Genomic DNA, 57,671 nt, shown 5'->3' with positions numbered 1-57,671 from the left:
TTCGCCAGTAAATCGAAAAACTCTCCTTTTGGTGGACGTAAGGTAAAAGGGCTCGTAGTACGCACTATTGTGTCCGGCAAAACTGTGTACTTACAAAAATGATTTTAGTATATCACTTTCCCTTATCCGAAATTTTAGACAACTCAGCTTCTAATTCTTCTACTGTTGGTAGAGTCGTTTTTATTTTTTCTGGGTGAGGTCGGTTGTATTTTAGCCCAAGTTCGGTATTTTAAACTTAACGTTTTCAGTAACGCCGTCTGGCATAACTGAAACTTTTGTATTCATGCTTATTTTCAAGTAGTTTATTAGTTCATCAATCAATATATCAGGGGCAGAGGCACCTGCCGTGATCCCTATCCTTTCTACACTCTGTAACCAACTTTTGTTCACATAGCTGTAGTTATCGATTAAGTAGGCTCTTTTTCCTCTTGCAGTGCACAGATCTAATAGGCGGTTTGAATTCGAACTATTTTTACTTCCTACAATTAACACTATGTCTACAATTTCAGCTAATTTTTTGACAGCATTCTGCCTATTTTGTGTTGCATAGCATATATCTTTTAAGTTAGGACCTATAATGCTTGGAAATCTAATCTTCAGGGCAGCAATAATTTCGCGGGTGTCATCAATGCTTAGTGTGGTTTGTGTGACATAAGATAAATTATCTGGGTCTTTAACTTTTAAATTGCGTACATCCTGTACAGTTTGCACTAAAGTGATAGGATTGTTTACTCTTCCTCTAATGCCCTTAACTTCTGGATGATTTTCATGCCCAATTAAAATTAATTCTTTACCACTATCCTCATGCCTTTTTGCCTTTTTATGCACTTTGCTGACTAAAGGGCATGTTGCATCAATCGTTTGAATACCCTTTCTTTTTGCCTCATCTTCTATGCTTTTTGATACTCCATGTGCACTGAAGATCAATATCCCTCCATTGTCCTTAATGTCCTCGATACTGTTCACAAAAACCACTCCTTGTTTCTTAAAGCCCTCTACTATATATTTGTTATGAACGATTTCGTGCAACACATAAACTTGGCGCTCGTTTTTGTATTTTTCTAAAGTAATAGCTAATATGTCTACAGCTCTTTTGACTCCAGCGCAAAAACCACGTGGCTCAGCTAAGATAATTTCCATTTTTTTCAAGTCGAATAAATATGCAAGTGTTACTGAAAAATAAGCTCCGCTCACTATGTTTTATAGTACCATTGTTTATGTTTTATATAATAATTATTTTTCGTATGTTCTCTTTGACATTTAATCAGCTTGCTATCTCAGAAGACCTTGAAAAAAGTAATATAGTACGTAAACAACCTGATATTTTGGATAGGAATGGAGTGGTAATAGCAACAAATGTGCCCACAACATCACTGTATATAGATTCAACCAGAGTAAGGAATCCAGAAAGTATAGCAGCACAACTATGTTCTGTTCTAGATGACCTTAAATACGAAGATTTATATAAAATACTTACTTCGAAAAAGAAATTTGCTTGGATAAAGCGGCATTTGACTCCAAGAGAGTTGCTAGCAATAAAAAACGCAGGTGTGCCAGGAGTGAATTTTTATGACTATGTAAAACGTATATATCCTCACAGTAATTTGTTTTCACACGTGCTTGGCTATACTGACATAGATGGCAAAGGCATTGCTGGAGTTGAAGCGTATATAAGTAAAAACAATGAGCAAAAAAAGCCTGTAGTGCTATCTCTAGATACACGAGTGCAAAGCATAGTGCATGAGGAACTAACTAACGCTGTAAATAGGTATCAGGCACTTGGTGGGGTGGGAATTGTTTTAAGAGTAAAAAATAGTGAAATCATTTCGATGGTTAGTCTGCCTGACTTTAATCCCAACTTACAGAATAAAGCGAAAGATGTACAAAAGTTTAATCGCGCCAGCCTTGGAGTGTATGAGATGGGGTCAGTGTTAAAATTCTTTACAATAGCTGCAGCGCTTGATGCAAAAGTTGTAAAAATCGGTGATTTGTATGACGTGTCAAAGCCAATCACTATTGGGAAGTATGAAATTCGGGATTTTCATAAGTTCAAAATTCCCAAAATTACTGTGCGAGATATATTTGTAAAATCGTCCAACATTGGTGCAGCAAAAATTGCAGTCAAACTAGGTATTGAGAAACAAGTAGAATACTTTAAAATTATGAAATTATTTTCTCCTTTGAAAATAGAAGTACCAGAAAAATCTACACCAATAATTCCAGATAAATGGAGTGAAGGTACTTTAATAACTGCGTCTTACGGTTATGGAATAGCTGTAACTCCTATGCATATTGCACAAACTGCTGCCGCATTGGTCAACAATGGAATATTTCACAACGCAACTTTGATGTTGAATAAAAGAGGTATAGGGGAGCAGATTATTGCGAGAAGTACTTCCAGGGCGATAAGAAAACTATTACGTGCAGCTGTAACAGATGGGACAGGTAAACAGGCAAACATAAAAGCATATTCGATAGGAGGTAAAACTGGGTCAGCAGAAAAAGTTGTAAATGGTAAATATAGTAAAGATGCGAACATAGCATCGTTTATAGGAGTATTAACTATGCTTGATCCTGGATATATAGTGCTTGTTGTTATTGATGAACCTCAGGGCATGCAACATACCGGAGGAATAGTTGCTGCACCTGTAGTCAAGAATATTATGACTAGAATAGCACCTATACTAAATGTTACACCTGAGATGTGAAATTATGATTGTTTTATCTTGATTTCAAATTTGTCATGGCCAAAGTTTTTGTTAATATACCAGGAACCATCATCTTGAGTTACAAATTCGAAGCCTTTAAGTTCTCTTTTTATCGTTTTTCCATTTTGATCATCAATGGCGATGTTAACGTTGAGTGTAATGATATCTAGATTTATTACAGCTTCTTTTCCATCACACGAATTTAAACTGAACTTGCCTAACATGATGTCGTTAAAACTTACTTCTCCTGAATAGACATCACACTGACCGCCCACACACCATACACCCTCAATATAGAAGAGGTCTGACATACAAAGTACCTTTATTATTTAAAGAATTATGTATATTCTTTAAGTACACATAGTTATGATACACCTAAAAATACAAAGTTCAATGATTAATTATGTTAGGAGTCTAGATTAGTAACTGTTTATTTCCTTTTGTTAATCTTTTTCACCATGCTGTCAATCATATGTTTTATCCCTTGATATACAGAATGTGTGTTTTCGTTGCTACGCATATAGGCAGAACAGGAAAATACATTATGTTCTTCGTCTTCTATTGATAGCTCTGTGTCGCACTTTATGTGCTCACCACCGAGCTTTTCTATCAATTTCTCTCTGTCATCTCCTATAGTTACCTTAATCCTATTTTTTCCTTTATCAATTTTACTACTTAAAATAAAAACAATTACTGCTGGAGATATACATATTGCCCCTATTGGCTTTTTTGTAACAAAGAATTCTGAAACTAATCTTTCAAATTCAGGTGTTACTGTTACCAAGTCTTTATTTTCAGCTAAGTCGGATAAATTCCTTGCAACTCCATATCCACCAGGTACAACTAACATATCAAAATCTTCAGCTTTGGCATCTTTTAAATCGTATATTTCACCTCTTGCAATTCTTGCTGCTTCTACAAGTATATTCCTTTTTTCTTTTACTGCCTCTTTTGTTTTGTGGTTAATAACTTGTGTAATGTTGATATCAGGTGCGAAACATCTAACGTCCACTTCCTGCTGGTCAAGCACGAGCAAGCTTAAAACTGCTTCTCTTACCTCTGCGCCATCAAGGTGACCGCACCCTGATAAAACTATAGCAGCTTTTAATTTTTTTTCACCCATAGAGTACCTTGATCTCATATAATCTAGGTATTGTAATACAAATTCTATGTTTGGAAAGGGGTAGTGATATTAATTTTTATATATAAATTATAATATAATTAATCATTTATATTTATAATGAGGCATATTTATAGTTAATGAATCTTATATGGTACAAGGCGGCGCAATAGATACAGGTAACAATAAATACTTGGCTCGAGGTGTGTTTGAGCCTATTCAAGGAAGTGAAAGTTTAAAAAAAGCAGCAAAAAAGTTTCTGGACCAAAATGAAAACCTAAAAAATTCAGATTTAACTAAAGTGGAGGACGTGGTTAGCTTATTAAATGGCGACAAGAGCAAAGATTTCTTAGGTACTGTATCAAAAGAATTGTCAGAAGAAGAAAAATTCAAAAGACTAGCTGAACAAACTGGTAAAGATCAGGTAGTAATGGAAAAGTTGGAAGCTTTAGGTAACCAGTTGCTAATACAAGGAGTTATATGCGGAACAGCATTTGCAACACTGACGGGTGCACTAATAGGTTCATTAACAATAGGAGGAATGGCTGGGGCATTAATAAGTGGTAGCGCAGTGTTAGCAGGACTGTTAGCGATAGCAGCTGTTGTTGCTATCTGTATAAACATGGAGGTGAAATAAAAGAAGGGGTGATTGAGGTAGGAAAAGCAATTAAAAGCTTTGTGAAAAATGTGATCGATAAATTACCTGTAATTCAGGTTCGAGGCAGAGATGAAAATTTTTATAAACTATATCAGGAATTATCTCAACATGCTTTACACGCCGAAAGTGAAGAAATGAAAAACATTCAGGATAAAGCAAAGATAATAGAAATGCTTCAAAATGAAGAGCAACGGTCTGCTATAAAGGAGTTGGTAAAAGCACGAGTTATTCAGAGTTTTTCAGAAGAGAATATGAAAAGATTGACAGACACAAAGGTCTTAGTACTCATGAAGCTGATAAAGATGCACTTAATGAACTCATGGACAAATTTAAACCTGTAATTATGGCCATTGGTGAAAATGATATAAAAGAGGTAGAGCAAAAAGTTAATGAAAAAGTGAAAGAAATAAAGCCACCAGATTACCAGGTGAATAGTTCAAGTGCTGAACAAGTAGCGGGCACAGGAGAAGAAGTGACCCCCTAATGGCTTTGTTGTATAGTCATTAACGCGATTTTCTCCAAAGAAGTTGCCTCTACTTCCTACTCAGCATATCCATCAAATCAGATTCTTTGAATTTGTTGTGGTCAACTTTGCTGAATTTACTTACCATCGCGCTCATTTGATCATATTGCTTAATTAAGAGGTTAACATCTGGCACGCTCGTTCCAGAGCCTTTCGCAATTCTAAGCCTCCTCTTGCCATTTAAGATACCTGGATCTCGCCTTTCCTTTTCAGTCATCGAATTTATGATAGCTATATATTTTTTCACTTTACTATCATCTGGTACTCCACTGCTTAGTTTTTTTGTGAATGAACTTGGAATGAACTTCATTATATTGCTAATACCGTCCATTTTATTCAGAGTTTTTAACATTCCCACTAAGTCGTTTAGGTCAATTTTGCCTTTTTTTACTTTCTTTTGCAGTTTATCGATTTCTTCCTGACCAACGATCTCAGCAGCCCTTTCAACTAATGAGACAACATCACCCATGTCAAGTATCCTTTTTGCAATTCTATCAGGGTAAAAGTCATCAAGGTCGCTTAATTTTTCACCACAGGCAATAAATTTAATTGGGCAATTAGTTGTCATTTTCATAGAGAGGGCAGTACCGCCGCGTGCATCACCGTCAACACGAGTGAGAATAATGCCAGTCACTCCTATTGCTTGATTAAATGATTTGGCGATATTCACTGCATCCTGACCAATCATCGCATCGGCTACTAAAATAACTTCTGCAGGTGAAGCTATTTTTTTCACAGCTTTCAATTCATTCATCATATTGTCATCGATATGAAGCCTACCTGCGGTGTCTAGTATCAATACATCATAGTTATCGTTTTTTGCTGCTGCCAGAGCCCTTTTTGTGATTGCAATGGTTTTCTCATCAGTTACTGTAGGTAAAGTTTGTACATCTATTTGTTTACCAATCACTTCAAGCTGTTTCTGGGCGGCAGGCCTGTAAATGTCCAAAGAGGCAAGCATTACTTTTTTCTTTAGTTTTTTTAGCTTTAAAGCAAGCTTTCCAGAGGTGGTTGTTTTACCTGTACCTTGTAAGCCTACCATCATGATTATAGCAGGGGGTTTAACTGCTAGATTTAAGACACTTTTTTCTGGCCCGAGGATTGCAACTAAATTGTCCTGCACAATCTTAATTATCATTTGTGCTGGAGAAACACTTTTTATGACTTTTTCTCCTATTACTTTATCTTTAATGTTGTTGATAAACTTTTTTGCAACTTCAAGGGAAACGTCAGCTTCAATTAGGGCTATACGTATTTCACGCATAGCAAGGTTAAAGTCATCCTCGGAGATGATCAATTTTCCTCTGAGCTTATTAAATGCAGAATTTAAACTTTCGGTTAACGACTTAAACATAACAGCACTAGTAGAATACCCACCAAAAAAAGAGAAGAAGCTGAAACAAAACTCACTGAGTTATAGTTGAACACTTTTTTAAGTTTAGTAGCATTATTAGAGTATAGACTAGCAAGTGAATTAGTCAAGTTTTGTAGTGTGCTAGCGGATATTTCCCTTATTTTGAAAATTAACTCATTGGATAGTGAAACAGCATGGGGTATGAGAGCTCTAAAGATCCAATCGATATCCATTTTAAAATTTATTCTTGGCAAAAAGAACTTGCGTAAGGGAATAAACAACAAAGTGGTACATAGTAATAAATTGAATTGCGACCAAATGTTTTTTGTGCTGTATACAAAATTGAAAATCGAAGGTTTATTGTAGATAGGTAAGTAAGGGTTGCCAGCGATCACACATATAGATGCTAGACTAATTATAGTCATTCTACACTCTTTTCCTTCTGAAGGTTTTGATTTACTTTTGGCAATGAATATATAATAGAGAAACTTGAGCCCCACGCTTAGATAAAGCAATAAATTCAGAATCTTGTATAAGTTTTTGTACAATTCTAAATCAGTACCTTTCATTTTCATTTCAGCTGCAATGTATGATTTGCTGATAAACCCAGCAGTTCCAGGAAATGCAGCCATTGTAAGTATTGCGATTATAGCACATATGCCTTCTACTGACATGAGCTTACTTGCTCCATTAAAACTAGTCATTTTCGTTTGCAAAATAACTGAGTTGGCAACTGTAAACAATAATGATTGGTAAACAAGGGAGAAGATTATGTGTAGTATCAAAATTGGTATTGCTTTTTCTGAAGGGTTGAGCAAACTTCCCGCAAGGATGAGTAAGCCCATTTGTCCTACAACGTTATAGCATAGAAACCTGCGGATATTTTGTTCGAGAGAGGCAAATATAATGCTGTAAATTGCAGTAATAGAGCCCAAAAATGCTAGAGTTTCAGTATGCGCTCTATAGGTGTGTAGAAACATAACTAAAAAAGAAACTTTAGTAGTAAATAAAGAGAGGTATACAGTGCCATGTAACGATGCAGCAGGATATCCATCAACGACCCAAAATGAGAAAGGAAAACAAGCGCAATTTATTAATAAACCTATGATTATTAGGTTAGAACTTTGAACTGCTAACCCTGCTGTTAATATAATTCCGGCAAAAAAGTGTATGCAAGCATATCTTACTGCAGGTCCATTATCTTTGCTGCAGGCTGCGATAATAAAAGACGCGCTGATGGCCATTAATTCACAGAATATTATAACCAATATTATCTGTTTAGATAAGATTACACACAGTGAACTGATAGTGTAAGTAAGAAAAGGTAGCATCTCTGAAAAGCTCAAGTTTTTTGCTGGTAGAGCGACCAAGAATGCGACTAATAGAAAAGGTATTAATAAGATACGAAAAGATGAATCAAAATTTAGGACTGGATGAGACCAATTTACTGTGGTGCTTAAATTTTCAGGTAATTTTAGGACTATAACTATTAATATAGTTAGCAGAAGTAACAATAAAGCTTTATAAAACTGCACGATGATTTAAGTCAATATGTTTTATCCTATCTCAATGAATAGATAAAATCAATTTGCATGTAACTGCTTTTTAACCACTAGTTAAACTAATTACCATATAATTACATCGGGGTTAGGGGGTTATAGGAAAACCGGTCAGATTAGGTTTTTAATCTAATCTGACCGATAGCTTTAATAGTGAGGTAAGTCTCAATATAGCACGCTTAATTTATAGTGATACACTCGTGCATAATTTATTTTGAATTTGTGCATGAGCATTAGTAAATTATTTACTTTTTGAAACAAAGTCTGTTATTACTTTATTTATAGCTGGCATAAAACTGGCTATTTTCTACTACCTATGTCAAAGTAGTTATTATGACATAAGTTTATTAGTAATATGTATATTTTAGCATGTTAGGAGACAGAAAAAAGTACAGCAGTAACAGAATAAGGTTCAGTTTAGCAGTGTCATTCCAGCGCGTGACGCTGGAATGAAGAAAGTTCTTAAGCACACAGATAGTTGTGTAATGAAGACTAGATTATAAGTCCCTCTGAGGGACTGTATAGCACGTTGACCTCTTTTTGTGTTTTGCAACCATCCATTACTGTGTAATCAATATTACACTTACTGAGACTACTTAGTATCCTGTTTTGGGAATATTTTTCACGTAATCTTTCATAATTAACACTTATATAGTCAACACTATCACTGTCAGAAAGCTTGTTATACATTTTTGGATCTTTAACTGCATAATGCTGAGCAAAATCGCATTTGCTGCTGTCATCTTTACAAAAGAAATCTTTTCCTTTTTGATTACTATCTGCATTCGTAATAAATCTGTTGCCTTCTTTATCTTTTGCTAAGAACTCGTTACTGTTCTTATTTATAGAATATTTTTCCTCTGGGAATTTGAGTGTTAAATAATATGTCGTAGTACTACCTTAATAAAAATTATCATTATGATGTAGATTTATTAATAAGTAATATATATTATAGCATAATTAATTTGGAATAGACCTAATAAACCTCAGTAGTGCATCCAGTTGGGCCCATAAGAACTATTTGTTCACCTTCCTTAAAATGCCTACATAAACTGGCAGAACCACCGGCTTCCATCACAATAGTAGAAATAACTCCTTTTTTTTTGTCCACTTCAGTACCGGTTACGGCTATACCTTCCATAGCAAGTTTTGTATTATTAGCTTTTCTGCTGCTGGTTTCAAAATTTTGCAACCTAAAAAATTGTCCAGGCTGAAAATTTTTTGCAGCGAGCGGGGCTTTAATCACTACTTCCACAACTCTATCTGTTAAATATTGAACTTTTACTACTTGCGCAGTGAATTGCTTTTTGATTCTGTTGAAGAATTTTTCATTAGCTAAACGTTTTGACGTCATTCCGGCGCGTGACACTGGAATCTGGTCAGCTGTTTGGATAACTCCACTTAAAAGCTGGGAAATAATAGGGTAGCCGTTCTTGGCGCTTGCCATGGCTTTCACAACGCTACCACTATACGAAGGGTGAAGATCGCCAAAGAAACTAATTGCTCTGTCACCTTGCTTGTACACTAGTATTCTATCTTTATTTTGCATCTTCGGAGAGAATATTGGGTCTACTTCCTCACTCAATGAGTTCAAGTGAGTGAAATATCCATTAGTTAATTTAAAATACTTTTTATCTTCTGTTGCAATGACTGTATTTGGCTCAGTACCTGCTGCTATAAGAATAGAACGTGCTTTTATATACTTAATTTCACCAGATTTTGTGTCTATCAGTTTTATCGACTCAGCATGATTATATTTATCCGTCATAATTTCAACTGGCTCTAGGGTTTCAATAAAGTAAATACCTTCTGACAATGCATTTTGCGCCTCTTCACTATTTAATCGATAACTTGGCGAATCTTTTAGCTCTTTTCTATATACAACTTTTACTCCCCCAAGGCTCTGCATTAGTTCCAATATTTTTGCTTCTCTATTCTCTTTTTTTGCTGACTCTTTCTCTTTTCGGATCAGCTGTGCATGCAATATAAACTCGTTAGCGATTTCGTGTTCTTCTTCTGTCCAATCTTTTTCAATGAAGTCTTTTCCACATTTACTAACCAGTATCTCGTAGCGAAGAAAAAATTTTTCTACTTGAATCGGATAATACGCTAGAGCTTCAGTGGCAGTATCAATTGCAGTTAGTCCCGCACCTATGACAACTATTGGCATTCGGATTTGCAGGTTTGCTACGGAGTCAAATTTGAGGGCACCGGTAAGTTGTAATGACATCAGAAAATCAGATGCCATGCGCACCCCACGGGCTAGCATATTTTTTATTTTTATCATTCGTGGCTTGCCAGAGCCAAGTGCTAGGGCGATGTGATCAAAACCCAAGTTAAACGCATCGTCAACGGTTACTGTGCCGCCAAAACGAATACCCCCGTAAAGTGCAAAATTCTTGCGTCTTTCCAGTAATAATCTGATGATCTTTAAATAATTCTTATCCCACCGAGAAGTAATGCCATATTCTGCTACTCCACCAAATCCACCGGCTATGCGTTCACTCAATCTTTCGTGCTTGAAATCTTTAATAGGCTGGAAACTATCAGTCAAAGGTTCAATCTTTAATCCGTCAATGGCGATGACATTATGCCCGTCATTTAATAGATGATGAGCTAAATTAAAACCAGCAGGACCAAGACCTACGACTAGAATGTTTTTTCCAGTATTTTCTTTCGGCAATGGCCGCTGAAAATTCAAAGGATTCCAACGGCTAAGTAAAGAATATATTTCAAATCCGTACGGCAAACTAAGCACGTCATCTAGAATTCTTGTTTCAATCATCGGTACATTCACGGGTTCTTGTTTTTGATATATGCATGAATTCATGCAGTCATTGCATATTCTGTGTCCAGTTGCTGCACATAGCGGATTGTCTATCATCACTATTGCAAGGCTTGCTATGCTGTACCCTTCGCTTTTCACCAGATTCATTTCTGATATTTTTTGCTCTAATGGGCAGCCGTGCAGTTCAACTTCAAGTGGGGATTTTTTAAAAGTATTGTTGTTATTCAATGGACTTTTTATGCATCCCTCTGTCATCCCAGTGTCAAGCACTGGGATCCACTCTTCTTTTTTTCTAGATTCCAACGTCACGCGCTGGAATGACACCGAAGTTTCCAATAGCCCCTTTGAACAGCTGTCCTTATTTTGCTTATGACAAAATATGCAATAGTGAGCGTTATCTAATGCTTTGTCTAAACTAACCTTCTCACTTGTTAGGTCGAAACCATATCGTCTTTTTATTTCGCTTGAATACAGCACCTTAACTCTGTCCACTTCTTTTGTAGAAAATGACATGAGATTTTCGTGATCAATTTTTCTGTGGATACTAAAAAGAATTGATGTCATTCCAGCGCGTGACGTTGGAATCTGCATCTGGATCCCAGTGTCAGCTACTTGGATGACAAAGAGTTTTTCATTCTTAACCATCCACGCTGCATATTGTGCTGCAAGTTCTATTTCTTCTTTGTGATTTTCTTTATCTTCAAACCAACACATCACTTGCTCGGCAAAGTTTTTCTCTGTTATCGGTGAAGTGAAAAGATAATTTAGTTTCTCAGTGATATGATCGATATCTATATTTGCTATATTAGAGTATTTTTTCAATGCATAGCGTTGAACAAATAGCCTTTTACATTTATATATTACAGCAAAGTTGTTATGCTTTTTCTTTAACTCTTCTATTTCTTTTTCAATATTGAAAAGCTTTGCGATAAATTCATCAAGTAGATACGAAAGATCTATAATCAACTGGCTATCTGCCGTTTGAGCAGCTGACACTGGTTGTTTCAAGCACTGAGATGGTATCGAAGAAGAGATTGTTTTTTCTCTCGCTTTAATCAATGAATAAAATAAATTTTCATCGCATGATTTGACGTAATCTAAAAACGTCTCATCTAATTTTATTAATCCATTGCGAGTATATAGATTTGAAAATGAGATGTTAAAATTTGGCTGCATTGCTGTATTATACAACGCATACGCTGTTTTTTACAGGTGAAAATTTATTGAACTTATGTGTTTTGCAACATAGCTAAAATTGTTGCTTCTGCAACCTTTTCTTCACCAACACATGCAACGCACTCAAATTTACATGCACTTAACCGTGCATTTCTAATTTTGGCTTGAAGGATCAATGTGTCTCCTGGAGTAACTGGCTTTCTGAATTTTGCATTTTCAATGGACATAAAGTAAACGAGTTTGTTTTTCATTGTACTTTGGTTCTCTTTGCCAAGGACACATATTGCAGACGCTTGAGCCAGAGACTCAATTATTAGGACTCCTGGCATTATCGGATGGCCAGGAAAGTGGCCAATAAAAAACGGTTCATTGAAAGTCACATTTTTAATTGCTTTTATACTTTTACCGGGATCACATTCTACCACTCTATCTACTAATAAAAACGGGTAAGAATGTGGTAATACTCTTGTGATATCACTGATATTAAACTGCATAACACCCTTAGGGTGAGCTTAATTAACACCTTTTATAATAAGTTTTGGTACTTCTTTGTTTATATTTTTTAGTACCGTATCTGATAGATCAACTTCATCCATAGAGTATAAAACCTGATTTTTCTTTGAAATAAATAGCACTAAATCTGTATTGTTTTTTTCTGCTGCTTTTTTAGCAACTTCTTTTATCTTATTAAAAATACTATCTACTGCATCTCTATAATTTTCTTCTAAGTGTGACATTTTTTTAGCATAATTATCCTTAGCACTTATAGCATGCTTGTTAAATTGCTCCGTTCTTTCCTTTTTTGCTTCTTCTGATAGTAACTCAAATTCTTCTTTTGGAGACTTAAAGTTTTCTAGCTCACTTTCAAACTCTTGCTGCAGCTTAGAGCTTTGCTCTTTTATTTGTTGTTGTATATTTTGCAAAGCAAGAGATTCATTGATAACTTTGTCACTATCAATAATCGCAACTTTTGTATTGAATGCACCCTGAGGTTGATGTTTTACAACCTTGTAACCCACAAACAAGGAAATAACTAAGGCAATGATTGATATAAATAATTGTGTAAATTTCATTTAAATCCCCGCTTCAATAGAAAATTTAACATTTGGTGATGGTATTATATCATAAGATTCCTTAACTAGAGGGAACCCAAAATCTAATCTAAATCTACCACCAAAAGGAGACGGCATCGAAAAACCAAAACCTGGTGATACCCTTACAAGCTTACTATCATAGTATTCTTCTTTGTATTTCTTGTCTTTATCATCTAAACCAAAAAGCGTTGCGTAGTCAACAAATAATGAGCCTTTGATGCCAGTATAGTTATATAGTTTTGGTAATGGCAAATCAACTTGCTGTGTTAAGTTAAAATAACTTTTACCTCCTAATGAGCTTTTATCTTTTGCTCTTGGCCCAATACCAGAAAGGTCAAACCCTCTAATCTCATTGCCGCCTTTAAAAAAGTGCTGACCAATGTTTAGATCTTTATCAGTATAAGAAAAGATGTGACCTGCCGCCATTTTAAAGCGCAGTATTATATCATCATCAATTTTGTTTAGTATAGGATGCGTATAAAAAGATAAAAATTCAGATTTTAGGAAATTAACGTTTCCTCCAAGTCCTGTGATATCCTGACTTAAGCGCAATAAATATCCCGCTCTTGGAGCATATAAGTTATCTAGTTTATTATACGCTAATGTGTATCCCACTGATGAAATTTGATATTCACCTTCTCGGTCTGATATTATTTTGTAGGTATTAGTATCTTGCCCACCCTTATTATCCATTTGTATGTGATTATACTTGTAAGAATAGCGAAGGGAATTAGTTAAGTTTTCTGTGACTTTATATGATAACTTTGTAAAGAATCCCATATCACAACTATCAAAAGTAGTGCTTGGCTTATCTTGTTTTTCATAAAATACACCTGCACCTAGTGATGTATCAGAATCATTAAAATTATTTTCAACAATCTCTAAATCAGTAGAAAACACGTATTGACTTTTCTCAAGGGCAAAAGAGAGCTCTTTTCCACTACCAAATAAATTACGATCTTTAAAATCGGCTTTAAAAAATGCTCCACCAGGACAAGACATACCTCCTCCTAAGTATAACGAGGTAGTGTTTTTTTCTTTGACATTTAAGTCAAGATTCACTGCATTATCATTAATCGAGTAACTGTTTATTTTTACTGTTTCAAAAAAATCACTACCGATTAATTTCCTACGTGACTTCTCAATCTCAGATGTATTATACGCGTCACCTTCTGCTATGCTGAGCTTACTTCTGATTACTTTATCTAAAGTGCGATCATTACCGTCAATTGTAATTTGATTTACATAGATCTTTTTGCCTGGCAGCACTTTGTAAGTTACATCTACAACATTGTCATGTTGTTCGTATTCTGGATTAACTTTTGCAAATATGTATCCTCTCTCGTTTAAATACTTGTTTATTTTTTCTACTGCATTACTAACTTTAACCCTATTGAATACTTTGTTATCTTCCTCAGTTATTAGGTCCAATATCTCTTCTTTTAGATTTAGATCATGTATTTTAGCTTCAACATCAATTTTATTACTTCCAAATAAATACTGCTGCCCTTCGTCAATCAAAAAAGTTAACACCACTTGATTGTTATTATCAACTTCAGCAATTGGTTCAATACTATTATTGATATACCCCTTAGATGAATAAAAGCGGTCAAGCAATTCTTCTTTAATTAACAAATACTGTGGTGAATAGTGATTCCCACCTTTAAACACAGCTCTGAATAACTTATTAAATATATCATTACTTTGCGTTTTAATAGCTTGCTCTAGCTTATTTTCAGAAAAGTTTTTATTGCCTATAAATCTTATATCCTTAATTCTAGATGTTTTACCCTCTTTTATTTTGAAAGTTAAATTAACTCTATTACCATCAAGCTTATTTAGCTCATATTCAACTTTAGCTCCAATCTTTCCGTTATTTCTATAAGTTGTCACTAAATTCAGTAAGTCATTTTGCAATTTTGTTTCAGCGAAAATAGTTAGAGGTTTTGACTGAATAACGTTATTTAGCAGTTCTTTGCTTTTGAATAGCTTATTACCTTTTAATATTATCTTGTTAATCAGTGGATTTTCTTGAACTTTTACCACCAAATCTTTTTTATCATCAATGTAAGCATTAACACTAGCAAATAACTTTGTTTTGTACAAAATCTTTATAATCGAATCTATGTCATCTTCGCTTACATAACTACCAGGTTCTAATTTTGTATAGAATTTTATTGTTTGACTGCAAACTCGCTCATTACCAACACATCTGATATCCTTTATCTGCATTTTTTTCTCGTTTTCCAAAGCAACAAGTAGAGTAGGAACAAAGATAAAAATTACTGTTATTATATAGAATAGCTTCTTCATGTTTATCTTAAAAAAGGTGCCTGATATCATTTGAGATTGCGATTGCCATCAGCAAGAACAATAAGATAGCACCAAAAATAGCCGCATATTTTTGATATCTCAAGTTCAAATCTCTACGTATAATCGCTTCTACAATATAGTGGAATAAATGTCCACCATCGAGTAGTGGAATTGGCAGTAAATTAATCGCAGCTAAATTAGCTGAAATGATTGCCACAAGATATACAACCATAATAAATCCCTTTTTAGCTGATTGCCCTGAATATTTTGCAATTTTTATCGGTCCACCTATATCATTTACACTCCTCTTACCAATGATAATTTGAAAGAGAGCTTTGATTGTTAAGCACATAGCATGGTAAGTTTCTCTCACTGATAGGTCCACAGCCCCGAGAAAAGATGACTGCTTTAATCCTGCCATATTGACTGAAGTAATTCCTATAGTTTTTCTTTCTATTATGTTACCAAAAACATCTCTGCCTTCAGTTGTCAATGGAGTTAAGGTAGTGCTATGCTCCTCATTATTTCTACTATACTTAATTTTCATTCTTGTTTCGGGGCTTGACATCATCACACGTGAAATATCTTCGAAATATTTTATTTTATATTCGTTGATCTGTGTAATAGTATCGCCTGGTAATAAACCAGCATGCTTTGCTGCACTACCCTCGATTACACTTCCAATTACCGGTGGAGTGCGGTAATAGCCTGCTGTGCTAAAGAATATTGTAAAAGCTATAATAGCAAGTATCATGTTTGCAAATGGCCCTGCAAAGGCTATTGCCGCTTTTTTATATCGCGGTTTTGTATGAAATGAATATAACTTTTCTTCCTCAGTTAATTCTTGTGGGTTAGCTGGAACGCTTGCTGCATTGCTATCTCCTAGCATTTTTACATAGCCGCCCAGTGGGACTGCGCTTAATTTCCATCTGGTTCCAGCCCTATCATGAAAACCAAGGATTTCAGGACCAAAACCTATAGAAAAAGACTCGACTTTAACTTTGCACGCTTTAGCCATAATATAATGGCCGTACTCGTGCACGAACACTATAGCAGAGATGATTAAGGAAAATGACACAAAATAGTATATCCCATCGCTAAATTGATGAATAAGATTAGAAATTAACTCCACCTGTATTTTATATCTTAACAAAATGTTAAGTATATTAAAACGCGCCTCGCTTGACAAGTATTTAGTTTAGCCTTTAAATTAAGAAAAGTTTAATGACAATGATAGATACCTCTTTGTTAAGGAGAAAATTGATGTATAGAAGCTGGCACAGAGGGTGCAAGGAAACCGATATACTTTTAGGGTATTTCGCACTGGAGTATCTTGATAAATTTTCCCTAAATGAGCTAATTGAGTATGAAAAAATAGTTGATCTTGATGATTATGAATTATATTGTTACATAACCCGTAAAACAAACCTTCCTCCCAACTTAAATAGTAAGATAGTAGGCTTGATCACTTGTTTTGTTGAAGCTAATCTTTTATGTACTCGATAATCTTATTTACCCTATCTAATACTTCAGTATATTCTGTTCTTTTTTCATTTCTATGCTTTTCACGTTCTTGTTTTATTTCGTTTAATTTTTTTGTTAATTCTAAAACTTTATCCTCAAGAGTTAGTGCTGCAAGTAGGAAATTTAATGCGTCTGAGCCTTTACCCCCAGTTTTTTGAGATATAGAGCTAACTAGCTTGTTAAAGCTATTAGCGAGGTTTAATAGATGGTCCTTCTTTCCACTTTCACAAGATATTTTATATGTACTATTATGTATAACTACTTCTACTACTTGCATATAACGCTAAAAATTTTTGTTGTACGGTGTGGACTTAAACCACTTTAATTTTATTTATGGTGTAAATTTTTATTCATTTATCAAATCGGATAATTTTTTACTGCTACGAAAATACGTCTTAAAGTATTGATTTTTTGCAAACTTCTGTAACATCAAATGATTTGTTTCTTTTAAATTGTAACTCCTAATTGAAAAAGAGCCAAATCCCCTAACTTCGATTCTATTGTGGCGCTTTAATGTGCTTGCGAGTATTTCAAAAAACCTATTAACTGTAGCTGTTATAACCATCTTATCTAAAAGAGGGTGTCTTTTTGCTATCTTTGTTATTATATTAGATTTCGTTGCCATTTACACAAAGCTAAAATTGTAATCATTTAGCAGATAGTATTATGTTATATTCTTCAACACCTAATACTTCAACTTCTATTTTTTCTGATATAGAGAACTTTTTATTTTCTGGTAGATGCTCTTGATCTATTAAGAGAGCTATATTATTTTCAACTTCAACAACTAACCCGCTATCTTCTCTCTTACCTACGATAACATGCATTTTGTCACCTACCTTGACTTTCTTTATTAGCTCTATGAGAGGATCATACTCTATTTGTTTTATACCAAGGTAAATTTTTGTTCGATTCACATTAGCTCTTATTACTTTTGCTTTTATCGTATCGCCCACATTGTATTTTTTTATTTCATCTAGACCATTTTTAGACCAACTTAAATCTTGCACGTAGATTGTTCCCTCTACATTTTCATCTATTTCATGATCATCAAAAGTAACAGATATATATGAGCCGGTATTATTTTTAACTTTACCAGAAACAATAGAACCAAGAGGATATTTATTGATAAATACTTGCCACGGGTTCTCTACACACCTTTTCATACTCAAACTCATTCTGTTTTTAGCAGTATCAATACTAAGGATTTTAACAGATACTTCTTGCCCCCTGGTTACAAGACTGCTAACTGGCAGGTTGCCCTTAATCCAAGTTATTTCCGATGAATGTACTAAACCTTCGATTCCAGGTTTGAGTTCAACGAATAATCCATAATCTTCTATGCTTGTTATGTGCCCCCTATGCACACTGTCAATTGGATATTTTGACTCTACATCTTGCCAAGGGTTACCCTCTAATTGCTTTATACCTAGTGAAACCTTCGCATTTTCCTTATCTATTTTTATGATTTTAACTTTTATGATCTGACCGCAAGCGAAAACTGCAGATGGATGACTTACTCTACTCCAAGAGATATCTGTAATATGTAGCAACCCATCTATCACCCCTACTGCATCTGATTCATGAATGCCAACGAATACACCGTAATGGGTAATACTTTTTATTTTTCCCTCTATTATATCACCCTCATTTAAAGATTCTAAAAACTTAGCTTTTTCACCAGCATGTAACTTTTCTAATACCAACTTTCTTGATACTACAATGTTACCCTGTTTCTTGTCCATTTTAAGCACAGTGAACTTTTGCTCAGTTTCAATAAGATGTTTGGCATCTTTTACTTGCTTCAAATCCACATGACTTAGCGGCAAAAAGGCACTTATCCCATCACCAAGATCAACAATAAAACCACATTTAATTGAGCGTTTAATGACCCCGCTTACTTCAGCCTGTGTAGCTGCATCTTCTTCCAGCTTATGCCATTTCTCGTCCCTTATTGCTTTTTCACGGCTAAGAACTACATTACCATGATAATCTTCAATTCTTTCTACATAAACTCTAATTTTAGAACCAATAGCAATCTCATCATTACAACCAAGTTCCTTAATTGGAATTCTTCCATCAGACTTTAAACCAACGTCAACCACGATGTCGTTAGGATTTACTCTTGTAACTACACCTTCTACTACATCTCCCTCTTTAATTTTATTAATAAAAGAATCTTCAAATAAAACATTATCTCGATCTTCAAACTTTCCTTGACATATCTCTTCTATAAATTTGTTTGATGATAGTTTTCTGATACTAATTGGTAGATTTACAACTGGATCATTATTATTCATGGTAACCTTTAATTTAAACTTTGTTAGAAGTAATATATTATATAGTATTAACAATTAGTTACAAGCAGTTTTTGTTAACTCATTAATGTATCTTTAAAGGTTATCTGAGCTATAATAAAGCGTAGCTGGCTGAAATAAACTGTTATAGAGGGTTTTGCAACAGACTAAATAATGCCGGTGGAGGCAAGCGGGATCGAACCGCTGACCTTCTGCGTGCAAAACAGATGCTCTACCAGCTAAGCTATGCCCCCAGGTAATTTTTGCTAAAAGCATAAACCAATCTAGGCTAGGATACAAGAGGATATTTATCTATTAAGCTGTTGTCAAGAAGCTATATATAGTAACAGTGCATAAACTCTTTAGGGTGTTCCCTTTTCTTTCAAAAATTTTTTCATGCATTTTTTAACCAAGTTATAACTAATGCAGTATATTGTGTAATTTATTTAACTACATATGAAAATTTTAGTTTGATTAAAACGGATAAAAGATGTATCGATATTTAGTGTAGTTGAAAGATGAAATGATCCCGTAGCTCAGCCGGTAGAGCAACTGACTTTTAATCAGTGGGTCGCGCGTTCGATTCGCGCCGGGATCACTTTTGGAGTCTAAAAAACTGTGTTGAAAGAACAAGACAAAGTATTCACTAATTTGAATGGTAAAGAAACACCACTACTTGGGGGTGCAAAAAAACGTGGTAGTTGGCAAAAAACAAAAGAAATATTAGGTTTAGGGTCGGAAAAGATCATTGATGAAGTAAAAAAATCTGGCTTAAGAGGCCGAGGAGGTGCAGGATTTCCCACTAGCCTTAAGTGGAGCTTTATGCTCAAGAATTCTCCAAAAGAGCAACCGGTATATTTAGTAGTTAATGCAGATGAATCAGAACCTGGTACATGCAAAGACAGAAATATATTGCGATATGAGCCACACAAGTTGCTTGAAGGGATTCTCCTAACTGGTAGAGCGATCAATGCATCAGCTGCATATATTTACATCAGAGGTGAATTTTACAATGAATATTTAATTCTAAAAAAAGCACTTGAAGAAGCCTATAAGGGAGGCCTGGTTGGAAAAGATGCTTGCAAATCAGGTTATGACCTTGATGTTTTTATTCATAGAGGTGCAGGAGCTTACATATGTGGGGAAGAAACAGCTCAGCTTGAATCAATCGAAGGGAAAAAGGGCTTTCCTCGCATGAAGCCTCCATTTCCTGCGGCTGTTGGGCTTTTTGGCTATCCAACCACGATAAACAATGTTGAAACTATAGCCATGGTTCCTGATATTCTGCGTCGCGGGGGAGAGTGGTTTGCGTCCCTTGGCAAACCAAATAATACTGGTACTAAGATCTTTTGTATTTCAGGGCATGTAAACAACCCGTGTAATGTTGAAGAAGAGCTTGGAATTCCGCTACGTGAATTAATTGAAAAATATGCGGGTGGAGTACGAGGAGGTTGGAATAATTTGCTTGCTGTGATACCTGGTGGGTCTTCAGTACCATTAATTCCAAAGTCTATATGCGATACTATTGAAATGGATTTTGATTCATTGAAAGCTGTACAGTCAGGGCTTGGTACTGCTGCTGTAATAGTGATGGATAAATCAACTGACATAGTAGCTGCAATAGAGAGGTTATCGCATTTCTATATGCATGAGTCATGTGGGCAATGTGCACCATGTCGTGAAGGCACTGGATGGATGTGGAGAATTATGAAAAGGATGGTAACAGGAGACATTAAACCTGGTGAAATAGATAAACTGCTTGATCTTACAACTCAAATAGAAGGACATACAATTTGCGCACTTGGTGATGCTGCAGCTTGGCCAGTTCAAGGATTAATTAGACATTTTCGCTATGTGATTGAAGAGAGGGCGCAATTCAGTAGAAGTTGTATACGAACATTGTAGCCATAAAAACGGATTGGATACGAAAACTACTTGACAAACTTTGTCAGCCTCATTACCTTAATGATGAAGGTATTTCTGACTCAAAACTTGTTTTTGATCTGCGCAGGTTCAATGACAAAATTTAGTAAAAAGCTTAAGGTGTTTTTTGGCAGATTATATCAAATTGTTGGGGCTACATGTCTTTTAAGTTTTTTCTACGTTCAGCCAAGACTCGCTTAGGGTTAAGCGTCAGCACATTATTACAGCGCCAATTTAAAGTATTAGAGGGTCAAAACTTGCTACTTATTGCTTTTTTGACTTTTTTCTCCATTTAGTAAATTTCTTAGTGTTTAAATTAGTTGCAATTAGAGAAGTGTCATGCAAGTAGCTAACACCGTCCTTTTTCCTGGATTTCAGCGTCAGCTACTTGGATGGCGCCTTATTGGTAGGCTCAAATCACAATGTTCGTACAGTTATGTGTCGGCTACTTGGATGACATTATAGGGATAGGGATGATAGGGAAAAGAGGTGCTGAGATGGCACACTCTTGCAAGGACCAAGCATGACACCTTTGTTGTGAGGCAAATAACGCATTGCTTTCACAGACAAATGTCAATAGCTGTGGGTCAAGAATGTAACGTGAGCGGTTGATGTGAGAGCTATAAGCTACGCGCTTTACTCTTAAGAAGAGATAAAAGCACAATTATTACGAACAACATTCCACCAACAACTGATATAGCCCCACCCATAATAAAATAAGTACGTGCTAACATTGATGAAATGTTTGGCAAATCTGCAACTTTTCTTAAGGCGCCGTATCCACCAAGCCACACAAAGCCAGTGATGTGCAAAAAATGTCCTATACTGTAGGCATAAATCTGCAATTTCACGATAGAGCTTTTTATCTCTTTACAGCCCAATTTTGGTAACAGCCAATAAATAAAATTCATAAAAGCTATAGTAATCCCAACTACAGAACCATGATAATGAGCAGGAATAGTGACATTACCTTCTATAGTGAGCACTCCAAGCAAGCCTCCATAGATGAACAATACAAATGAATGCAGTAAATAATTGCTCTTATCATTGATTAAGGTTTTTATGTTGCGATATATTAACTTTATTAAGAAACATGGTAGAACTGCTCCAGCAATTCTCATATGCCAAGTGAAAAACTGTATTAACTCAACACTGTCTACCGAATAAACAAAATATATGAGCGGTACACCTACAGCCAAAACCGTGTTTATAAATAGTGGTAAAATAGTAATTTTATTGCTTGAAGCTAGACTAACATCATTGGAACTTAGCATTATTAAGTAGACTAAAAACATTCCTTGAACAAAAGCAAATTGCAATAAATGTCCGCCTCCCCAAAAAAGATATTCGTAAAATAAATTCTTATCTGAGTGATATATATCTATCGGCACATTATTATATGCTAAAATAAAACAGAGAAATGAAGAGGCAAGTATAATAACCAGTCCAATTTGCCCGACGGAAAGGTATGAGATTTGTTTATTTGACGTATAGGTGAAGCCTGCATTTATCAGTATGCTGGTAATGAATAAACTGAGTCCAAACAGAAATAATTTGTTTTCTAAGACGGGAATATAGTTACTTTTGATAACTTCAGTGTTTGGAACGAATGCGGATATAAACATGAGCAGCATAGAAAGGGTTGATAGAACCCGTAAAAAGTTGAGCCAGTTATTGACATTTTGTAGGTTTATGATAAAGAGCAGAGATATTATAGAGCACATCCATACCAAAATGGACAAGTTAACATGTATCACTAGCGCGTTGTCGAAAATATATTGTGCAGAAGGAATGAGAGAGGAAATAAAAGGCAATCGTAGAAAAATAATAATTATTGACAGTAACCCAGAACAAGCAAGGGCACATACTGCCAAAAATATCCATTGCTTGCAAAGTGGAGCATTATCTTGTATAAGCATAACTATTTTCTCTTTTTATTTTTGATTTATAAAGTATTTTAATATAGGGCAGTATACATTTTTCAAATTGATAGACGTTACTGGATAGTTTACTACGTGCGTAATTTAAGTGAAGTAATAAATGACGTAGCAGCAAAGCAGGCTTTATTTTTCATCCTGAAAACGTTGCGTCCATTCTTGTTTTCCATTATGGTAGTATTGCTGACAGCATTAGTATGGGCTGTCGATATTTCCTTTAGTCCATGCTTGGTAAAAGTTGTTGTAAATCATGCTTCAACACTAACTACAAACAACCTCTACTATAGTAGAGCAACTCCTGCCATATTCTATGTACTAATATTATTTTTACTCGAGTGTATTACCAGATTATACAACTATTTTTTGAAATTAAGATGATTCTTAATCTCTGTAAAAACATTGTTGAATTAAGCATTGCCATATTATTAGATTAGGATAACAGCTACTACAAAAATATCTTCTCTGACAGTCTTGCCAATAAGATCAATGATTTGGCAAACTATATTCCGGGTGTTGTGCAAATTACGATTGGTAGCTTTGTAAGCTGCGCATTAGCGCTTGGTATCGGGATTTATTTTTTGTGGCAAGTAAACATCAATTTTGCTTTATTGATGTTTACTTGGTTAGCATTGTTTGTTTTATCTTCCTTATTTCTTGCAGAGAGAATAACATATCTTGCAGACGCATGGTCAAAGCTTGGTTCAAGTATTACTGGTAAAATGTTAGATGTATTCTCAAATATTATGTTTGTAAGATTGTTTATAAGCACATACCAGGCAAAATTATCTTTGCGGTCCACTAATAATTAAGCTGTTAAAGCAGAGCGGAAGCTTCAGTGGTTGTATACTTGGATTTTCACTTTCTATGGCTTCTTATTTTTAATCATGCAAATACTTAATTTGCATTTCTTAGTTAAAGGCAGAAAACAAGAATTAATTACTGGTGGGGATTTTGCTTTTGTTATGGCTATTAATATAGCAATAGCTAATTTTCTTTGTATGATAGCCAAAGACTTTTCGGAATTTTCTAAGGCATGGGGCAGGATCACTTAAGCTTTGAGAACAATTATTGTGGTTCCTGAATCCAAGATCAGCCAAATGCAGCAGATCTGATCGTTAAAAAAGGGGAAATTAGGTTCGACAAAGTTCATCTTCATTATGAAGATGTAGAACCAATATTCGAAGACAAACCCATAACAATAGAACCTGGTCAAAAAGTAGGACTTGTTAGTATTCTGGTAGTGGTAAGTCAACATCTGTAAACCTGATCCTCCGGCTTTATGGTGTACAATCTGGAAGAATTTTAATTGATAATCAAGATATTTGCAATGTAACTCAGGATTCTCTACACAAAAATATTGGAATGGTTCCACAAGATACATCGCTTTTTCATAGAACTCTGATGGAAAATATTCGTTATGGCAAAGTAGATGCTAGTTATGATGAAGTGATAGAGCCTGCCGAACTCGCACATGTTCATGAATTCATTTAAAAGCTACTTCAGGAGTATGATTCACTTATTGGAGAAAGAGGCGTGAAACTTTCCGGAGGGCAGAGACAACGTATTGCAATTGCAAGGGCTATTTTGAAAAATCCTCCTATATTAATTCTGGATGAAGCAACTTCACACTTGATTCTGTGACTGAAAGTAACATTCAAGAATCTCTATGGGAGTTAATGCAAGGTAAAACTACTATATTGATAGCACATTGCCTATCTAAACTTTTGCATATGGATCGCATTTTAGTGTTTGATCAAAGTAAGATTATAGAAGAAGGCACACACCAAGAATTGCTCGATAAAAATGGAATGTATAAGACTCTATAGGATGCACAAGTTGGTGGATTTCTACTAAATGAAAAGGAAGGTGGAGAAAGTGAATGTGTGTGCCAAGAAGTATATTGAAGAACAAATGTAAGACATTTTGGTTTAGATAATATTTATTGCGTTCATGAAAATTAATTATGCAGTGGAGCTGTCTTATACAATAATACGGATGCATGTGCTGCTATTCCTTCGTTTCTCCCAATAGAACCCAACTTTTCTGCAGTGGTTGCTTTGACGTTTACAAATTCACTGTCAATCTCTAGTGTTTTTGATATAGATTTTTCCATTTCTGCTTTGTAAGGCGATATTTTAGGCTTCTCACAAACTATAGTAATATCTAAATTGGATACACGGTATCCTTTTTCTTTTGCTTTTTCAACAGCAAAATTGAGGAAGCAAAATGAATTGCAGTCTTTCCACTTAGCAGAGCTAGGAGGAAAATGCTCCCCTATGTCGCCACATCCTAGCGCTCCTAGTATTGCATCAACAACTGCGTGTATTGCAACATCGCCATCAGAATGTGCTTTTATTGCCATGTTGTATTCAATTTCTATACCGCAAATTCTTATAAAGTTCTTAACCTTATCTTGAGTTTTAATGAACTTATGTATGTCATAACCAGTTCCAATACGATACTTCGGTTCTTCAAGAAAGAGCTTTGCCATATTAATATCTTCTTTTGTAGTTAACTTAAAATTACTTTTTTCACCTTTAATAATCGCAACATGTTTTTTGCACTCTACCATAAGTGATGAATCATCAGTAAATTCTTTGCTTGACTGATGGCATAATAATAATTTTTTGAAATTAAAGATTTGAGGAGTTTGTATGGCTCTGACTTTTTCTCTTGAAATCGTGGATTCAATGAAATCACCACTCACCAATGACATGGTGTCTTCGGCTTCTATTGCCGGCACTACTCCTGCATACTGACCATTAATCATGTACTGAGTTAAGTTATCTATTAGAGTGTTTGACACAAAAGGCCTGCAAGCATCATGTATAATGACAAAATCTGGGTTAATTTCTTGCAAACTTTCAAGTCCCAACTTAACTGAATTTTGCCTACTTTCTCCTCCGTATATTGGACCCAGCAATTTAGTGCCTAAACCTCCTGTCATCCAAATAGCTGACATTGGGGTCCAGGTTTCTTGTTTTCTCGATTCCAGCGTAACGTGCTGGAATGACATCGAGGAGTATGCAGCCGGTTTTTCACTTAAATGATGCTTATGTAAGAAATCTATTGTTTTTCTATAAAAATTTTCTTGATTTTTATTGATTACCACTCTTAAGTGATCTATGTATTGGTTAGCTAGAAATTTTCTAATTGTATGAAATAAAACGGATTTACCTGCCAGCTTTATATATTGCTTAGGAATTATAGCATTGCATCTACTACCTATTCCTGCTGCAACTATTAATGCTGCTGTTTTGTATCTCTTAGATTTGTTAGTGTGCATATTTGTCACAGGGTTCTTAATTACTGATTTTTAAAATTGATAGGTCTTCTCAACCTGTTGTACAATTTTATAAAAGCGTTCAAAATCTAAGCTTGCGCTGCCAATTAAAACTCCTGATAGGTTAGAGATATTCAACAAGTTTTCTATATTGTCTAAACTGACTGAACCACCATATATAATATGTTTTTTACCAGTGCTGGATTTTATCACTTCTATCATCTCAGCAATTGCATTATTGCTCGGCACATATCCCGTACCTATTGCCCATATTGGTTCATATGCTATGGTATATTCACCATGTGTTGGCACGCGGTTTTTGCATTGATATTCCATTACTTCCTTTGTTTTCTTATTCTTGTTGTCTTCTGCATTTTCACCTACGCAAATAATTGGGTGCAAGCCTGATCCTATTGCTGTTTCTGACTTAAGCTTTATTTCACTGTCTGTTTCATGAGCCCTTTCAGAATGCCCAAGTATCACGTAAGTGCATCCTAATTCTTTTAGCATCTCTACACTAATTTCACCTGTATAAGGGCCGGATTTTTTATAATGACAATTCTGTGCCCCTATACTAATGTTATTGTTTAGCTTTACGTTGTCTGAAAATGATGTAAAAGGTGGGCAAATTACAAGTTTAGAGGTAATTTCATTGCCCTTGTCATTAAGCTTGCCTATAAAGTCAACAAACGAAGAACGTGTTCCATTCATCTTCCAATTTGCTACTATTAAAAAGGACATCAGCTTTACTTATGTGAATGAGAGTGCCGGCTGTCGGACTTGAACTGACAACCTACTGATTACAAGTCAGTTGCTCTACCAATTGAGCTAAGCCGGCATTAAATACGTTAACAATATACAATTATCAATAAATTTCAGTCAACTATTTTTATAATTAACAAAATATTGCATACTGAAATAGTATGAGAAAATTTTTATTGAAGCCAAAAAAGAGTCTAGGACAAAATTTTATTTTATCCAGAGAGGTAACAAAAAGAATAGTCGTTTTAGCTGGGAATCTGGAAGATTTTAATGTCATTGAAATTGGCCCTGGGTATGGTGCATTAACAAGAGAAATATTGGCGCATAATCCAAAGTCTCTGCTGGCTATAGAAAAAGATAGCAATTTAGAGCAGTATCATAACCAATTACTCAGTGAGCACCAGGGAAAGTATAGAATTATAGAAGCGGATGCACTTCATGTTGTAGAAGAGGAGTTAATAGAACGCCCAGTCAAAGTTATTGCTAACTTGCCTTACAATGTCTCAGTAGCGTTATTTTTGAAGTGGTTAAATAACATAAAATTTTTTACAAGCTTGACATTGATGTTTCAAAGGGAGGTAGCAGATCGCATTATAGCAAGACCCAATTCTAAAGATTATGGCTCCTTATCAGTGCTAAGCCAGTTGATATGTGATATAAGAAAGGAGTTTGATATTGAGCCTAAGGAGTTTTTTCCAAGGCCAAATGTATATTCTTCAGTAGTTACGGTAAACCCTTTGCCTACCCGAAAATTTGCAGTGAATTTAGAAGCTTTAACAAGGTTAACACGTACTGTTTTTGCTCATAGGAGAAAGATGCTGAGAAACAGCTTGCAAAATATAACAAGTTATACTGAAGCCATTCTTGAAAACGCCAAATTAAGTGGCAATGAACGTCCAGAAAACTTGACTGTTGAACAATTTTGTTTGCTAACGAACAGTATGCAAACTACCTACTAGGCTTAGTGGAAAAAAATAAGGAGAAACGGAGTTAGTTAATATTAACTGCCGATATCGTACCTGAAGAAACCTCCTGGCCATTCTAGAAAATTCAGCGCAGAGTACACTTTACCTTTAGCCTCTTCTACAGTGTTCCCTTCTCCTACTATATTCAACACTCTTCCGCCATCGGAAACCCAATTACCGCTTTCATCCAATTTAGTACCGGCATGAAACACCAATATACCGGGAATGCTTTCAATTTTATCCAATCCCTTTATTGTTTCTCCCTTTTGATAATCACCTGGATAGCCCTTACTTGCCACAACTACACAAACTGCGGCTTTGTTATTAAGCTCTACCACTTTGGTATTTAACTTTCCTTCTGCAACTGACAACATTAATTTTAACAAGTCACAATTTTCATAAAATCTAGGTAACATGGATTGTATTTCTGGATCACCAAATCTAACATTATACTCAAGAAGTTTTGGATTATCTTTGCAAATCATCAGACCAGCAAAAAGTACCCCTCGATAAGGTGTTCCTATGTTAGTTAGTGCTTGAATTGTTGGGTATATTATTCTTTGGATAATTTTTTGTTCCATATCCTTACTTATAATTGAAGGTGATGAGTACGACCCCATACCACCAGTATTACGACTGTCATTGTTCTCATAAGCTCTCTTATAATCTTTTGCACATCCAAGGGTCACCGCTTTCAATCCATCAACAAAAGCAAAGTAGCTTACTTCTTCTCCAATTAGAAATTCTTCTATGATTATTTCTTCACCTGATTCACCAAATTTTTTCTCTACCAACATTGAGTTTATTGCTGCGAAAGCTTCATTTTCTGTATTACATATCATTACGCCTTTCCCTGCTGCAATTCCATTTGCTTTAACTACAAGTGGAAACTTTATTTTATTGCTACGTATAAAATTTTTAGCTAACCCTTCATCAACAAAACATTCATACTTGGCAGTTGGTATACCATATTGTTTACACAGTCCCTTGGTAAAAGATTTTGATGCTTCAAGTTTCGCAGCTGCCTGACTTGGAGCAAAAACATTTATTCTCTCTGCAACTAAGTTGTCGGCGAGCCCATCGATTATTGGCTGTTCTGGACCAACAATAACTAACTCTATATTTTCTCTCTTGCAAAATTGCGTAACATCAATTGGATTTTTAATATTCATATCCACAAGAACCCCAAGATTTTCCATAGCTGGGCGGCCAGGAGTAACGTATAGCTCAGTTAAGATAGGAGATTTTTTCAGGGCCCAAAGTAAAGCATGCTCACGTCCACCAGAACCTATAACTAGAACCTTCATATTTTTTTATCCCCTCGCTTTTTAGTATGTTAAGATTATTATTTAACTATAACAGTATCATTGCCCATATACTTTTGCAACATGTTTGGTATTGTAATTGACCCATCAGGATTTTGATAATTTTCCATTATGGCAATAATAGTTCTTCCTATAGCTAAAGCTGAGCCATTTAAAGTGTGAACGTATTTTTTTACCTTTTTATCAGTTTCTGAAAAGTACTTAGTGTTCATTCTTCTTGCCTGAAATGCACCGCAATTCGAGCAACTTGATATTTCTCTGTATTTATTTTGCCCAGGCAACCACACCTCTATGTCATAAGTCTTTTGTGCGGCAAAGCCCATATCACCACTGCATAATAGCATCACTCTATACGGCAATTCTAATTTTTTTAATATCTCTTCAGCAACATTTGTCATGCGCTCAAGCTCATCATTTGATTGGTCTTCGGTTGTAATACTTACCAACTCCACTTTACCAAATTGGTGTTGCCTTATCATGCCTCTTGTATCTCGTCCTGCACTACCGGCTTCTTTACGAAAACACTCTGAATATGCAGTAAAACGAATGGGTAGTTCTTTTTCTTCTATTATTTTATCAGCAACCAAATTTGTTAAGACCACTTCACCTGTAGGAATCAATCTCAATTCGTCGGTAGTTAAATACGAATCGTTAGAAAATTTCGGTAGCTGACCCACGTTATACATCGCCTCGTTTTTCACTAAAGCTGGATGATATACTTCAGTATAGCTAAATTCATTAACATGCATTTCAAGCATAAAATTTACTAATGCTCGTTCAAGCCTAGCTAATTGCCCTTTTAATACTGCAAACCTTGATCCGGAAATTTTTGCTGCTTGTTCAGAGTCCATTAAACCTAACCTTTCTCCAAGCTTATAATGAGACATTGGCACAAAATCAAATTGCCCTTTTTCTCCATATCTTCTCACTTCTACGTTAGAGTTCTCATCTGTCCCTATTGGCACATCTTGTGCAGGGATATTCGGCAAGTTAGATAAGATATTCACTAACTTGCCCTTTTCTATTTGCTCTTTTAAGCTAATAGCCCCTATCTTATTTGTGATGTTTTTTGATGCCTCTGTTTGCTCTTCACAAGAGCTCTTGCTCATTTTGAGCTTCTTTATTTCTTCTGTGATTCCATTGCACTGCCTATTCAAATCTTGCAATTTAGTGGTCAATGCCCTTTTTTCATGATCGATTTCCAATATCTCTTTCGCAGTAAATTTTTTCATCCCCCTGCTTTTCATCGCCTCCGCAAATTCTTCAGGGTTTTTACGTATGTATTCTATATCATGCATTATTGCACTAGCCAATAGTTATTAACTTTATTACTGTACTTCAAAAGCTTTTGATACTCAATATCATTGCACACAACACAAAGAAATGCTAAGATTATTATGGTTGACTTTGCCCTTAAAATTTGTCAAAATCTAATTGACCTGGTATTTATAGAATTAATATGTTAGGTACTAGAGGAGAGAATACTTATTTTACAAAACTCAAGGCTGGTAGAAGGTTTGCTATTTACACCTTTGGTATATATCTGTCAGCCACATTTACCATTGGCTGTTTGGGGTTGATAGTAGGATTTCCTCTATTGACTTTGCCACTTGCTATGCTAATTTCTCATCCTGTAATTTGGGTTGCAATCGGGATAGCTCTTGTAGTGACATATAAAGTAGCTGTTGAGCCTTTATTTCACTTGGTGAAGGGTTATATTAACGGGAAAAAAACAAGTCAAGATAGGCAAAAAACTCCAGATAGGGATAGTGGTATTGTAGATGACATTTGCTCAACAGAAAGCAAGCAGCCCAAACAAGCAAAAATTGTTACATATAATACCGCAGGGGATGGAAATTGCTTTTTTCATGCGGCGTTTGGTAATGATAGCTCTGGTCAATATAAGGCTGAAAAAGCACAAAAAATGAGAATGGAATGGCACAAGTTTTTAAGCCAATTTATATCTTTGGGTGATACAAGCATGCCAGCCCCTTTAAAAGCTCAACTAGAAAAAGTTTTTAATATGTTCTTAAACAAACCAGAAGATTTAACTGGTAAGTCCAATGAAATAAAAAAGTTGGCTGAATATACAAACAAGAGAATAAAGAAAGTCAAAAAAAAGGTTGAAAAGTTAATAAGGAAGTTACTTCGTGTAGGTTTACATGAAAATGAAGTTAGTAGCTACTTAAAAGAATTTGCTGTCGGTAGTTTTTTCAGTGCAAGGAGATATGACAAAAATTATAGTAGTGAGAGTGTAGCAAATTCTTTTCTCAATAGTAAATCTATTTACAAATCCTACCTAGAAGCAATCAGCAGTCAAAGTTACTATGTTTTTATAGAAGAAATTCCTATTTTGGCTTCATTGGCTAATATTGAAATTGACGTTCATTATAAAAATAATGGTAATGATGTACATACAGTGTTTAAACCAAATTCAGAAATGATAAATGAGAGCTACCAGCAAAACAATGAACTATGGGGTGAAAAAGAAAAGGAAATAATATACTTAGCAGTAAATCATTACTCTAGGGCTGAGGTTGTAGAATTAGAGGAAGCACAATCTGATTTGAGAAAGGTAGGTTCAGTTGTACAAGGTGTTGTAGCAAGTGTACGTAACGCGTTGCGTTAAACATATTGAGTGTATGCCCCTCCAAATAGGAAATTTGACGATTGATTCTCCGGTTATTTTAGCTCCAATGTCTGGAGTGACTGATTATCCGTTTAGAAGTATAGTAAAAAAACTTGGTGCAAGTTTGTTAGTCTCAGAGATGATTGCAAGTAGAGCTATAATCATGCAAACTCGTCAGAGTATGCAAAGAGCAAAAGTTGATGAATTAACTGCTGTACAGCTTGCTGGATGTGAGCCGGATGTAATGGCAGAAGCTGCAAAATTAAATGAGGACATGGGCGCTAAAATTATAGACATAAATTTTGGTTGCCCGGTTAAGAAAGTCGTAAACGGTTATGCAGGATCAGCACTAATGCGTGATGAAAAAAAGGCTGCTGAAATAATCGAAGCTGTAGTCAAGGCAGTAAGCGTGCCAGTTACGGTGAAAATGCGCACTGGATGGAATGATGAAGACCGTAATGCTCCAAGTTTAGCAAAAATTGCAGAGGATCTTGGAGCAAAAATGATCACTGTGCATGGAAGAACAAGGGCGCAGCTTTATAACGGTCAAGCAGATTGGAAGTTCGTCAGAAGTGTCAAAGATCAAGTGAAAATTCCAGTTGTAGTAAATGGCGATATTAAAAATTTGAATGATATTCAAAAAGCTCTCAAAGAATCAGGAGCAGACGGAGTGATGATAGGTCGAGGTGCTTACGGTAAACCTTGGCTGATTAATCGAGCAATGAACTTTCTAAACGGAAGTGAAATTTCCGAGCCAACAGCTTTAGAGAGATTAAGCATCATACTTGAACATTACAACAGTATTCTTGAATATTATGGAAATGATACAGGAGTAAAGATGGCTCGCAAACACATAGGCTGGTACAGTAGCGGGTTTAAGAACTCATCTGAATTTCGTGTGAGAGTAAATAATATGACAGATAGCATAGAAGTGAAAGAAAATATAGTTGGCTTTTTTGGTCAAGTATTTCTTGCATAAAAGCAGATTGGCATTTTTTGTAACGCTGCGTGCTCTTAAATTGCTTTAGCTGTAAATGCTAAGAAATTTGCTAAATGGAAAAAGGCAATGAAGCCCCAGGTAGCGAGTTTTGACCTCTAATACTTTATATTGGCGCTGTAATAATGTGCTGACGCTTAACCCTAAGCGCGACTTGGCTGAATGTAGAAAAAACTTAAAAGACATGTAGCCCCAACAATTTGATGTAACCTGCAAAAAAATACCTTCAGTTTTTTACTGAATTTTTTTATTGAACCCGCACGGATCAAAAACAAGTTTTGAGGTAGAAACAACCTCAATGCTATAATAAGGAGGTTGTTAAAATTGTCAGTAGTTTTTAGCTCCGTTTCCCAAAACGCTGCCAAATGTCATGCAAGAAAGTTGCAAAGTCTACTTAAAGCAAATGTTTCTATTGACGTCAGATCTCAAACTACGGTCCTTCTTGAGGATGAAATCGAGAGCTCAGCTTTAAATCTTTTGCAGACGTTACAGAACTTAGTAGAAACCCTATGCATATTAAGCTTGCAGCAGTTGTGCTCCCTCCATAGGATAAAAATGGCAATGGATCACCTATCACGGGTAAAAGGCCTGTTGTCATTCCAATGTTTATGAAGAAATGAGAGCCAAAAAAAGCAAAAATTCCGATGGATACCAACTTAGAAAAATAATTTTTCGATCTATAAGCAATAGAAAATATTATAGCAAGTAACGTAGTATAGAGAGAAATTAAAGCCATACTACCTAAAAACCCCCATTCTTCGCCAAGCGCTGCAAAAGCAAAATCTGCGCGCTTTTCTGGCAAAAATCCAAGTTGGGTTTGACTTCCACTAACAAAACCTTTACCAAGCAAACCTCCAGAACCAATAGCTATTTGAGACTGCTGCGCATTATAACCTATTCCAAGTGGATCCACCGATGAATCCAGAAATGACAATATCCTTTGTTTGTGATAAGTGCGTAAAAAGGGCCAGACAGCTGGTATTGCAAGAATGCTAAGCGTTCCACACATTATTAAATGTGATCTTTTTATTATTGCCGTGAATATAATTGATGCACCTATAAATAACATTATCACAGCTGTGCCTAAATTAGGCTGCTTTAACACTAAGAACACGGGTAAGAAAATGATTATGAGCGCCTTAAATAATCTTTGAAATTCCATCATTTTATACACACTTTGCCTGTTAAAATAACGAGCAAGTGCGAGTATTAAGCCCACTTTTGCAAATTCTGATGGTTGCAAACTAATTGATCCAATTCTTATCCACCTTGTTGCACCCATTATGTGCAAGCCAAAAAAATTTACCACTAACAGCGCAATCACTGTTGCTATATAAAAAAAATAAGCGTGCTTCAAATAAAAATCTAGCTCTATGAATGACATAGCTATAGCCAATAGAAAGAAGAAAGAGAATATAACTAGTTGATGAATTGCAAATGGCACCCACTTTCCTCCAGCAGAAGAATATTGAACAACAATGCCAACGCAAAACAGAGCTATTATGTTAATGAGTAATAACAAGTAAATCTTTTTTAGCCTATCCACGACAAAAACCTTATGATCTTAAAGTATAGTAAGAGATGAAAGTCAAAAAGCCAACTTTTCAACTACTAATCGAATTGGATTGCTATATATGCCAGTTACTATCGTTAAAGCTGCCATGAGTAACAGACAGAGAAGCATAGGTAATGGCACCTCATTAGCCTGGCTAGATGTTATTCCAGCATGTGGCGATGCATCATTTTCAAAATACATTTTCTCTACCACTTTCCACGTATATATCAATGCAAGAAAAGACCCAACAGTAGAAACTATTAGAGAAATCCATGAGTGAGACTCGATAATTGCTCTCATTATATACCATTTGCTTACGAAGCCATTTGTTAAAGGTACACCGATCAATGCTAAACTGAGTAGAGTAAATGCAAGTGTTGTATAAGGCATTGATTTTTTTAATCCCGATAAGCTTTCTATTTTTGTTGTATTAAACCTATAGGAAATACATCCTGCAGTCATGAATAAAGATGTTTTTATTATACTGTGGTTTACTATGTGAAAAACTGCTGCAAATAAACCTGCTTTTGAGTTTAAACTCAGCACTAAAATTATATAACCAATCTGGCTGACGCTAGAGTGAGCAAATAATCTCTTTATGTCTTTTGCGGTTATTGCAAATGCTGACCCAAACACAATAGCGCAAAGCGCAAGGATAACTATCACATTGTTTAATGGCGACTTAAATAAAAAGAAATTTTGATGGAAAACAGTGTAGAAGATTCTGATAAAAACATATATCATTACTTTGGTCACTGTGCCTGAAAAGAATATGCTGACGAAATTTGATGCTTCGCTATATGAATTAACTAGCCACCTGCTTAATGGAAATAGTGCCATCTTGATTGAGAGACCAACAAAAATAAACAATGTGCCAAGCTTTACGATATTATTATTATATAACAGCACTATTCTTTCGGCCATGTCAGACATATTGAGCGTTCCTGTCATGGAGTACAAAAGCCCGATGCCAAACAAATAAAATGTTGCACCTATTGTCCCACTAATCAGATATTCAAATGCCGCAACTAGAGCTTTTTTATTCCTTCCCATTGAAACCAATACGTAAGAGGAAAGAGATGAAATTTCTAAAAAAACATAAAGGTTGAATATGTCGTTTGTTACTAAGATTCCAAGCAGTCCACTTAAGCACAACAGAAACAAAGAGTAAAAACCGGTGATTTTGTTTTTGCTAATCTCTTTTTCATTAATATGAAAGCTATAAAGGATACTTATCAGTGCTACAAGATTCACTAGAATGAGAGTTAAGGAATTTAACATATCGATTTTCAACTCTATTCCGTATGGAGGAGCCCAATCTCCAAGGTAATAAGTTATAATTTCACCACGATGTGTCTTCATCAGCAGTATCAATGAAATAAAAAAAGTGGCTGTCGTTGTGACAAAAGAAATAAACCAGGATACCTTATGTTTCCTAGTAAGAAAGCAAAACATTGATGCGATTATTGGTATAATAACTTGTAAGATTGGTAATTGCATTAAATTGTTGTTAATGGGCTGTTAAAGTATTAGTATATATAATACTTTTTGTTTTAATACCCTTATGTTGTCTAAAATTTGTAATGCAATAAAACGCCTATTACTAAGGAAAGGTAAGTTTATAGGGAGTGATGAAAATGGAAACTCTTACTATGAATCAAGTAAAGGAAAGAGGTGGGTTGTGTATAGAAGTATCTCTGAACCTACAACAGTGCTTCCAGAGTGGCATATATGGCTTCACTATACTAGTAATGCAGTGCCAGTTAATAATAAAAAAAGAAAAGTACAACATGCTCCTAATTTGACGGGTACAAAAGATGCGTACTATCCAAACCAAAAAGTAAAAAATTACCATGAAAGCTGGAATCCTAATAACTAAAGATGCGAAGATCAAATATACTTGAAATAATTGCCGGATTGTTTGTATTGTTTTTTACTATTTTTCTGGCTTGCTTTGCTGTTGATAAGCTATCTGACATCAAAAAAAGCTATAAGGATTGCTATAAAATATATGGTTTTTTTGCTAATGCTAATGGCATAATAGTTGGTGATAGCGTCAAGATTGCCGGTGTAGATGTTGGAAATATAACTGGTGTATCACTTGATAAAACTACCTACTTAGCTCGAATCGATATGTGCATAAGTAAAGACATAAAGTTGCCGATTGATAGCTCAGCCTTAATAACTAGCAGCGGGGTTATTAGTGGTAAATTTGTTAACATATCACCTGGATCAGGTGCTAAACTAATCTCGAAAGGTGGTAAGATAGAGTATACCCAAGCTGAAGCAAATGTGGGTGGAATAATAGACAAAATTCTTAGTATGTTTACAAAATAGGCCCCTTCCCTGTTGTTCAATAACTGCTGCCCGTTCTTTATTTTGGTTACGCACTATCCCTGTGCATTGTTCTTTTTGTTACCCCAGTGTTGGCTACTTAGGTGCCGCCGTTGGTTAATATCTCACTATGCAACGCGGAAGTTAAGGCGGTTATGAGCAGTATGATATGGCTATAGCCAAACTCCTTTTTCTTATGTATAATCTTAAAAAACTTTCTATGTAAGAGTGAAAATTAAGAGAGCTTTAATATCAGTATATGATAAGACAAACATAGTTGACCTTGCATCATTTTTAACACAGCAACAAATAGAAATTCTTTCAACGGGAAATACTTATAAAGTGTTATCTGATGCTGGGATAAAAACGCAAGAAGCCTCAGATTATACTCAATTTCCAGAGATACTAGATGGTAGGGTGAAAACTTTACACCCTAAAATTCATGGAGGAATACTCTGTGATCGAGAAAAACACAAAAAAGAAATGCAAGATTTAGGAATCGAGCCCATAGACCTGCTTATAATTAATCTATATCCATTTTTGGAAACAGTAAGTAGCGGTTCAAGTGAAGAGCAAGTTATAGAACAAATTGATATCGGCGGAGTAGCGCTAATTAGGGCTGCAGCAAAAAATTTTCATTTTACTTCGGTTATTTCTAGTGCTCAGGACTATGAAACACTGAAAGCTGAGATGGTCAAAAATAACAATGAAACGACATTGGAATACAGAAAATATCTAGCATGTAAGGCATTTGCTCTTACTGCGTGCTACGATTCTAATATTTACAGTTGGTTTTTGTTTAAGAGTAAAAGCAATGAGTTACCAGAGTTTTTTGCCCTATACGGACGTAAAGCACAAGAACTTAGATATGGCGAAAATCCCCATCAAAAAGCTGCATTTTACAGTAATCAATTTACCAAATATCCGCTGGAAAAACTACATGGAAAAGAGTTGAGTTATAATAATATAGTAGATATAGAATCTGCAATTAACATAGTTTCTGAATTTCAAGAGCCTGCGGCGGTAATAATCAAGCACAATAACCCATGTGGTGCTGCTGTTGGTAATAATGCATCAGAAGCATATGAAAAGGCCCTATCGTGTGATGAAATAAGCAGTTTTGGCGGCATAGTTGCTTTGAATCGGGAAATGGATTTAAAGCTAGCAGAAAAATTAAGCGAGGTATTTTTGGAAGTAGTAATAGCACCATCAATAGACGATGAAGCACTAAAAATTTTGCAGAGAAAGAAAAATTTAAGAGTAATTGTTCATAGCTCTCTTCAGCAAAATGCAAAGTTTCAAATCAAAAACGTTGCCGGTGGGTTTTTAGTACAAGAAAATAATAACTATACAATAAAAGCAGAAGAGATGAATCAAGTAACGGAGCATGCTGCAACGGAGAGAGAAAAAGAAGATCTTATTTTTGCTTGGAAAATATGTAAGCATGTAAAATCCAATGCTATAGTTATAGCAAAAGGCGGTTGCGCCATCGGTATCGGTGCAGGACAAACAAGTAGAATAGATAGTGTGAACATTGCAGTTAAAAAGGCGGGTGAAAGGTGCAAAAGTGCTGTGCTTGCTTCAGATGCATTTTTTCCATTTCCAGATAGCATAATAGAAAGTGCAAAACATGGAATTACAGGCATAATTCAGCCTGGCGGCTCGTTGAAGGACCAAGATGTAATAGCAACCGCAAATGAAAATAAAATTGCCATGTTTTTCACCAGCGTTCGTAGCTTTTTTCATTAGGCTTTATGCTTTTTGCAAACGTGTACAATTATGCGCCTTTAACATTGCTTTGATCATGATTGCAAACAGAACCCGTTTACAATCAGTGCTCAATATGATAAATTGAAGCCAGTTTATTCCTCGGTAGCTCAGTGGTAGAGCAGTTGGCTGTTAACCAATTGGTCGCTGGTTCGAATCCGGCCCGGGGAGCCAGTCATGTTTGCAGGGCTCGTTAGTATTTATCAAGAGTATTATTTATTAGTTTCTTATACTTTAGACAATCGTTGGAAACATTTTGACCGAAAACTTCCTGGGTAAGTCTCATAACTATATAAGCATTGCAACTTGTGCCTGCCGAGAGAGTGTGATCCAAGTAGTGTGACACTGAGATCCAGGGAAAAGGACGGTTTCATTCCAGCGCTCCTATAGTATCATCCCAGCGTTACGCGCTGGATGACACCGTCATAAAGGAATCAGTATCAGCTGCTTAGATGACACCTCCCTGCCAAGTTCATGAGTCGCTTTAGCGGTAGATATTTAAGAAATTTACTAAATGAAAGAAAAGGCAAAAGAAACCCTAGTTGCTGTCTATTTTCAGTATTGGCGTTTTTTAAGTCTTAAGCGCTGCAATTTAGCTGCTTTTAAACTGCAACTAACCTTAGCTTTAATGCTTAGAGATTTACCAAGCAGAAAAAAAGATAAAGAAAACCCGCAGTAGCTAGTTATTAACTCTTTATTTTAAAATTTGACGTTGGGTGATGTCTTGAACGCTTTATAAGCGCGTTTCAGCTTGTACTGATCAAAACCTAGAAATTTTATAAAGACATACGGTGCACATAGTACAAAAAATTAAACAATAGCACGCCAAATACAAGTTTTCTTGTCGTTTTAATTTGTACAGGCTGGGGAAGTTAAATAAAATAGCTTTAACACGGTGATAAAGGGGCAGGTGAGGTTTGTCAAGTAGTTTTTAGTACGTTCTTTCTGTTTTCAAATCATAACTGTTCATACTGTTGTGGATCAGGCCGTAATTCCAAAAATCTTTTTTAACTTGCCTGAGCAGCTGTTGATTTATTAAAGTTCAGCGAACTGCGTATAGTTGGTTACAATTTATAAAGCAGGCTTTCAGCTCAAAATTGTGCTTATAAAAAAATAACTTGGTTACGTATGTTAATATATGTAAATACTAGATTTATTATTAATCCCATTAAATGGGGGTTATTATGAATACAAGCATATGGAAGTGAAGAAATACTGCACACATAACGAAAATGAGTATTGAAGGTACGGTTGCACTTGCATCTTTGGTGGCAGCAATAACAATAATATTAATTGCTACTAATGTAATTGCTATACCTGAGTCTTTGGCGCTTATTAGTGCAGTTACTAATCCTATTGGAATTGCAGCTCTATTTATTGCAGCTCTATATTTTGCTACACTAGCTTATTGTTCATATAAGCAAATGTATATTACTAAAAGGGAGAAAGGAGAAAAAGATGATAAAGGTGAGTCAGGTGCAATTACCTTCTAGTGGAATTGTAAGAGCGAACTCTACGGGTGTTGTAGAAAGCCTGAAGTTACTTGATTGTCTAAAGAAGTAATGTTTTAAGAACCAACAGCCTAAGTTAAGTTGTACATGAGGTAGAGAGTCTATCTCTTTCTTTTCTCTTTCATTCAAGAGTATAAAGGCTACTATAATCTATCCCACACCTCAATTATATCCTCATCAAAGTCTACTATCTCTGCTTTCTTGAATTGGTAGCAGCTGTTGATAGATTGAATTCCTAAGTTTATTACAAAAGGAACAGCGTCATTACCTAGGATTTTACCACTGCGACAGATTATCAATCTGTCGATTAAATTATGCTTTAATAGCTCTGTGATTAATACTCCTCCACCTTCAACTAATAACCTTGTTATACCGATTTCTGAAACAAGTTTTGATGCCATGTCTTTTAAGTATATTTTGCCTGCATCGTTTGAATTAACTACTAAGTAGTGAATATTTTTTATTTTCCTCCCTAATTCTTTATTTGTGATTACCCAAGTTGTTACTTTGTCTGCAGTCTTTGCAATATTGTGCTCTTCCTTCAATTTTCCTTGGCTATCAATAATTAGCCTTATTGGCGATCTGTTTTCAAATTCTAGTAATCTGCAAGTTAAGAGTGGATCGTCGTTAACGAGGGTGTTGCTGCCAATCATGATTGCGTCATATGTTGCTCTGAGCTCGTGTACCCAATTTCTAGTTTGTTCGCCTGTGATCCATTTGCTATCGCCTGTAAATGTTGAGATTTTTCCATCAAGAGTTGCTGCGATTTTACAGGCTATAAATGGTCTATGGAGTTTCTGAGTGGTGAAAAAGCCGATATTTAGTTTTTCTGCTTCCTCTTGCATAATCCCTTGTTTCACTTCAATACCTGCTTCTTTTAGAGCTTTAATGCCTCCACCTGAAACTCTTTTATCAGGGTCAATTGCGGCTATTACTACTCTTTTTATGCCAGATCTTATGATTTCTACAGTACAAGGTTCTGTAACTCCATGATGACAACATGGCTCGAGAGTAACGTACATGGTTGCACCATGAATTGAATCTTTAGCACTTTGCAAAGTGACTACTTCTGCGTGTGGGCGCCCACCGATTCCTGTATAGCCCTCAACGATTACTATACCATCTTTTGCAATGACACATCCAACAGCAGGGTTTGGTGCAACACTCCCGAGACTTTTTTCTGCAAGCTTTAATGCAATTGACATGAAATGATCATCAGTCATTAGAAAGAAGTCATTTCGTATGAGGTATCAAAAATTCTTCTGTGCTCGTGTATAGCAAATCTATCTGTCATACCCGAGATATAATCGCATATTACTACTGAGCGCTGGAATTCATAAGCGAGCTTGTTCCACTCTGTTGGCAATAACCCTGGGTTCTCATAAAAACATTGAAAAAGCTCCTCTACTATACGTTTTGCTTTGTTCATCGTTCTATTAAGTTTATAGCTTCTATATATTTTTTCCATGTTAAATTTTTTCATTTCTTCTGTAGCATTTGCAATTTCTGGTGAGAGTGTGACTAACATTTTGTTTAGACTTCTTACGTCTTCCACACTTTTTATTTTGTGATCTTTGATATTTTTTTTCGTTTGAGAAACGACATCACCTATCATAATTCCTATGGTTCTACTCAGTGATTCATGTATAAGTTTGCTCTGGGGTAATTTTAAATGTCCGCTTTTCACGTCTTTAAATGTTTTTCCAATTAAGGGAACATCGAGCAAGTCTTCAATGATTATTAAATTCGCTCTCAGTGCATCATCAAGATCGTGAACACTATAGGCAATATCATCGGCAATTGAAGCAACTTGTGCTTCAATGCTTGAGAATTCTTCGAGCTTTAGATCATATTTTTTATTATATTCTAGCAGTAGCTGATTATTTGTGTGAGATACTGCATTTCGACCAAGCAAAGGGCCGTTATGCTTTGCAACTCCTTCAACCACTTCCCAGCTTAGATTCATACCATCAAAGTCGTCATGCTTTTGCTCAAGATGGGTTAAAATCCTTATAGCCTGAACGTTATGGTCAAACTCGTACTTCTCGTTATCAAGATTCAAATCTTGAACTGATTTCTTTAGAGCGTTTTCGCCTGTATGACCAAATGGGGGATGACCAAGATCATGTGCAAGTGCTATGCATTCAGTAATATCCTCATCTAAGCCGAGCCTGCGTGCAATAGATCTTGCAATTTGTGCAACTTCAAGGCTGTGAGTAAGCCGAGTGCGATAGTAGTCATGCTCGTAATTGATAAAAACTTGTGTTTTATACCCCAGTTTCCTAAACGCATTAGAGTGAATAATGCGATCCCTATCACGCTGAAAACAGCTACGATTTCCATCTTCTGGCTCTTTAAAATATCTTCCTCTTGTTTTGTTTGGAAAGCATGCATAACTTAATAGAAAATTATTGTTTGACATGTAAAATGCTACTATAATAAGTTAACAATAATGAACGGTAGTTGTTATGTCAACAAATTACAATATTAGCTTAACTAACAATGCGTTAGAGAAGATCCACTCTCTTGTAGGGCAGGAAGGAAATAAGGGTTCTGTTTTACGAGTTGCAGTTTCAGGTGGTGGATGTTCTGGCTTCAAGTACAATTTTCTTATGGATCAGGTAAGTAAGAACCCATCTATGAGCGATGATGATGACTATGATGATGAATTTGATGATGAGGATGATGATTATGAAGAAAGCGAAGACTATAGAGGACACTCTAGTTTTAACGGAAAAAGTAAAGATATAATAATTAATGACGAAAATGGAAATCCTGTATTGATGGTTGATAATTGTTCAGCGAAGTTTTTAAATAACTCAGTTATAGATTATGCAGAAAATCTGAGCGGTTCTGGTTTTCAAATAAAAAATGCTCTTGCTAAGTCTCAGTGTGGATGTGGTAAAAGTTTCTCAGTTTAATTATTACCAGTATTTAGATACCTTCTGAGTCTTTTAATCATGAGTAATGATTTAGCACTAGAGCTAACTTCTGTAGGTAAGAGCTTCGGAAAAGGTTCTGCTGTTGTAAAAGATATCAATCTAAGGATTGCAAAAGGGCAAGTAGTTGCATTAATTGGCAGTTCGGGGTCAGGGAAAACAACTATATTGCAAATAGCAGGCTTGTTAGATAAGCCAACTTTAGGTACAGTAACAATAGATGGGGTAAATTGTACAAAAGCAAGCAATAAGTACAAAACTCATATAAGAAGAAGTTTTCTTAGTTTTGTTTATCAATTTCATTATTTACTACAAGAATTATCGATATTAGAGAATATTATGCTTCCTCAGCTTATTGCAGGAAAAAGCAAAACTGAGGCGATAAGAAGTGCTCAAACGATATTAGAAAAGTTTGGTATGGAAAACAAAGCAAGCAGTATGATATCTGAAATTTCTGGTGGGGAGAGGCAAAGAGTTGCAATTGCAAGAAGCATTGTAAATTCTCCAAGACTTTTACTTGCAGATGAACCAACGGGCAATTTGGATCCGACAAACTCTTTGAATGTGTTTTTACTGTTACATTCATATGTAAAGGAAAATGACAGCTCTATGCTTATAGTAACACACAATCATCTTCTTGCAGAAAAGGCAGACTGTACCTTACAGTTGAAGGATGGGTTGCTAGTAAAATTGTGAATAAATACAGTATAGAACTAGAATCTATTGAGTTACTACTTTGTACTTGCCCAGCCAGTGATCATTAACAGGGTATAGCTCGCACGAAGTGCTTTCATTGCTTCTTATACACGGACTTTTTAACTTGCGTGGCTTGCTAAAACAACCCCCTCCTTGTAGTGCAAGTGCAGCTAAAGCGCATAGTAGTAATTTCTTAAACATGATAAAACCTTCCTCTGGTTAAGCATATTCTTTTACTATTACCTCTTTTTTGACCTTTTGGGAAGAAATAGCTACATTATTCAAGCGCAGTTTTATATAGTCGTCTATGATTTGCACCACCTTCTCTTCTTTATCTCTTAAAAAGTGATTAGTATCGTCTATTATATGATATTCCATATAATCACTCTTTACTGAGTTCATCAGCCTTTCTGCTAGTTCTGTTACATCTCTTTCTTCTGAGATTGTATCATTACTGCTTTGTATTATGAGCCCAGGAACTGGACAGGGAGAAAGAAAAGAGAAATCGTACTTTGTTGCTGGCAGAGAAAGAGCAATAAAACCTACTATCTCAGGACGTCGCATTGTCAGTTGCATAGCTACCCATGCTCCAAAGGAAAAACCAACAACCCAAATTGGAACGTTACTAGGATTATGCTCTTGGAGCCAATCAATAGCTACTGCAGCGTCAGTTAATTCTCCTATGCCCTTATCAAAAGTTCCAGTGGATTTTCCCACACCGCGAAAGTTAATTTTCAATGCAGAAAAATTGTTGCCGATAAAAGATGTGTATATACCATGTATTATTTTACTATCCATGTTGCCGCCATATTGAGGGTGGTGGTGTAAAATTAGCACAACTGGTGCATTGGCTTCCTTGCTTTGGTGATATTCACCTTCTATCTTTTTTGCTGCGTTATTTAAGAAAACTTCTACCACTGTTGCTCCTAATAAAAACCTATTTAACAGATATGTAAATTATATATATATTAATTATGTATTAATTTTACTGTTGTTGCAATAAGCTTTTTGCCGTGTTAAAGCTAATATATATGGCTGTTATAGTGAATAGTAAAGAGTGTTCCTAATTGAATGATAGATAAACCATTAAGTCCATTTTCTTTAGAAGATAGTGATTATGTATATGCTGACTATAATGCAACTTCTCCAGTTAGTGATAGTGTGAAAAAGAGTATACTTGAGGTCTTATCAAAACAAGTTCTGAATCCTTCGTCATTACATAGAAAGGGACAAGAAGCAAGAAAGATTCTTCAGGATGCAAGAGATAGCATATATGGTATTATTGGTGTGCCAGGCGATAAAGAAATAGTTTTTACGTCTGGTGCAACTGAAGCAAATAATCTTGTTATGAGAGGGATGAAAGGCTTTCAACATGTAATTTCAGCTATAGAGCATCCTTCAATTCTAAATTCTGCGTGTAATCCACACATAATACCCGTTAATCAGGAAGGTGTTGTTGATCTTTTGGAGCTGAAAAAGATTCTAAGCGAGCTTAAGGGTAATGAAGTAGTAGTTTCAGTTATGATGGCTAATAACGAGATTGGGGTTATTCAGCCTATTAAGGAAATAGCTGAAATAGCGCATAAATTCGGGGCAGTCTTTCACACTGACGCTGCTCAGAGTGTTGGAAAAATTAAAGTTAACATGAAGGATTTAGGAGTAGATTTACTCACTTTATCCGCTCACAAATTTGGCGGTATAGTGGGCAGTGGAGTTTTAATATTCAATAAAAACCTTGTGATAGAACCTATGATAATAGGTGGTGGACAAGAAAAAGGATTGCGTGGTGGTACGGAAAATGTTGTTGCAATTGCAGGCCTTTCTGCTGCATTGCAAGATATTCCAGATCTTCTATCAAAGGCAGATGAAATAAAGGGTCTACGTGATCAATTGGAGTGTGAGCTATTGAATCTTGCCAGTGATGTAAAAATCTTTAGTAAAGACTCTAAAAGACTGCCAAACACGAGTCTCATTTGTATGCCAGGAGTAAAGAATGATGTGCAACTCATGCACTTTGACCTAAATAACATTGCGGTTAGCAATGGTTCTGCATGCTCTTCTGGAAAGGTTGAGCCTTCTCATGTTTTGCTTGCAATGGGAGCAACAAGAGAACAAGCAGAGTGTTCAATTAGGATCAGTATAGGTCCAGAAATTAAGCCGCGGGATATAAAAAAAATAGTGAATTGTTGGTGTAATATCTACAAGAAGAACACCTTGGATATGTGGCGTCATCCAAGTGCTTGAAAAGTAGGAACGAAAAAAGTTGCTTGACAAGCTTTAATAACTTGATCTTTATGGGATCAAGGGTATTTCTGAGTCAAAACTTGTTTTTGACCTGCAAGTCCAATGACAAAATTCAGTAAAAAACACAGGTATTTTTTTGTGGGTTATATCAAATTATTGGGGCTACATGTCTTTTAAATTTTTTCTACATTCAGCCAAATCGCGCTTAAATTAAGCGTCAGCAAATTGTTACAGTGCTAATTTAAAGTATTAGAGGGTCAAAACTTGCTACTCGAGGTCTCTTCTACCTTTTTTTTCATTTGGTAAACTTCTTAATGTTTAGATTAGTTGCAGTTTAAGAAAGGTGTCATGCAAGTAGCTGACACTGGCATCCAGAAATTTGACTGTAAGTAAGCGCATTGAACTGTTAAGCATAAAAGTAGCTGTTTTGTGCTAAACAAATATCTTTGATTAGATTGCATAAAAAACTGTATCCCAGTGTCTGGGCGCGCGGGATGATAAGGAAGGGGCTAACACCGTTATAAAGAGGTGTTAGATTCCAGCATCACATTACTTGGATGACATCATAGGGGTTGACACCATTATAGAGTGAACCAGCGCATTGTCATCCCTCTGGTGCAACAGTTAGATTTTGTACTTGAAGCAAGATTATATCTTGAAACAATTAAGTTTTAGTGCTATTAAGCAGCTGTAGACCTTATCTTTGTGTTAATTATGAATGTGAGAGGTGAGAGAGAGCGTAGTGTTAAAGTAAAATTGCCAATATTTCTTGATTATCAATCTACTACTAAGGTAGATCCTCGCGTTTTAGAGGTAATGATACCTTATTTTGGTGAGTTTGGCAATGCACACTCTCGTAGCCATTCATTTGGTTGGGCTGCTGAAGAAGCAGTGGAAAAAGCAAGGAAACACATTGCTGGTCTGGTAAACGCGGATAGCAAAGACATTATCTTTACCTCAGGTGCAACTGAGTCAAACAACATGGCGATCAAGGGCGTTGCTCACTTTTATAAAAATAAAGGAGATCATATAATAACAGTTTGCACGGAGCATAAGTGCGTCTTGGATTCTTGTCGGCACCTGGAAAATGAAGGCTTTAAAGTTACATATTTACCTGTTAAGCAAAATGGGATTATAGATTTGTCAAAGCTTGAGGCGGCCATTACTGATGAAACAATTCTGGTTTCAGTGATGATGGCAAATAATGAAATTGGAGTAATTCAACCTGTAAAAGAAATTAGTGCAATATGTAGGGAGCATAATATATTTTTCCACACAGATGCTGCTCAAAGCTTTGGAAAAGTTCCAATAGACGTAAATGGAATGGGAATTGATCTTATGAGCTTTTCTAGCCACAAAATTTATGGACCTATGGGGATAGGAGCATTGTATGTTCGTAGAAAGAGTCCTCATGTTAGGCTGACACCATTGATTAATGGTGGTGGACAGGAGAGAGGTATACGCTCTGGTACAGTTCCAACTCCTCTTGCAGTTGGTTTTGGTGAAGCGGCACGTATTGCTAAAGAAGAAATGAACACAGAAGCAACCAGATTGGAAGAACTGAGAGATATTTTGTATAACAAGATAAAAGAAGCATTGCCTGATGTTGTTTTGAATGGTGATTATGAAAATAGAATTCCTGGCAACCTGAATTTAAGTTTTCCTTATGTTGAAGGTGAATCTCTCATTATGGCAATCAAGGATTTAGCGGTAAGTTCTGGTTCTGCGTGCACATCTGCGTCTCTTGAACCTTCTTATGTCATACGTTCACTAAACAATGGCCACGACCTTGAGCACTCATCAATTAGGTTTGGGCTTGGTAGATTTACAACTAAAGATGAAGTTTTATATGCAGCAGATCTTGTTGCTAAAAATGTTGGGCGGCTAAGAGAGATGAGCCCACTTTGGGAAATGGTACAAGAAGGAATAGATTTAAGCACTGTAAAATGGGACTCTCATTGAATCCTGTTTAGCAGAGTAGCGAGATAAAATAAGAAGTCTAATAGCAAAAGAGGGTGATGTTGATGTAGAGGAGTGTAAATTGTATTTTTTTATTGACTTGCTTGCATTCTATCATCTGCATAGGAGGTGAGTAAGTAATGATTATTAATATGACGGTAAAGTAAACGATGAGCAAAAGCTTTCTTCAGAATAGCCAGAAGTTGGTTATTGTACAAACGTAAAGTGAGGAGTATATTTCATGTGGTGCTTGATCTTTTTTAAGAGAAGGCTTGCCCTTAGTAGAGGTGCGACCTACCACCAATGAAGAGGAGTTAATACGGAAATTTTGTAAGTAAATAAAAGGTGTTAGAGAGAAAAAACGCCCAAGAATGTCAAAAGAGTCTGTGTGATCCAAGTGTAAATTATATAGAAAACGCTTTAGAGAATATTAAAGATGTTGTAGATAAATACCTAGAATAAGGACTAAGATTAGATTTACATTATAGAGGTGAGGATGAGGATAATGGTAAAATTGTAGCAAGTTTAATGTTTGGAGAAATAGTTGGTCTTCTTCTAAAGAGAGATTTTTCTCCCTCAACGTTAACATATATGCCTTTTAACATTACAGGTAAGCAAGACTGTGATGGTGCAGATAAATTGTCTGAAAAAAGTTTAGACATAGTAGAATATATCACTAATAACTTAGTATTATAAGGTGCAAAGATAGGATACGGTTGCTACCATGGTGATTGTGTGATGAGCAGATAGCTAGCGACTTTGAGAACGATATCGATGTACAGTGTAAGGAAGTTAATGACAGGCTAAAAGATATGGCATATGAAAGTGTTTTAAACAAAAGCGAGCTCACTCAGAGTGATAGATTAGAAGTAGGGTAGATAATTGGATATTTTTATGTTAAATATGCACAAGATAGCGTTATTGAGCCTGCACAAATCACAAATGATCAAAAAATAAAAGACCCAGAGTTAAGAGTTGGTGTATTACAAATCGGAGAAAGTACAGTAAGAATCGAAAGCGTAAGAGGAGAGAAAGGTTATACAGATATCTCAGGTGGCATTGAAATGTCTTTTGTTACTAAAGTAGGGAAGATCGGTATTTGTTTACATTGTAGTGAAGAAAATAGTAACGAAACAAAAGTGGAGTTTGCTGGTGAGAAAAGCAAAGTAAGGTTTGACGAGTTAGAAGATGGGGAGAAAAAAAGTTTAGGGCCAAATTGTCTTTTAGGTGGAAAAGTTGTTGCAGAAGTCATAGGTAAGAGTTTCGATAGAAATAGTAGCGCATCTACAAAGTCAACTGAGGTTATTGAGCAGCTGGATGTTCCATCCACCCTCATGCAAATTTCTCATCTACCACAAAAGTAAGCGGTAGCAATCTTGGGGGGTTAAAATTTGATATGCTCTCAGAATAAAGTTTTAAAAAATTAATTATAAATGTTCACACAAGCTGGGTTAAAAAGAGGTAATAGCAGGAAAAGTCGTTTAAATATAAAAAACCATCTTACTTTCTTACAGGGTAGCCTTTGACTTAACGCGTATGGTCTATTAGATGGTTATATCAACGCACTATACCACCTAAAGGTCGCCCGTAGCATTTTGAGTATTGGCTAACGTCCACTTAATTTGATGCGTATGTTTAAAAGAACCCTCTGAGTTTTCTAGCGCGACTTGGATGTTTTAATTTGCGCAGTGCTTTTGCTTCTATCTGCCTAATTCTCTCACGTGTTACGTTAAAGATTCTTCCTACTTCTTCTAAGGTATGTTCCTTTCCATCTTTACCAAGGCCAAAGCGCATTCTTAGGATTCTCTCTTCCTTTGGTGTTAAAGTTGCAAGAACGTTCGTTGTAATGCCTCGCAAGTCAGCAAGTATTGCAGCATCTTCTGGCCTTGAGACTCGTTTATCTTCTATACAATCACCAAAGGTACTACTATCATCTTTTCCTGTTGGGGCTTCAAGACTTACGGGGTCTCTTGCTATTTTCATAACTTTACGTATTCTTTCTAGAGGCATTCCAAGTTCCGTACTCAATTCCTCTAATGTAGGCTCTCTTTCCATCTCATGAGTCAATTTTCTTAATGTTCTATTAATCTTACTGATAATTTCCACCATATGAACTGGTATTCTAACTACTTTAGACTGCTCAGGTATTGCTCTAGTGATTGATTGCCTTACCCACCAGGTGCCGTAAGTTGAAAATTTGTATCCACGTTTGTAATCAAATTTATCCACGGCCTTCATAAGACCAATATTGCCTTCTTGTATCAAATCAAGTAAAGCAAGGCCTCTGTTCGAATATTTTTTAGCGATGGAAACTACTAACCTTAAATTAGCTTTAATCATTTCCTGCTTTGCTTCGGAGACTTCTCGTTCATGTTTCTGTATTCTTTTAATTAGCTCTTTAAATTCTTGTGCGTTATCTTCTTGTATGTACCGCTTAACATTATTCAGGGTATTGGTTATATGTTCAAAATTATCGTCTATAAGCCTTACAAATTTATTTTTTAGTTCATCTGTAAAAAAAGATTGATTTTTATTAGCTTTTAAAAAGCTTATCTCTTTTAACTCGTGCTTTAAAAGCACATCATTATAAACTTTGTAGAAACTTTCTCTGTCAATACCGTATTTTTTAGCTTCGGAAATAAGATTGGCTTCCTCAAGCATTATGGACCTATTTATATTATAGAGCTTTTGTGTAATTTTAGCGACAGCAGCATCACTTAACTTAATTTGTAACGCTACGGACCATATTTTGTTATATAAATCTTTATGTCCCTCTCCGCTAGAGGAGCTTTTTCTTAGTGTTAATACTTCGTTTGCTAAAGTAATTATCTCATCTAGTGCAACTATGACCTTAGGCAATAAGTTGCTCTCCATTTCGAGAATAGAAACATTTAAATTTGCTGAGTTTATATCTTCGTTACCGCTTTCTTGCTCATCATCAACTTTTTTATTACCTATCTGATTGTCTTTGGCATCTTCAGAATTCTCAACATCTTCAGCACTATCTTCTTTGGGTATTGCGTTAAAATCGGAATTATAAATTGCATCTAAGTCTATAATTTCTCTCAGTAAGAGAGCTCCACTACTCAAATCATCGCGCCATGCTTTTATCATTTTTAATGTTACTGATGTTTCAATTGTTGCGCGCAACATGTTATGCTTTTCAGATTCAATTTTCTTTGCTATCTCGATTTCATCTGCTCTTGATAAAAGTTTTACAGCGCTCATGTCTTGTAGATAAACCCTTACCGGGTCGTCATTTTGTATTAAAGTTGTGGCAACGTTAGACAATGTATCGTCGTCATCGAGTTTGCTATCTTCACTGTTGGAGGAAGCATCTTCTTCATCTTCACTGCTTTCAAGTATGTTGATTCCAGAATCTTGCAATAGAGATATAGTGTTATCTATGAAGTCAGATGAAAAGTTTTCATCTGACAATTTATCACTTATATCATCAAAAGTGATAAAACCACCCTTTTTTATACTTTTGGTTACAAGATCTCTAATGATTTTTTTCTTATCTTCTGCATTATTAATAGTTGACATCATTACCTTTACAATTAAAAAACTTACTTCTTATAGACTTATAATAAATGAGCCTATGGTTTTTTTCAGCTTGTGGCTACTTGTTACTTCATATAGTTTAAGATACTGTTAACTCACATACACTTGTCTTGATTAATTATTCCATATTTTTCTTCTATTTTTACTGCTATAGATAATCCAACTGAAAATGTTGCAATTCCAACTACTATGGCAGTAAGCATTAAGACATGCGGTACGGGATTGCTATATAAGTAAAAATTTGAAACCAATATAGGAGGTAAAGAGCTTTTTATATATCCTAAAAATATGTAAAATAACAGAACAGATGCTTGAAAAATATTTACTCCTATCATTTTCTTGATTAAATTCTTGTCATTTATGGTAATGTGCAAACCTAACATCATTAATATAATAATAATTGTATAATTATACAAAGTCATTATTTTTTTCTACGAGCAAAACTTATATATACGATTAACATGGAGGAGCAAACAGTAAGTGCTACACCCAGTTCCACCAAGAAAATACCCAATTTTTGACCAGCAACGTTGTGGGCCAATAATACGTTGTAAGATAAAAAACTTTGGCCAAGTAAAACTGTTGCAATACCTGTTCCCCCATAAATTAAAATACCTAGCATATTAGTGAGTTTAATCACAGAGTAAGGTATTGCTTTTAAAGTTGTGAATGTGCCAAATAACATTGAGTATAGTATTATTCCGGAGGCAGTAATTATTCCTGCTTGAAAACCGCCACCGGGAGCGTAGTCGCCGTGAAATTGTATATATAAAGCGAATAGGATGATGAAAGGTACCATCAAAAATGTTATTGCATTTAATACCGGATCTTTAATCATTTTCTTTTTCTTCTTTTAATATTAATGTTATACAAAGTGCAGCGGTAAAGACTACTATAGTTTCTCCAAACGTGTCATACCCACGAAAGCTTGCTAAAATAGCTGTTACTATGTTAAGAATACCAGTAACTCTTTCAGTATTTTCTATATAATAAGGAGCAACGTGCGAGTGGATTGGAGCATCATGGTTGCCGAAATCTGGCAATTGAATCATAAAATATGATAAACATACAGCTAAAAATGACATAAAAAAAAGTGTTATAGGGTTGTAAGATAAATTTACTTTATGATCCTTTATCAAAGAAAGTGCAGCAAATGTAAAAACTGTACTAAGTCCCGCACCAACTGAAGCTTCAGTAATTGCAACGTCAGGTGCATTCATGATTAAGTACATAAGCGCAATGAATGAGCTGAATGCACACATTAAAACACCAATTACAACTAAGTGTTTTGAAAGGACTATAAAAACTGTAACCGTAAGTAACAGCAAAAGTAATATTACATTTAATATTTCCAACATCTTAACATTCTTTAATGGTCTTTTCCTTACTTTTATAATAAGTACGTGCTAAAATATAACTGTTAGTTGAATTAGCTACCCATATTATAAGAATCAATAACGTAATTTTAACGGTATTGGTTGAAAATTCATTTTGCAGAGCAAAACCAATTAACAATAACATTGCGCCACTAGAGTCTGTAATACCTGCTGCGTGTAACCTAGTGTAAAAATTAGGAAATCTAATTACCCCTATTGTTGAAATGATTACTAAACAAATGCCTAAAAATATAAAAATAGATCCTATCATAAATTGTCAAAGCAACATTAATCTCATTAGTGCTATAGTTGATATAAAACTAATGCTAGCATACAAAAGTGCTATATCAAGCAAAAAGAAATTATTCAGAATAATCGATACTGCTGTTATAAGTAAAACTGCTTGTGTTGAGAGATTGTTGAATGCTAGCACCTTATCGTAAACATCACTTAGCATAGATACTATGCGGTATAACATTAAACTAATGCAAAACAGTAGTACATAAACAGCAACGTGGATCATTTATAAATTATACAACTTCAGTAGTTTTTTACTGGATTTATTCTTCATTGTCTACTTCGCCAGCTATTTCCTCACTGTCTTGATCATCTATTTCGTTCTCTACTTCGTCATTCTGAATGACAGTACTTTCTTGATCCACATCAGAATCTATGTCGAACTGGTTATCAGAAAAATTCAGTAATTTTTCTAGTTTACTTGCATTACTGCTATAAGTAGTACTCATATTCCCTTTCATATACCCTTTGCATCTGCCTACTAAAAGGCTGAATAGCTCATGAATATCTACCTGTCTTTCTGCTATCTCATGTAAAGAAATGATAGTATTTTTATGGCCTTTAAACTTAGCTGCTTGAATTGGATTACTTGCTCCTGTATTTAAATCATGTGTCCTCTGACTTGCCAATAGAGCTAGTTTAAAACGATTGTTCACCTGCTCTGTACATTTTTCTACAACAGACTCGGCCATAAATACTACTTTAATAAATCTTATAATATAACACAAAAGACAAAATGTAAACTTTGTATTTATTGAGATCTAACCTCATGTTTTACCTGTTCTACTTCAGATTTTACTACATGGTTTTCTGTTATCGTAATTGTTATTTCATGGTTAAGTTTTTTGAGAAACCCTAACAATCGTTCTAAAGAAAAACCATCCGTTTTGCCGTTTTTAATTTGTGATATCTTTGGCTGGTCAACACCTAGTCTTTCAGCTGCATAAGCTTGAGTCCAAGCGTTTCTTTCTATGACTTTGCTGATTATGTTAAGCAACTTCTTTTTTATTTCTACGTTGCATGAATTATTGTTTAATGATATTATTTCCATAATCTTTTACACCCACTATCAAAAACCTTGTAAAACATTACAACATAAATTTGATATCTCAAAGTATTAATATCATATAATTTGTACTAAATAATTATATGATATTAATACGTAAAACTTTAAGTTTACCTTTTGTTAAAACTTTTACCTAATTTATGTTAATCTCAAACCATTATTTTAATAAAATGATTATACATAGCAAGAACAAGTAATGACTACAAGACTTAGAATATAAATTTTGTAGATTCATTTTACATAAGAGGTTTGTATCTCTATGCCTTAATGTGGATGCTTATTTAAAATCTCTATTTAACGAGGATGCTATACATTATATTCATAATATAATTCAAATATTTGTTACTTTTTAGTTGAAACACTATTTAGTTAGTAGATAAAATTATGTTGAATATGGCAGAAATGAAAAGAGATATTGCTGTAATTATGGGGAGTCAGTCGGATTATGATACCATGGTTTATGCTGTTGATATGTTAAAGGCATTAGAGATTTCGCATGACATATTCGTAATATCTGCACATAGAACACCAGAAAGGCTCTTTAATTTTGCTAGGTCTGCACAAGAAAAAGGCTTTAAAGTTGTTATAGCTGGTGCGGGGGGAGCAGCTCATTTACCTGGTATGGTAGCGTCGCTTACTTATTTGCCAGTTATTGGTGTTCCTGTACGTAGTAAAGAGTTGAATGGGTTAGATAGTCTATTATCTATAGTGCAAATGCCAAAGGGTGTTCCGGTTGCGACGATGTCTATAGGAGAAAGTGGAGCATACAATGCTGCCATTACTGCTGCATCTATATTGTCAATTTCTAACAATAAGATTACTGATAGGTTAAAAAGATGGAGAGAAAAACAGACCGAAGCAGTAAAAGAGAAACCAACATTATGATAAGCTTATGGCAATAATTCTTTTAGATACAAAAACCGTAAATCGTATAGCGGCAGGAGAAGTGATAGAAAGACCAGCAAGTGTAGTAAAGGAATTAGTGGAGAATGCAATAGATGCTGGAAGTTTAGAAATAGAGATCAAAATAGAAAGTGGTGGGCGTAATCTTATAACTGTGACAGATGATGGAGAAGGAATAGAAAAGGAAGATTTAGAACTTGCGTTTATGCGTCATGCTACATCAAAATTAAGAGATGGCAGATTAATAGAAATCAAACATCTTGGCTTTAGAGGAGAAGCTCTGCCTTCAATTGCAGCAGTAAGTAGAATAAAATTGTCGTCTAAGGCAAGTGGAGCAAATGAAGCGTGGTCTATAGAATATGAGGGTGGAGAAAAAGTAGGAAAGGTTACTCCTTATTCTTTGTCACGAGGCACACATATAGAAGTTCGTGATTTGTTTTTTGCTACTCCAAATAGATTAAAATTCCTAAAAACCGAAAGAGCGGAAACTCAAAGCATTGTTGATATAGTAAACAATTTAGCAATGATCAACTATAGTAAGGGATTTACTCTCATTGCAGGTAATAAAAGACTCTTAAAATGTACTAAGCAAGCCTCGTTATTTAGTAGACTATGTGAAATAGAAAAAGAATTTCAGAGCAATTCTCTGGAGGTTAATGAAGAAGAAGACGGCATTAGACTTACAGGGCACATCTGTAAACCAACCGTCAATCGTGGTAAGTCTACTATGATCTATACATTTGTTAATGGCAGGCCAATAAAGGACAATCTGCTTATTGGAGCAATCAGATATGCATATCATGACTTTATTCCAAGTGGTAGGTATCCTTGTATGGCATTGCATTTAGAGATGCCGTATGATCAAGTAGATGTAAATGTGCATCCAAATAAATCAGAAGTAAGATTTCAGAATAAGAGGTTAATATATGAAGTAGTGACAAGAGGGCTGATTAAAGTATTATCAACGAGAATAGGCGCTTTTGATGTTATTCCAGCACGTGACACTAGAATCTACGCTGAGTCCCAACGTCCAGTTACTTTGATGGCAGAGGGTTTCGTGAGAGATGCGGTATCTACTGCATCTGATGCTCAATACGAAAGGAGGTCAAGTCCTTTTGAGAATCAGCTAATGAAACAGTTTACTTCTCCAAATATAGAGGCAAAAGACTTATCAGAGAGGTCAGAATCGTTTAATTATACTAATATACAGAAATCTCCCCCACAAGCAGGGACTATGGTGCTGGAAAGAGAACAAACCGATTTGATAGAGAACCATCCTCTTGGGTTTGCACGCTGTCAAGTCTATAATACTTACATTATTGCCGAGGTAAGAGACAAGTTAATTATAGTCGATCAGCATGCGGCTCACGAGAGGCTAGTATATGAATACTTAAAACGAAAACCAAGTATGAGAAGACAAAAACTGCTTCTTCCTGAAACGGTTGAAATCAAAAACCAAACTGGAATGGAGGTGGTTGAAATTTATAAAGATAAGCTTTTTGAAATGGGTTTTGATATTGAAATCAAATCAGAAAATAAAGTTATAGTAAAAGAGATTCCTACTATTTTGGGCGCGATAGATGTGAAGGAGATGCTGATTAATATAGTCGATAGATTAATGGAAATAGAGGATACTCTACCTATAGAGGATAAAGTAAACAAAGTATTATCCACTATAGCTTGCCATGGATCAATAAGAGCCGGCAGGAAAATGAAATTAGAGGAGATGAATGAGCTACTTAGGCAAATGGAAGAAACACCATATTCTGGACAATGCAATCACGGGAGGCCAACTTATATAGAAATGAAACTCAGTGATATTGAAAAACTGTTTGAGCGGAGATGAGAGGTTACCATAAACTTTCCTCATTCCAGTTGTAGAAACATTGTGGTTTGCTAGCTCATAGAAACGAAAGACTTACTTGATAACCCTTGCCAGCCCCTTATAATCATAGAATTGTAGGTATTCAGTTACCTTCAATCTGCGCAGATTAAACGACGAAAGTATTGCAGTTAGCGTCTTATGTTTAATTTTTGCATTATGTACATTCCATGTCTTCACAACATTTTTAGGTTTTTACTTATATAAGCTGAAACGAGCTTATGAGTCATTTAAGACAGTGTAGTACGCCAATTTGCAGGATTAGAGAATGAGCAACTGCTACTAAGGGGTTTCTTGTACCTTTTTTCTTGTTTGGTATATTTTTTAAATATTTTCTTCAATTTTATAATTGATTAGTGTCACGCTACTTGGATGACATCGTCTGCTACGCAAATTGCAACGTTCGTGCAGCTATGAGGTTTCACAGTAGATTCAACCTAACATAAAAAGTTTAACTTTTGGGAGTTTTTCAGTTACACTCAAATTCAACACTACTAGTAGGTGGTTGTTAAGGATAAAAGTGAAGATTTAAGAATATTAGGCTTTCATCTAAGCGATTATCCCAGTGCCCAGACACTGAGGTACGATCTGATGTTACGGTTTGTGTGATGGTTAAATTCCGTCTTTCCTAGATATCAGGGAT

58 protein-coding genes, 4 tRNA genes and 1 pseudogene (1 of these 63 running past the window's edge) are annotated in these 57,671 nt (G+C 35.4%); 29 read left to right on the top strand and 34 right to left on the bottom strand.

The features are described from left to right. Positions 1 to 102 carry the 3' portion of a dihydroorotase gene (locus QUS22_RS02055; RefSeq protein ID WP_289513336.1) on the top strand. It extends 1,230 nt beyond the left edge of the window, so only the last 102 of its 1,332 coding nucleotides appear in the window; its start codon lies beyond the left edge, outside the window; it ends in the stop codon at positions 100 to 102. Positions 103 to 210: 108 nt separating this feature from the next. Here QUS22_RS02055 and ispH read toward each other — a convergent pair whose 3' ends face one another. Further along, the gene (ispH, locus tag QUS22_RS02050) at positions 211 to 1,140 is read right to left on the bottom strand and encodes a 4-hydroxy-3-methylbut-2-enyl diphosphate reductase (protein ID WP_289513335.1); all 930 of its coding nucleotides are present in this window, start codon (positions 1,138 to 1,140) and stop codon (positions 211 to 213) included. 77 nt (positions 1,141 to 1,217) lie between these two features. Here ispH and QUS22_RS02045 point away from each other — a divergent pair, with 77 nt between their 5' ends. Further along, positions 1,218 to 2,708, top strand: a complete 1,491-nt coding sequence (locus QUS22_RS02045) for a peptidoglycan D,D-transpeptidase FtsI family protein (RefSeq protein WP_289513334.1) — start codon at positions 1,218 to 1,220, stop codon at positions 2,706 to 2,708. 2 nt (positions 2,709 to 2,710) lie between these two features. Here QUS22_RS02045 and QUS22_RS02040 read toward each other — a convergent pair whose 3' ends face one another. Then, a complete protein-coding gene (locus tag QUS22_RS02040) occupies positions 2,711 to 3,019 on the bottom strand; it encodes a hypothetical protein (RefSeq protein WP_289513333.1) in 309 nt (102 codons plus the stop codon). Positions 3,020 to 3,138: 119 nt separating this feature from the next. Next, a complete protein-coding gene (gene elbB, locus QUS22_RS02035; RefSeq protein WP_289513332.1) occupies positions 3,139 to 3,831 on the bottom strand; it encodes an isoprenoid biosynthesis glyoxalase ElbB in 693 nt (230 codons plus the stop codon). Positions 3,832 to 3,979: 148 nt separating this feature from the next. Here elbB and QUS22_RS02030 point away from each other — a divergent pair, with 148 nt between their 5' ends. The 3 genes from QUS22_RS02030 to QUS22_RS02020 are packed head-to-tail and all read left to right on the top strand — an operon-like array spanning position 3,980 to position 4,970. Further along, a complete protein-coding gene (locus QUS22_RS02030) occupies positions 3,980 to 4,465 on the top strand; it encodes a hypothetical protein (protein ID WP_289513331.1) in 486 nt (161 codons plus the stop codon). An 8-nt stretch (positions 4,466 to 4,473) separates the two neighbouring features. After that, positions 4,474 to 4,827 carry a hypothetical protein gene (locus tag QUS22_RS02025; RefSeq protein ID WP_289513330.1) on the top strand — a complete coding sequence of 118 codons (354 nt, stop codon included), beginning with the start codon at positions 4,474 to 4,476 and terminating at the stop codon, positions 4,825 to 4,827. After that, positions 4,806 to 4,970, top strand: a complete 165-nt coding sequence (locus QUS22_RS02020; RefSeq protein ID WP_289513329.1) for a hypothetical protein — start codon at positions 4,806 to 4,808, stop codon at positions 4,968 to 4,970. The genes QUS22_RS02025 and QUS22_RS02020 overlap by 22 nt, the downstream gene beginning before the upstream one ends. 49 nt (positions 4,971 to 5,019) lie before the next feature. Here the strand turns inward: QUS22_RS02020 and ffh are convergent, their stop codons facing one another. The 8 genes from ffh to rseP form a co-directional block, all read right to left on the bottom strand. Next, positions 5,020 to 6,363 (bottom strand): signal recognition particle protein, encoded by a 1,344-nt coding sequence (gene ffh / locus QUS22_RS02015; RefSeq protein WP_289513328.1) that lies wholly within the window; start codon positions 6,361 to 6,363, stop codon positions 5,020 to 5,022. Then, positions 6,348 to 7,898, bottom strand: coding sequence for a proton-conducting transporter transmembrane domain-containing protein (locus QUS22_RS02010; protein WP_289513327.1), 1,551 nt, complete (start codon positions 7,896 to 7,898; stop codon positions 6,348 to 6,350). Before QUS22_RS02010 ends, ffh begins: the two co-directional genes overlap by 16 nt. Positions 7,899 to 8,414: 516 nt before the next feature. After that, the gene (locus QUS22_RS02005; protein ID WP_289513326.1) at positions 8,415 to 8,612 is read right to left on the bottom strand and encodes a hypothetical protein; all 198 of its coding nucleotides are present in this window, start codon (positions 8,610 to 8,612) and stop codon (positions 8,415 to 8,417) included. Between the two features lie 286 nt (positions 8,613 to 8,898). Next, positions 8,899 to 11,886: an FAD-dependent oxidoreductase gene (locus QUS22_RS02000; RefSeq protein WP_289513517.1), complete on the bottom strand. Its 2,988-nt coding sequence runs from the start codon at positions 11,884 to 11,886 to the stop codon at positions 8,899 to 8,901. A 53-nt stretch (positions 11,887 to 11,939) separates the two neighbouring features. Continuing rightward, on the bottom strand, positions 11,940 to 12,380 hold the full coding sequence (fabZ, locus tag QUS22_RS01995; protein ID WP_289513325.1) for a 3-hydroxyacyl-ACP dehydratase FabZ: 441 nt from the start codon (positions 12,378 to 12,380) through the stop codon (positions 11,940 to 11,942). 18 nt (positions 12,381 to 12,398) lie between these two features. Beyond that, positions 12,399 to 12,959, bottom strand: coding sequence for an OmpH/Skp family outer membrane protein (locus QUS22_RS01990; protein WP_289513324.1), 561 nt, complete (start codon positions 12,957 to 12,959; stop codon positions 12,399 to 12,401). After that, positions 12,960 to 15,293, bottom strand: coding sequence for an outer membrane protein assembly factor BamA (gene bamA / locus QUS22_RS01985; RefSeq protein WP_289513323.1), 2,334 nt, complete (start codon positions 15,291 to 15,293; stop codon positions 12,960 to 12,962). It lies immediately after the preceding gene. Between the two features lie 7 nt (positions 15,294 to 15,300). Then, the gene (gene rseP / locus QUS22_RS01980) at positions 15,301 to 16,425 is read right to left on the bottom strand and encodes an RIP metalloprotease RseP (protein WP_353477721.1); all 1,125 of its coding nucleotides are present in this window, start codon (positions 16,423 to 16,425) and stop codon (positions 15,301 to 15,303) included. Between the two features lie 98 nt (positions 16,426 to 16,523). On the opposite strand from rseP, the gene QUS22_RS01975 reads away from it, so the two are divergent. Next, positions 16,524 to 16,799 carry an FAD assembly factor SdhE gene (locus QUS22_RS01975; protein WP_289513321.1) on the top strand — a complete coding sequence of 92 codons (276 nt, stop codon included), beginning with the start codon at positions 16,524 to 16,526 and terminating at the stop codon, positions 16,797 to 16,799. Here QUS22_RS01975 and QUS22_RS01970 read toward each other — a convergent pair. From QUS22_RS01970 to QUS22_RS01955, 4 genes are all read right to left on the bottom strand, one after another. Continuing rightward, positions 16,777 to 17,094, bottom strand: a complete 318-nt coding sequence (locus QUS22_RS01970) for a cell division protein ZapA (protein WP_289513320.1) — start codon at positions 17,092 to 17,094, stop codon at positions 16,777 to 16,779. The two genes, QUS22_RS01975 and QUS22_RS01970, sit on opposite strands and share 23 nt — an antisense overlap. Positions 17,095 to 17,163: 69 nt before the next feature. Further along, positions 17,164 to 17,442 carry an HU family DNA-binding protein gene (locus QUS22_RS01965; RefSeq protein ID WP_289513319.1) on the bottom strand — a complete coding sequence of 93 codons (279 nt, stop codon included), beginning with the start codon at positions 17,440 to 17,442 and terminating at the stop codon, positions 17,164 to 17,166. 22 nt (positions 17,443 to 17,464) lie between these two features. Continuing rightward, the gene (locus QUS22_RS01960; protein WP_289513318.1) at positions 17,465 to 19,117 is read right to left on the bottom strand and encodes a 30S ribosomal protein S1; all 1,653 of its coding nucleotides are present in this window, start codon (positions 19,115 to 19,117) and stop codon (positions 17,465 to 17,467) included. Between the two features lie 178 nt (positions 19,118 to 19,295). Continuing rightward, positions 19,296 to 19,368: transfer RNA gene (locus QUS22_RS01955), tRNA-Ala, on the bottom strand. Positions 19,369 to 19,639: 271 nt separating this feature from the next. Here QUS22_RS01955 and QUS22_RS01950 point away from each other — a divergent pair. Together QUS22_RS01950 and nuoF are read left to right on the top strand one after the other, a co-directional pair. Further along, positions 19,640 to 19,712 (top strand) — tRNA-Lys (locus QUS22_RS01950). A gap of 20 nt (positions 19,713 to 19,732) precedes the next feature. Continuing rightward, positions 19,733 to 21,019, top strand: coding sequence for an NADH-quinone oxidoreductase subunit NuoF (gene nuoF, locus QUS22_RS01945; RefSeq protein ID WP_289513317.1), 1,287 nt, complete (start codon positions 19,733 to 19,735; stop codon positions 21,017 to 21,019). A 638-nt stretch (positions 21,020 to 21,657) separates the two neighbouring features. On the opposite strand, the gene QUS22_RS01940 is transcribed toward nuoF, so the two are convergent. Then, positions 21,658 to 22,956 carry a cbb3-type cytochrome c oxidase subunit I gene (locus QUS22_RS01940; RefSeq protein WP_289513316.1) on the bottom strand — a complete coding sequence of 433 codons (1,299 nt, stop codon included), beginning with the start codon at positions 22,954 to 22,956 and terminating at the stop codon, positions 21,658 to 21,660. 509 nt (positions 22,957 to 23,465) lie between these two features. On the opposite strand from QUS22_RS01940, the gene QUS22_RS01935 reads away from it, so the two are divergent. From QUS22_RS01935 to QUS22_RS01925, 3 genes and pseudogenes are all read left to right on the top strand, one after another. Then, positions 23,466 to 23,783 (top strand): hypothetical protein, encoded by a 318-nt coding sequence (locus QUS22_RS01935; RefSeq protein ID WP_289513315.1) that lies wholly within the window; start codon positions 23,466 to 23,468, stop codon positions 23,781 to 23,783. 454 nt (positions 23,784 to 24,237) lie between these two features. After that, positions 24,238 to 24,615, top strand: a pseudogene (locus QUS22_RS01930) (ATP-binding cassette domain-containing protein). Between the two features lie 35 nt (positions 24,616 to 24,650). Then, positions 24,651 to 24,800, top strand: a complete 150-nt coding sequence (locus QUS22_RS01925; protein WP_289513314.1) for a hypothetical protein — start codon at positions 24,651 to 24,653, stop codon at positions 24,798 to 24,800. A gap of 131 nt (positions 24,801 to 24,931) precedes the next feature. Here QUS22_RS01925 and ispF read toward each other — a convergent pair whose 3' ends face one another. From ispF to QUS22_RS01910, 3 genes are all read right to left on the bottom strand, one after another. Then, on the bottom strand, positions 24,932 to 26,269 hold the full coding sequence (gene ispF / locus QUS22_RS01920; protein ID WP_458783158.1) for a 2-C-methyl-D-erythritol 2,4-cyclodiphosphate synthase: 1,338 nt from the start codon (positions 26,267 to 26,269) through the stop codon (positions 24,932 to 24,934). Between the two features lie 21 nt (positions 26,270 to 26,290). Further along, positions 26,291 to 26,998 (bottom strand): triosephosphate isomerase, encoded by a 708-nt coding sequence (locus QUS22_RS01915; protein WP_289513313.1) that lies wholly within the window; start codon positions 26,996 to 26,998, stop codon positions 26,291 to 26,293. Positions 26,999 to 27,022: 24 nt separating this feature from the next. Further along, positions 27,023 to 27,095: transfer RNA gene (locus QUS22_RS01910), tRNA-Thr, on the bottom strand. 85 nt (positions 27,096 to 27,180) lie between these two features. Between QUS22_RS01910 and rsmA the strand changes: the two genes are divergently transcribed. Beyond that, positions 27,181 to 27,978, top strand: a complete 798-nt coding sequence (rsmA, locus tag QUS22_RS01905) for a 16S rRNA (adenine(1518)-N(6)/adenine(1519)-N(6))-dimethyltransferase RsmA (RefSeq protein ID WP_289513312.1) — start codon at positions 27,181 to 27,183, stop codon at positions 27,976 to 27,978. Positions 27,979 to 28,019: 41 nt separating this feature from the next. On the opposite strand, the gene purD is transcribed toward rsmA, so the two are convergent. Together purD and serS are read right to left on the bottom strand one after the other, a co-directional pair. Continuing rightward, positions 28,020 to 29,291 (bottom strand): phosphoribosylamine--glycine ligase, encoded by a 1,272-nt coding sequence (gene purD / locus QUS22_RS01900; protein ID WP_289513311.1) that lies wholly within the window; start codon positions 29,289 to 29,291, stop codon positions 28,020 to 28,022. A gap of 38 nt (positions 29,292 to 29,329) precedes the next feature. Next, positions 29,330 to 30,607, bottom strand: a complete 1,278-nt coding sequence (gene serS, locus QUS22_RS01895) for a serine--tRNA ligase (RefSeq protein ID WP_289513310.1) — start codon at positions 30,605 to 30,607, stop codon at positions 29,330 to 29,332. Positions 30,608 to 30,768: 161 nt separating this feature from the next. Here serS and QUS22_RS01890 point away from each other — a divergent pair, with 161 nt between their 5' ends. Continuing rightward, on the top strand, positions 30,769 to 31,938 hold the full coding sequence (locus tag QUS22_RS01890; RefSeq protein WP_289513309.1) for a hypothetical protein: 1,170 nt from the start codon (positions 30,769 to 30,771) through the stop codon (positions 31,936 to 31,938). A gap of 13 nt (positions 31,939 to 31,951) precedes the next feature. Further along, positions 31,952 to 32,917, top strand: a complete 966-nt coding sequence (gene dusB, locus QUS22_RS01885) for a tRNA dihydrouridine synthase DusB (protein WP_289513308.1) — start codon at positions 31,952 to 31,954, stop codon at positions 32,915 to 32,917. A gap of 448 nt (positions 32,918 to 33,365) precedes the next feature. Here dusB and rodA read toward each other — a convergent pair whose 3' ends face one another. Together rodA and QUS22_RS01875 are read right to left on the bottom strand one after the other, a co-directional pair. Further along, positions 33,366 to 34,481 (bottom strand): rod shape-determining protein RodA, encoded by a 1,116-nt coding sequence (gene rodA, locus QUS22_RS01880; protein WP_289513307.1) that lies wholly within the window; start codon positions 34,479 to 34,481, stop codon positions 33,366 to 33,368. A gap of 42 nt (positions 34,482 to 34,523) precedes the next feature. Further along, complete coding sequence (locus tag QUS22_RS01875) at positions 34,524 to 35,990, bottom strand: proton-conducting transporter transmembrane domain-containing protein (RefSeq protein WP_289513306.1); 1,467 nt, start codon at positions 35,988 to 35,990, stop codon at positions 34,524 to 34,526. Between the two features lie 64 nt (positions 35,991 to 36,054). Here QUS22_RS01875 and QUS22_RS01870 point away from each other — a divergent pair, with 64 nt between their 5' ends. From QUS22_RS01870 to QUS22_RS01845, 6 genes are all read left to right on the top strand, one after another. Next, positions 36,055 to 36,369: an NADH-ubiquinone oxidoreductase subunit NDUFA12 family protein gene (locus QUS22_RS01870; RefSeq protein WP_289513305.1), complete on the top strand. Its 315-nt coding sequence runs from the start codon at positions 36,055 to 36,057 to the stop codon at positions 36,367 to 36,369. Between the two features lie 2 nt (positions 36,370 to 36,371). Then, positions 36,372 to 36,827, top strand: coding sequence for an outer membrane lipid asymmetry maintenance protein MlaD (gene mlaD / locus QUS22_RS01865; RefSeq protein ID WP_289513304.1), 456 nt, complete (start codon positions 36,372 to 36,374; stop codon positions 36,825 to 36,827). Between the two features lie 225 nt (positions 36,828 to 37,052). Beyond that, on the top strand, positions 37,053 to 38,573 hold the full coding sequence (gene purH, locus QUS22_RS01860) for a bifunctional phosphoribosylaminoimidazolecarboxamide formyltransferase/IMP cyclohydrolase (RefSeq protein WP_289513303.1): 1,521 nt from the start codon (positions 37,053 to 37,055) through the stop codon (positions 38,571 to 38,573). Positions 38,574 to 38,690: 117 nt separating this feature from the next. Next, positions 38,691 to 38,765 (top strand) — tRNA-Asn (locus QUS22_RS01855). Between the two features lie 340 nt (positions 38,766 to 39,105). Beyond that, complete coding sequence (locus QUS22_RS01850) at positions 39,106 to 39,270, top strand: hypothetical protein (protein WP_289513302.1); 165 nt, start codon at positions 39,106 to 39,108, stop codon at positions 39,268 to 39,270. A gap of 553 nt (positions 39,271 to 39,823) precedes the next feature. Continuing rightward, on the top strand, positions 39,824 to 40,084 hold the full coding sequence (locus QUS22_RS01845; protein WP_289513301.1) for a hypothetical protein: 261 nt from the start codon (positions 39,824 to 39,826) through the stop codon (positions 40,082 to 40,084). Positions 40,085 to 40,245: 161 nt separating this feature from the next. On the opposite strand, the gene ribD is transcribed toward QUS22_RS01845, so the two are convergent. Together ribD and QUS22_RS01835 are read right to left on the bottom strand one after the other, a co-directional pair. Further along, on the bottom strand, positions 40,246 to 41,325 hold the full coding sequence (gene ribD / locus QUS22_RS01840; RefSeq protein WP_289513300.1) for a bifunctional diaminohydroxyphosphoribosylaminopyrimidine deaminase/5-amino-6-(5-phosphoribosylamino)uracil reductase RibD: 1,080 nt from the start codon (positions 41,323 to 41,325) through the stop codon (positions 40,246 to 40,248). Beyond that, complete coding sequence (locus QUS22_RS01835; protein WP_289513299.1) at positions 41,325 to 42,524, bottom strand: deoxyguanosinetriphosphate triphosphohydrolase; 1,200 nt, start codon at positions 42,522 to 42,524, stop codon at positions 41,325 to 41,327. Before QUS22_RS01835 ends, ribD begins: the two co-directional genes overlap by 1 nt. Before the next feature lie 46 nt (positions 42,525 to 42,570). Here QUS22_RS01835 and QUS22_RS01830 point away from each other — a divergent pair, with 46 nt between their 5' ends. Further along, positions 42,571 to 43,023, top strand: coding sequence for a HesB/IscA family protein (locus QUS22_RS01830; RefSeq protein WP_289513298.1), 453 nt, complete (start codon positions 42,571 to 42,573; stop codon positions 43,021 to 43,023). A gap of 39 nt (positions 43,024 to 43,062) precedes the next feature. Further along, the gene (locus QUS22_RS01825; protein WP_289513297.1) at positions 43,063 to 43,737 is read left to right on the top strand and encodes an ABC transporter ATP-binding protein; all 675 of its coding nucleotides are present in this window, start codon (positions 43,063 to 43,065) and stop codon (positions 43,735 to 43,737) included. Between the two features lie 219 nt (positions 43,738 to 43,956). Here the strand turns inward: QUS22_RS01825 and QUS22_RS01820 are convergent, their stop codons facing one another. After that, a complete protein-coding gene (locus QUS22_RS01820) occupies positions 43,957 to 44,655 on the bottom strand; it encodes an alpha/beta hydrolase (RefSeq protein ID WP_289513296.1) in 699 nt (232 codons plus the stop codon). A 153-nt stretch (positions 44,656 to 44,808) separates the two neighbouring features. Here QUS22_RS01820 and QUS22_RS01815 point away from each other — a divergent pair, with 153 nt between their 5' ends. The 5 genes from QUS22_RS01815 to QUS22_RS01795 all read left to right on the top strand — a co-directional run bounded on the left by QUS22_RS01815 (position 44,809) and on the right by QUS22_RS01795 (position 49,304). Further along, positions 44,809 to 45,981, top strand: coding sequence for a cysteine desulfurase family protein (locus QUS22_RS01815; RefSeq protein WP_289513295.1), 1,173 nt, complete (start codon positions 44,809 to 44,811; stop codon positions 45,979 to 45,981). 714 nt (positions 45,982 to 46,695) lie between these two features. Continuing rightward, positions 46,696 to 47,943, top strand: a complete 1,248-nt coding sequence (locus QUS22_RS01810; protein ID WP_289513294.1) for an IscS subfamily cysteine desulfurase — start codon at positions 46,696 to 46,698, stop codon at positions 47,941 to 47,943. Positions 47,944 to 48,468: 525 nt separating this feature from the next. After that, entirely contained in the window at positions 48,469 to 48,636 is a 168-nt protein-coding gene (locus tag QUS22_RS01805; protein WP_289513293.1) for a hypothetical protein, read from the top strand. A gap of 35 nt (positions 48,637 to 48,671) precedes the next feature. Continuing rightward, entirely contained in the window at positions 48,672 to 48,818 is a 147-nt protein-coding gene (locus QUS22_RS01800) for a hypothetical protein (RefSeq protein WP_289513292.1), read from the top strand. Between the two features lie 186 nt (positions 48,819 to 49,004). After that, positions 49,005 to 49,304, top strand: a complete 300-nt coding sequence (locus tag QUS22_RS01795) for a hypothetical protein (protein ID WP_289513291.1) — start codon at positions 49,005 to 49,007, stop codon at positions 49,302 to 49,304. Positions 49,305 to 49,575: 271 nt separating this feature from the next. Here the strand turns inward: QUS22_RS01795 and rpoD are convergent, their stop codons facing one another. The 8 genes from rpoD to QUS22_RS01755 all read right to left on the bottom strand — a co-directional run bounded on the left by rpoD (position 49,576) and on the right by QUS22_RS01755 (position 54,228). Then, positions 49,576 to 51,486, bottom strand: a complete 1,911-nt coding sequence (rpoD, locus tag QUS22_RS01790) for an RNA polymerase sigma factor RpoD (protein WP_289513290.1) — start codon at positions 51,484 to 51,486, stop codon at positions 49,576 to 49,578. A gap of 113 nt (positions 51,487 to 51,599) precedes the next feature. Continuing rightward, a complete protein-coding gene (locus QUS22_RS01785; RefSeq protein ID WP_289513289.1) occupies positions 51,600 to 51,926 on the bottom strand; it encodes a cation:proton antiporter subunit C in 327 nt (108 codons plus the stop codon). Beyond that, positions 51,926 to 52,342, bottom strand: coding sequence for a Na(+)/H(+) antiporter subunit B (locus QUS22_RS01780; RefSeq protein WP_289513288.1), 417 nt, complete (start codon positions 52,340 to 52,342; stop codon positions 51,926 to 51,928). The genes QUS22_RS01785 and QUS22_RS01780 overlap by 1 nt, the downstream gene beginning before the upstream one ends. Then, positions 52,335 to 52,862: a DUF4040 domain-containing protein gene (locus QUS22_RS01775; protein WP_289513287.1), complete on the bottom strand. Its 528-nt coding sequence runs from the start codon at positions 52,860 to 52,862 to the stop codon at positions 52,335 to 52,337. Before QUS22_RS01775 ends, QUS22_RS01780 begins: the two co-directional genes overlap by 8 nt. Position 52,863: 1 nt before the next feature. Then, positions 52,864 to 53,151, bottom strand: a complete 288-nt coding sequence (gene mnhG / locus QUS22_RS01770; RefSeq protein WP_289513286.1) for a monovalent cation/H(+) antiporter subunit G — start codon at positions 53,149 to 53,151, stop codon at positions 52,864 to 52,866. Between the two features lie 6 nt (positions 53,152 to 53,157). Next, a complete protein-coding gene (locus QUS22_RS01765) occupies positions 53,158 to 53,337 on the bottom strand; it encodes a monovalent cation/H+ antiporter complex subunit F (RefSeq protein WP_289513285.1) in 180 nt (59 codons plus the stop codon). A gap of 103 nt (positions 53,338 to 53,440) precedes the next feature. After that, on the bottom strand, positions 53,441 to 53,869 hold the full coding sequence (gene rpoZ / locus QUS22_RS01760) for a DNA-directed RNA polymerase subunit omega (protein ID WP_289513284.1): 429 nt from the start codon (positions 53,867 to 53,869) through the stop codon (positions 53,441 to 53,443). A gap of 59 nt (positions 53,870 to 53,928) precedes the next feature. Further along, entirely contained in the window at positions 53,929 to 54,228 is a 300-nt protein-coding gene (locus QUS22_RS01755) for a helix-turn-helix domain-containing protein (RefSeq protein ID WP_289513283.1), read from the bottom strand. Between the two features lie 399 nt (positions 54,229 to 54,627). On the opposite strand from QUS22_RS01755, the gene purE reads away from it, so the two are divergent. Then, positions 54,628 to 55,128 carry a 5-(carboxyamino)imidazole ribonucleotide mutase gene (gene purE / locus QUS22_RS01750; protein WP_289513282.1) on the top strand — a complete coding sequence of 167 codons (501 nt, stop codon included), beginning with the start codon at positions 54,628 to 54,630 and terminating at the stop codon, positions 55,126 to 55,128. Positions 55,129 to 55,135: 7 nt separating this feature from the next. Next, on the top strand, positions 55,136 to 56,992 hold the full coding sequence (gene mutL / locus QUS22_RS01745; RefSeq protein WP_289513281.1) for a DNA mismatch repair endonuclease MutL: 1,857 nt from the start codon (positions 55,136 to 55,138) through the stop codon (positions 56,990 to 56,992). Positions 56,993 to 57,671 lie beyond the last annotated feature (679 nt).

Origin of the sequence: Wolbachia pipientis, from assembly GCF_030373985.1 — a bacterium.
Classification (GTDB): domain Bacteria; phylum Pseudomonadota; class Alphaproteobacteria; order Rickettsiales; family Anaplasmataceae; genus Wolbachia; species Wolbachia pipientis_D.
Note: the sequence above shows the minus strand (reverse complement) of the source record. Positions and strands in the feature narration are given on the sequence as shown.

What these genes read in the sequence shown, in the direction of transcription:
- QUS22_RS01975 (WP_289513321.1), top strand. Translation starts at nt 16,524, where the DNA reads ATGATAGATACCTCTTTGTTAAGGAGAAAATTGATGTATAGAAGCTGG.
- ispH (WP_289513335.1), bottom strand. Translation starts at nt 1,140, where the DNA reads ATGGAAATTATCTTAGCTGAGCCACGTGGTTTTTGCGCTGGAGTCAAA.
- QUS22_RS02040 (WP_289513333.1), bottom strand. Translation starts at nt 3,019, where the DNA reads ATGTCAGACCTCTTCTATATTGAGGGTGTATGGTGTGTGGGCGGTCAG.
- QUS22_RS02030 (WP_289513331.1), top strand. Translation starts at nt 3,980, where the DNA reads ATGGTACAAGGCGGCGCAATAGATACAGGTAACAATAAATACTTGGCT.
- mutL (WP_289513281.1), top strand. Translation starts at nt 55,136, where the DNA reads ATGGCAATAATTCTTTTAGATACAAAAACCGTAAATCGTATAGCGGCA.
- mnhG (WP_289513286.1), bottom strand. Translation starts at nt 53,151, where the DNA reads ATGATAGGATCTATTTTTATATTTTTAGGCATTTGTTTAGTAATCATT.
- purE (WP_289513282.1), top strand. Translation starts at nt 54,628, where the DNA reads ATGTTGAATATGGCAGAAATGAAAAGAGATATTGCTGTAATTATGGGG.
- QUS22_RS02000 (WP_289513517.1), bottom strand. Translation starts at nt 11,886, where the DNA reads ATGCAGCCAAATTTTAACATCTCATTTTCAAATCTATATACTCGCAAT.
- QUS22_RS01990 (WP_289513324.1), bottom strand. Translation starts at nt 12,959, where the DNA reads ATGAAATTTACACAATTATTTATATCAATCATTGCCTTAGTTATTTCC.
- QUS22_RS02020 (WP_289513329.1), top strand. Translation starts at nt 4,806, where the DNA reads ATGGACAAATTTAAACCTGTAATTATGGCCATTGGTGAAAATGATATA.
- bamA (WP_289513323.1), bottom strand. Translation starts at nt 15,293, where the DNA reads ATGAAGAAGCTATTCTATATAATAACAGTAATTTTTATCTTTGTTCCT.
- QUS22_RS01775 (WP_289513287.1), bottom strand. Translation starts at nt 52,862, where the DNA reads ATGTTGGAAATATTAAATGTAATATTACTTTTGCTGTTACTTACGGTT.
- QUS22_RS01925 (WP_289513314.1), top strand. Translation starts at nt 24,651, where the DNA reads ATGCAAGGTAAAACTACTATATTGATAGCACATTGCCTATCTAAACTT.
- mlaD (WP_289513304.1), top strand. Translation starts at nt 36,372, where the DNA reads ATGCGAAGATCAAATATACTTGAAATAATTGCCGGATTGTTTGTATTG.
- rsmA (WP_289513312.1), top strand. Translation starts at nt 27,181, where the DNA reads ATGAGAAAATTTTTATTGAAGCCAAAAAAGAGTCTAGGACAAAATTTT.
- QUS22_RS01785 (WP_289513289.1), bottom strand. Translation starts at nt 51,926, where the DNA reads ATGACTTTGTATAATTATACAATTATTATTATATTAATGATGTTAGGT.
- QUS22_RS01810 (WP_289513294.1), top strand. Translation starts at nt 46,696, where the DNA reads ATGAATGTGAGAGGTGAGAGAGAGCGTAGTGTTAAAGTAAAATTGCCA.
- QUS22_RS01830 (WP_289513298.1), top strand. Translation starts at nt 42,571, where the DNA reads ATGTCAACAAATTACAATATTAGCTTAACTAACAATGCGTTAGAGAAG.
- rpoD (WP_289513290.1), bottom strand. Translation starts at nt 51,486, where the DNA reads ATGTCAACTATTAATAATGCAGAAGATAAGAAAAAAATCATTAGAGAT.
- QUS22_RS01765 (WP_289513285.1), bottom strand. Translation starts at nt 53,337, where the DNA reads ATGCTAAGTGATGTTTACGATAAGGTGCTAGCATTCAACAATCTCTCA.
- QUS22_RS01850 (WP_289513302.1), top strand. Translation starts at nt 39,106, where the DNA reads ATGAAAGAAAAGGCAAAAGAAACCCTAGTTGCTGTCTATTTTCAGTAT.
- ffh (WP_289513328.1), bottom strand. Translation starts at nt 6,363, where the DNA reads ATGTTTAAGTCGTTAACCGAAAGTTTAAATTCTGCATTTAATAAGCTC.
- QUS22_RS01780 (WP_289513288.1), bottom strand. Translation starts at nt 52,342, where the DNA reads ATGATTAAAGATCCGGTATTAAATGCAATAACATTTTTGATGGTACCT.
- dusB (WP_289513308.1), top strand. Translation starts at nt 31,952, where the DNA reads ATGCCCCTCCAAATAGGAAATTTGACGATTGATTCTCCGGTTATTTTA.
- elbB (WP_289513332.1), bottom strand. Translation starts at nt 3,831, where the DNA reads ATGGGTGAAAAAAAATTAAAAGCTGCTATAGTTTTATCAGGGTGCGGT.
- ribD (WP_289513300.1), bottom strand. Translation starts at nt 41,325, where the DNA reads ATGACTGATGATCATTTCATGTCAATTGCATTAAAGCTTGCAGAAAAA.
- QUS22_RS01815 (WP_289513295.1), top strand. Translation starts at nt 44,809, where the DNA reads ATGATAGATAAACCATTAAGTCCATTTTCTTTAGAAGATAGTGATTAT.
- QUS22_RS01965 (WP_289513319.1), bottom strand. Translation starts at nt 17,442, where the DNA reads ATGGCAACGAAATCTAATATAATAACAAAGATAGCAAAAAGACACCCT.
- QUS22_RS01970 (WP_289513320.1), bottom strand. Translation starts at nt 17,094, where the DNA reads ATGCAAGTAGTAGAAGTAGTTATACATAATAGTACATATAAAATATCT.
- QUS22_RS02045 (WP_289513334.1), top strand. Translation starts at nt 1,218, where the DNA reads ATGTTTTATATAATAATTATTTTTCGTATGTTCTCTTTGACATTTAAT.
- serS (WP_289513310.1), bottom strand. Translation starts at nt 30,607, where the DNA reads ATGCATGATATAGAATACATACGTAAAAACCCTGAAGAATTTGCGGAG.
- rpoZ (WP_289513284.1), bottom strand. Translation starts at nt 53,869, where the DNA reads ATGGCCGAGTCTGTTGTAGAAAAATGTACAGAGCAGGTGAACAATCGT.
- purD (WP_289513311.1), bottom strand. Translation starts at nt 29,291, where the DNA reads ATGAAGGTTCTAGTTATAGGTTCTGGTGGACGTGAGCATGCTTTACTT.
- QUS22_RS01875 (WP_289513306.1), bottom strand. Translation starts at nt 35,990, where the DNA reads ATGCAATTACCAATCTTACAAGTTATTATACCAATAATCGCATCAATG.
- QUS22_RS01870 (WP_289513305.1), top strand. Translation starts at nt 36,055, where the DNA reads ATGTTGTCTAAAATTTGTAATGCAATAAAACGCCTATTACTAAGGAAA.
- fabZ (WP_289513325.1), bottom strand. Translation starts at nt 12,380, where the DNA reads ATGCAGTTTAATATCAGTGATATCACAAGAGTATTACCACATTCTTAC.
- QUS22_RS01960 (WP_289513318.1), bottom strand. Translation starts at nt 19,117, where the DNA reads ATGAATAATAATGATCCAGTTGTAAATCTACCAATTAGTATCAGAAAA.
- QUS22_RS01845 (WP_289513301.1), top strand. Translation starts at nt 39,824, where the DNA reads ATGAGTATTGAAGGTACGGTTGCACTTGCATCTTTGGTGGCAGCAATA.
- QUS22_RS01890 (WP_289513309.1), top strand. Translation starts at nt 30,769, where the DNA reads ATGTTAGGTACTAGAGGAGAGAATACTTATTTTACAAAACTCAAGGCT.
- QUS22_RS01755 (WP_289513283.1), bottom strand. Translation starts at nt 54,228, where the DNA reads ATGGAAATAATATCATTAAACAATAATTCATGCAACGTAGAAATAAAA.
- QUS22_RS01795 (WP_289513291.1), top strand. Translation starts at nt 49,005, where the DNA reads ATGTCTTTTGTTACTAAAGTAGGGAAGATCGGTATTTGTTTACATTGT.
- QUS22_RS01805 (WP_289513293.1), top strand. Translation starts at nt 48,469, where the DNA reads ATGTTTGGAGAAATAGTTGGTCTTCTTCTAAAGAGAGATTTTTCTCCC.
- QUS22_RS02005 (WP_289513326.1), bottom strand. Translation starts at nt 8,612, where the DNA reads ATGTATAACAAGCTTTCTGACAGTGATAGTGTTGACTATATAAGTGTT.
- QUS22_RS01915 (WP_289513313.1), bottom strand. Translation starts at nt 26,998, where the DNA reads ATGTCCTTTTTAATAGTAGCAAATTGGAAGATGAATGGAACACGTTCT.
- QUS22_RS01825 (WP_289513297.1), top strand. Translation starts at nt 43,063, where the DNA reads ATGAGTAATGATTTAGCACTAGAGCTAACTTCTGTAGGTAAGAGCTTC.
- QUS22_RS01940 (WP_289513316.1), bottom strand. Translation starts at nt 22,956, where the DNA reads ATGCTTATACAAGATAATGCTCCACTTTGCAAGCAATGGATATTTTTG.
- QUS22_RS01835 (WP_289513299.1), bottom strand. Translation starts at nt 42,524, where the DNA reads ATGTCAAACAATAATTTTCTATTAAGTTATGCATGCTTTCCAAACAAA.